A 53378-nucleotide genomic window follows, 5' to 3' on the forward strand; every position below is an offset into this window, starting at 1 on the left:
GCACGTTCCACGAGGGCTCGAAGCCGCCCGACACGACCTGCACCCGCACCCGGCCGCCCTGCCGGACGCACTCCACGACCACACCGTCCGCCGCCCCGCCCGCCACCCCACCCCGCAGCGCGGGCCGCCAAAGAGGGCACAGCCGGCGCAGCGAAGCGAAGCCGGGTGGGCACTCCACGCAGCGAAGCGGAGTGACGGAGCGCAGCGGAGTGCGGCCCGCGGCCCCGTGGTGCGGGAGGGGGCGGCGCAGCGGGAGGCGTGAGAGCGCGCAGCGCTCGGTCCGGACGCAGCGCAGCGGAGTCCGGCACGCCTTCCGCTGCGCCGCCCCCTCCCACCCCGCCGGCACCGGACCCGCAACGCCCGCCCCCACCGGGCTGAATTGCCCTGAGGGGGCCACGGCCTGACGGCTGTAGCCCCCTCAAGCGGAGAGTTGGTGTCAGGGGGCGTCGTAGAGCTGCTGAGCGGCCTTCAGCGCCGTGCGACGGACCGCCGGCGGATAGCCAAGGCGGTCTGCGGCCTCTTCGACGTCAAGGGCCGGCTCTGCGCTCATCAGTGCGGCGATGCGCGCCGCGCGTTCCTGCTGGAGGTGCTTCTGCGCGGTGGAGAGGGAGATACCGAGGACGTCGACGGCGTGGGCGGCGGTCACCACGGGGTCGGCGTCGAGCAGTTCGGCGATGCGGCCGGGGAGGAGGTCACGGGGGACCATGTCGCCGGATCCCTTCGGCCTACCGCTAGGCGCGCTCATGGTGCCGCGGGTGGCGGCGTAGGCGAGCACCGCGGCGCGCGGCCAGTGCTCGACTCCGCACACTACGACGGCGTGGGCAGCGAGGCGGTCGTCTCTCTTGTAGCTGTCGAAGCTGCGCGGCTTCACGTCGAGCACGGCGGCAGCCTCGCGGCGGTCGAGCAGGTCGCTGTCATCCTCAGCGGCAGGGATCGCCGGCAGGGGCCTGCCCGCGCGGTAGGCGTCGACCTGCTCTCGGTCCCACAGCAGCACCTGCCCGCCCTCAGCACTGATCGGCTCGGGAAATCCCTCCGCGGTATAGGGCATGACGCTGCGGAACGTCGGCCACTTCATGCCCAGGAGCTCAGCCAGCTCCTGACGGCCGACAGCAGTTCGTCCAGCGCGGATCACGATCCCAACCTCCCCATAGGCGAGGCGCGCCGGTGCGCGCCGAGACAGGCGAGTCCGCCTGAGCGGCGCACCCAAAACAGAAAAATACTACCGCACCTAAGACGCGCTGTGTCGTGGGTGCCTGCGCCCGGCCCGGGCGGGCGCTATGCTCGCCCCGATGATGCCCTGCGGGTTCTCTCGCGGTGTGTTCTTCGGTAGGCCGGCGCCCTTGCCACCCGCCCTCGGCGGAAGTGGGCGCCGGCCACATCTCTTTCACCCACCCCCAGCCTTCCCACCCCACCCGCTCCCCTCCTTCTCTCCACCCAAGCACGCCGCCCCTCCCACGCCACCTCCCAGCCCTACTTACGGACGTCTGCAACACCCCCCGTCAACGCCAAGCCCAACCGACCCAGCCCAAAACAAACACCACCCCAACGACCCGAACCTCTCCCTCCCCTATAAGTAAGTCTGACCAGTCACCAGCGCCGAGACCCGCGCTGACCAGCAAAAATGCAAGACCACCACCAGACCGGTTTCCCCCTCAGATTCCCCCTCGCCATCCCCCTCATACATCCCCCTCAGAATCCCCCTCACTGTCACCCTCAGTCACCCGGCCCTTCCGGGCCGAACCAGGCTGCGCAGCCCACCCGTTCGGCCGAGCACCCGCTGCGCCCTCGACCTCAACATCGCCGCCCGCCTGTGCCGACTGCCGCGCGCCCACTGGCACCGTGGACGGGGCATTGCTGGCTGAACGCTCCCTCCCGCGCAACCGGTCGAGCAGCAGGGCGGCCACGGGCCTTCATCGCTATCGGCTGTCAGAGGTGGACGTATCCTCCGCGTTCATAGCCGAGGTGTTCGCTCATCTCGGCTTCCAGAGCCCGTTCCAGTACGGCCTTGGTGATCTCCGTCAGCAGCCCGCCCTCACCCAGCAGAGCCGCCCCGAGGCATCAGCTTTTTCGAGCAGCCACTCGACCACCTCGTCGACCGTCTTGTCCCCAGCCGCCGAGGGGTTCCGTCTTGTCTGCCGTGACTCGTCCGATCCGCCCGGCCCGAGGGCCCGAGGCCGAGTCCCGGGCCAGGCTGCCACATAACAGACTTACACGAACTTTCAGGCACGCTCGTCAGAGGTGTTCAGGGAGCCAGGGTTCGAGGTCCGAGGTGGCGCGGATCAGCTGGGTCAAGGCTTCGCCGGAATTGGCGGTGACTCCCGTGAGACGGGCTGCGGCGGCTGTCCGGTAGCCGCCGGCGTACCAGACAGCGAGCTGCCCGCGGGTGAGCTGGACATCGCCGTGGGCTCGGGTCTTGGTGATCTGACCCGTGCCGTCCTTCACTTCCAAGAGGTACGAGTCCCGGTCTCCGCCGTTCTCGTTTTCGATCTCCACAGGCATGGCGATGGCCACGTCGCTGGGCCAGCCTCGCAGCCGGACGGCTTCGGGGATGTCAAGGACGCGGAGCATCCATGGGTGCCATGCCTCCGCTGTCAGCCGGTAGCGGTGCAGGTTGTGCAGCAGTGTGGGGTACGGGGGAAGGGCGGAACGCCGGAATTGGACGGTGGCGGCGCGGGTGTGGTGTCCGCCGAGGAACGCCATCATCTCGTTGACGGTCTGCGCGTCCGCGGCCCAGAAGTCGTGAACGGTCAGGTCCGTGCCGTGCCGCTGGTGACGTTTCATGGAGAAGGACAGCACGCCCGTGGTCGTTTGTCCCGACCCGAAGCGGTAGGTGATGAGCTGCTGTTTGTCGTCCATCCAGGCAGACCACCATTTCGGGCGCTGCACGGGCCCGTTCCACTGGCGGGCCAGGCGTCGTTGCAGCTCCTCACCTTCCTCTGCCCGGCCGTGCTCAATGTGGAGTCCTGGGCTGGTGAAGCCGCGCTTGAGGTCTTCGGTGGCGATGGACCAGGCGAACACGGGGACTGGTGCCTGCCAGCCGAGGCGGCGCAGGTGTCCGTTCGAGGTCGTCCAGGCGGTGGAGATTACCGCGCCCTGGTCGCGCAGGGGGCGGATTCGTTCGGCAAGTAGGCGACCGGCGAGGTGGTCCCCGCGTTCTTCGGGGGCGACGCACCCAGCGCTGATGATCGCGGATGGGACGGGGGCCCCGCCGAAGAACTGATCGGTGAGGAGGCCCAGGCCGCCGGCGACGACGCGGCCGTCCCGGACTGCGACGCGGATGTCCGCGTGGGGGCGCAGTCGGGTGATGTCGCCTACGGGGTGGCCGTAGCTGCGCGTGGCGAGGTCGTTGTACTCCTGCCACAGCTCGTCGTCGGCCTCCATGATCCGGAGCGGATCAGGCATGTGGAGCCTCACGTTCTAATAGTTCGTATGGTCGCGGACGGCGTCCGCTGTGGCCGGTACGAAGAAGCTGCGGGTGAAGGTGATGACGGTCTTGCCGTCTTGGTTGTGGCCGGCCGTGCGGCAGGTGACGATTCCGGTGTCTGGCCGGCTGCGGGACATGCGGCGGCCGGTGATCTGCGTCTGCGCGTAGAGGGTGTCGCCCACGAAGACCGGGTGGGTGAAGCGGACTTCCTCGAAGCCGAGGTTCGCCGTGGTGAGGCCGCTGGTGCTGCGTACGGTCATGCCGCCCACGATGTGGAGGGTGATGCTGCTGCACACCAGGGGTCGGCCCCATTCGGTGAGGCTGCAGTAGTGGGCGTCGGTGTGGATGGGGGCGTCGTTGCTGCCGAGCATGGTCATCAGGACGTTGTCGGTCTCGGTGATGGTGCGTCCGGGCCGGTGCTCGATGACCAGGTCCTCGTGCAGCTCGTGGTAGCCGAGGCCGACGATCTCCCGATAGCGGCTTTCCCCGACCTGCCGGTACCCCTGGGGCATGCCGCTGTTCACGCGGTCACCTCGTGGGCAGTGCGGGCGTCCGCGCGTGCGAGCAGGGATCGGGCTGCCTGGACCATGGGCGGGCCCACCATCTGATGGCCGACTCGGATGATGCGGCCGCCAGCGTTCTCGGCCGCCGCGACGATGGCGCGGGCGGCGGCGATCTCCTCGTCCGTCGGCCTGAACACCTCTGTCAGGACGTTCAGGTGGCGGGGGTGTACGCAGCTCTTCCCGGCGAAGCCGAGGGCCTTGACGCGTTCGGCCTCGTCCCGCAGTCCTTCGAGGTCGTCGAGGTCGAAAAACGGAGAGTCAATGGCGGGGATGCCTGCGGCGGCGGCGCTGACGACGAGCGCGGAGCGGGCGTGGAGCATCGGCTCCCAATCGTTGCCGCAGCCGGTGGCTCTCGCGTAGTCGGCCGTACCGAATAGAACGCCTGCGATGCGCTCGGCCCGCACGATGGACGGCAGCGCCTCCAACGCGCGCGGGGTCTCGATCAGCGCGTACAGATGGGGGGCGTGGTCGGGGGTGTCCAGGACACCGGCAACGATCTCGATGTCTCGCGGCGATTCCACCTTGGGGATCAGAACGATCTGCGGCACCACCGGGTAGTCGGCGAGTGCGTCGAGGTCGTGGATGCCGTCGCGGGTGGTGGGCGAGCTGATGCGTACCCCCAAAGCGGTGTCGGCCGGGGCGGGTGTGGTGAAGAAGGCGCGGGCCATGAGGCGGGCGTCCGGCTTGGCCGCAGGAGGGACTGAGTCCTCCAGATCGACCAGGGCGACGTCCGCGCCGCTGGCTCGTGCGGTCGGGAATCTGGTGGGGGTGTGGCCGGGGGTGATGATCCACACTCCGGCGGGCGCGGGCGTGTTCATCGGCATGTCTCCTTGGCCTTGAGGTTGCGGGCGGCGTCGGGGATCGCGTCCTCCTGGCCGGCGATGATCTGACGTCGTCCGAGCTCGTGGAACAGGTCCCAGGGGTGGACACCTTCTCGGGCGGCGGCCTCCAGGACCGGTTTCTTGAATCCGGAGAAGACACCGGCGAGCCCGCTGGCGAGGCTGGTGGAGTCGATCGTCGGTGGGGCGGGCATGAGGGTGCGATCGGCGAGGTCAGCGGCCTCGGCCAGTAGCCGCACGTCGATCCCGGTCCGGTGGTCGAGGCGTTCCAGAACGGGGACGAGGACTTCCAGCTGGGTGTTGCCCGCGCCTGCGCCGAATCCTCTGGCGCAGGCGTCGATCACGCGGGCGCCTGCCTCGACGGCGGCCACGGAGTTGGCGACGGCCATGCCGAGGTTGTTGTGTCCGTGGAAGATCACCGGCACGTCGACCGCGGCGGTGATCGCGGTGATCCGGGTGGTGACGTCGTCGGGCAGGTAGTGGCCGGCGCTGTCCATGATGCCGACGGCCTGCGCCCCGTATTCGGCCATCAGGGCGCACTGCTCGGCGAGCTTGCTGGGACTGGCCATGTGGATCATCATCAGCACGCCTTGGGCTTCGGCACCGAGGTCGCGGATCACGCCGAGGTGGCGTTCGGTGGCGCTGGCCTCAGTGCAGTGGACTGCCATGCGGGCAATGTCCGCGCCGCGTCGTACGGCGTTGGCGAGATCGGCGGAGGTTCCCCATGCCGGTGCCATGAGGACGGCCATCCTGCTGTGGGTGAGGGCCTCGCGGGCGGTGAGCAGCATCTCGTCATCGCTGAGTTTGCCGTGCCCCACCTGGTATGAGGATGCGCCGAGTCCGTTGCCGTGGCCGATCTCGACCACGGGGACGCGGGCAGCGTCGGCCGCGGCGGCGTAGGAGCGGATCTGCTCGCGGTCGAGCTGGTGGCGAACGGCGTGCTGGCCGTCGCGCAGCGTCGGGTCGTGTATGACCAGCGGGTCCCTGTTGGGGGTCATCGGGAAGTCTCCTCCAGTGCGGGAATCCTGGCGAGGGCGTGCTGCTCTGCCGCGAAAATGGCGGCTGCGCTGATGACTTCGAGGTTGCCTGCGTGCGTCGGCATGCCGTTGCGGGTGGCGGTGACCTCTACGACCACGCGGACCGTGTCGTCGGTGACTGCGCACGAGACGAGGCGGTATCCGGGGATGAGGGCTCGCACGGTAGTGGCGGCGGACTCCACGAGCTCGCGGACGGGGCCCGGCTCGGCGCCAGGGGCGACGATCGTCATCGCGACGCGGAAGGGCGGCGCAGGCGAGGCTGGGCTGATGTTCAGCATGGTCTTGGCGGTGCCCGCCTGGGTGAACTGCTGGATCGCTGATTGCGTCGCCTCGATGTACTCGTCGAGGTTGAGGCGGCTGGCCCGCCCGACACTGCGGCTGGCGGCGGTGGCCACCATCTCCACGTGATCGGGAAAGTAGTGCTGGGTGATCGCGTGGAGGATGGGGATCGAGGCCTGACCACCACAGGTGATGAGACCGATGTGCCGGTGTGCGGCGGCCTGGTGGCCGTTCACGGCGGGCACGATGAGCGTGCCGCCGCTGGTGGGGGTCAGGTCGATGAGTGTCGTATCGGTTTTGGCGAGCTGGGCCCAGTGGGTCGGGTGGGCGAAGGCGTTGGTGACGTCGAAGACGATGTCGAAGGCCTCGCCCGCGTCAGCCAGGGCGCCGATGCCCCCGGCCGCGGTGGCGCAGCCCATGCGGGCGGCTTGGGCCATTCCCATGCTCTGCGGGGTGCGGCCGATGACAAGCCCGCAGCCCAGGTGCGGGGAGGCCTGGATGCGCTCGACCAGGTCGAGGGCGAGGAGTCCGGTACCAAGGACGGCCGTGTTCAGCACGGAGTACTCCGTTCGCTGGTGGTGGCGGGTCAGAGAACGTGCAGGTGCACGGTGGGCAAATGGGTGGATGTGGCTCGAACGTCCGTGCCGGGGATGAGCGGGATGCTCGCGTGGACCGACCCGGCCAGGACGACGTCTCCGGCGCGCAGGGTGGTGCCCAGGACGGGCAGTCGATGCGTCAGCCAGACCAGCGCCTTCAGGGGATCACCGAGGATGTCGTGCCCTTCCCCCCTTGCCGCTGTGTGCCCGTTGACGCTGGCCACGATCTGCTCCGCCCGGAGGTCCGTGGTCAGGTCGAAGGGGACGGGGCTGCCGAGGACCACGCAGGCGCACGCCGCGTTGTCGGCGATGGAGTCGACCAGGGTGATGTTCCAGCCGGTGTAGCAGGTGTCGAGGACCTCGAACGCGAGGAATACCTCAGCCACCGCATCCCGGACCGCGCCCAAGTCCGCGGGGCCTGCCAGGTCGTGGCCGAGCCTGAAGGCGATCTCGGTCTCGATCCTGGGGTTCAAGAAGTCGGCAACCCGCAGAAGGGACCCGCTCGGCCGGAGCATGTCGTTGAGGATGAATCCGGAATCGGGCTCGTGAATGCCCATCTGCTGCTGCATGGCGGGCGAGGTCAGACCGATCTTGTAACCGGCGACCCGGACACCTCCCGAGACCCGCCGCTCCACGTTGATCTGCTGGATGCGGTAGGCGTCTTCGAGGGTCAGGCCCGGGAAGCGCCCCGCCAGGGCCGGCACGGGAACGCGAGACTGGCTGGCTTCGACCAGTTCCCCGGCCACCGCAACGAGGAACTGCTCCTTCTCACCGGGGTTGGTGCTCTGCACGGTCGGGTCTTGGGGGCCGCCTGCGGGCCTGGCCATCTGCTACCTCCTGCTGTCCGCCTGGTCAGGGGTGTCCGTCGCTGCGTGCCGTGCGGCGAGCACGGGCAGGAAATCGACGCTGCGCCCGTCGAGGTGGCCTACGTCGGCTGCGGAGCGTACGAACTCGATCCGGTCCAGCTCCGGGGTGCGGCCCTGTGCGGTCTCGACAGAGACGAGCTCTGCGTACTGGTGGTCGAGCGTCTTCGCCGGGCAGGCAGGCGCGCGGAAGTGGATGCCGATGTTGCCCTTGTCGCCGCGGGTGACCGCCCACAGGCTCAGGTCGTGAGGCCGGACGTCGCGCCCGATCTCCTCCAGGAGCTCCCGTGCGGCGTGGCGGCGCAGCGCGGCCAGATTGAGGGGGGCGTCGTCAGCAGGCGGCTCGATGGTGCCGCCGGGCAGCTGCCAGCGCCCCGGAGCAGCGGTGGACGACGCCATGCGTCCCACCAACAGCCGGCCGTCGTCGGTGGGCTGGGCAACGGAGACGAACACCGAGGGTGCCGCCACGGCGTGGACCGGAGCCAGGCGCAGGACGTAGAGGCGGTACGTGGCCCGGTACCAGGTCAGGACCAGAGTGTGCGGGTCCTTCCAGTCGACTCCGGCGCACACCACGACCGGTCCGTCGAACAGTGACGGGTTAGACGTGGTCATTTCGTCCCACATGCGGTCCATGGCTGCGCTCTGCTCCTGCGTCAGGCGGGGCGCCGCCGTCTCCACCAGGTGGAGCTGGCGGGCGTCGAGGAGTTCCACAGCGGTGGGTTCTGGCTGGTTGATCAACGAAGTCTCCTGGAGATGCCCTGAGTGCAGGGCCTAGTGGGGCGCGGTGGTAGCGGTGTGGTCTGGCAAGGCCCGGACCGTACCGCTTCTGAGGGGTGGCTTCTGGCCCGATTGCGGTGCAGATCTCACTGGCCAGAATCCAGGGCAACGCCGTGCGGAACGCGAGACGCAAGACGCCGGGCCGGGCAGCTGGTGGAGACGGTGACCTCTTCCAGGCCGGCCAGGGTGCCGGCCGGGTGCTGGGCCGGGATTCTGACCGGTGACGGCGCGGGCCATGGGGCGCCGCGCTGCCACCGGAGTTCAGGACGGGCGGGTGCGGGATCCGCAGCGGCAGGGCCGGGGCTGGGTCGTGCGTGCTGCCGGTTGGGGGGTGGCGCTGTCCGCCGTGTCGGTGGCCGGCCTGCGGGACGGCTGTGCTTCGGCAGAAGCTTGGTCCGGGATGGTGATCGAGGAGCCGATGGGGGTGACACCGTCGGCCTGGTCGGCGCAGGAGAGGGCGAGGACGGCCAGGCCGCGCACGATGCCTGTCGTGAGCAGCAGTCCGGCGATCGTGTTCCCGTCCGGCCGCCGGGCGTGCCGGCGCTTGCGGGGCGGGCTGAGGTGGGTGGGGCCGTGTAATTCGCCCCAGCTGCTGGCGCTCACGACGGCGCCTGGCCTGTGGTGAGTTCGGCCCAGACCCGCTTGCCGGTGGCGAGCCTGTCGCTGCCCCAGCCGGTGGCGAGCTGGTCGATGAGCTGGAGCCCGCGGCCGGCCTCGGCCTCGGCGTCGGGGACGGAGGGTTCCGGGGTGGTGCGGCTGGTGTCGGTGACAACAATCCGTACGCGGTCGGGGTGGCGGGTGACCGAGACACCGACCCGGCCGGTGCGGGTGTGCCGGATCGCGTTGGTGACAAGCTCGGACACGATGAGCCGGGCGTCGTCGACCAGGTGATCGAGGCCCCAAGTGTGGAGGCAGAGGGTGACGTCGCGTCGGGCGCGGGAGGGTGCGGTGTCGCGGGGTGAGTAGCCGTCGCTGTAGCGCTGGGGTCCTGTGAGGGCTGCTTCCACATCTTCCGCCAGGACGCCGGTCACCGGACGGCCCTTCCGGCGGCGGCGCTCTGTACAGCGGAAGCGTGAAGCCGGTGGGTGAGGCGGCCGAGCGCAGCGGTGGCCGGGCAGTGGGTACGGGTAGTGCGAGTGGTGCTCTGGCTCATGGGTGGCCTCGGCAAGTTGGGAGCGGGTGTCGGGGCGGGCCTCGTGTCCCCGACGGCGCGGGCGGGGACACGAGGCCGCATGGCCGGGCCATGCTCGAACCCGGCCGTTCTGGAGCCGCGACCTACCACCTCAGCGTGATCATCTGCTGACACTTGGTCACGGCGTCACATTGGAAGAATGCACCCAATGACGCGATGCCTGCAACCATTGCAACCAAACTCCCAACGAATGAAGGGATGTTCGATCGACTTCCGATCCCCGGGCCGGGCAGACTGACCCGGAAAGAGGACGTCGCACCCCGGAAGGGGAAGATCCGCCCCCCGCATCGCCCCGCCAGCCCGCAGAGAGGTTCAACTACCCGTGCCCACACCGCCGCTTGTGCAGACCGTGCGCAGACGCCGTCTCGGCAGCGCGCTGCGGAACTTCAGGAAGACCGCCGGCCACACCTCCGACACCGCCGCTCAGGCAGTCGGCTGGGACGGCAGCAAGATCAACCGGATCGAGAACGCCAAGGCGCACCTGCCGATCAAGGACGTGAAGCCGCTCCTGGAGGCGTACGGGGTCACCGACGAGACGGTGGTCACCGCCATGGAGGAGCTGGCCCGCGACGCCAACAAGGTCGGATGGTGGAGCAACTACGGCGACCTGCCCGAGACCAACTACAAGGACTACATCGGCCTGGAGGAGGACGCGGAGTCGACCCGGATCTACCTGCCCGGTCTGATCCCCGGCCTGCTCCAGATCCCCCAGTACGCCCGCGAGATCATCACCGCGACCGCCATCACCCGAGACAGCGACGAAGTCTCCGCGCTCGTGGAGATGCGCAAGAAACGCCAGGCCATCCTCACCGACACCAGCCGGCTCGGCGGACCTCTCCACCTGTGGGCCGTCATCCACGAAGCGACCCTGCACTACCGGTCCGCGACCCATCCCTCGCTGATGCGCGAACAGCTGCGCCACCTGCTCGACATGGCCGAGCTGCGCAACATCACCATCCAGGTGATGCCGATACTCGCCAACCCGCACCCCGGGATGGTGGGCCCGTTCCACATCGTCCGGTTCCCCCGTCCCTGGCCCACCGTGGTCAGCGTGGAAACCATCCGCGGCGGGAACTTCGCCGAGGCCACCGACGACGTGAAGGTCTACGAATCCGCCTTCGAGCGGATCGTGGCCGAAGCACTCCCCGTCAACGACTCGCGGGAGAAGATCAAAACCATCATGGAGAAGTCATGAACACGAACAGGCTGTACGCCACCGACCTGCCCGAAGCTCACTGGCGCAAATCGTCGTTCAGCGACGGCGGCGAACAGTGCGTCGAGATCGCCGACACCCGGCCCACCCACGGCTTCATCGCCGTCCGCGACTCGAAGCAGCCGACGGGCCCGGCACTGGCCTTCACCGAGGAAGCATTCACCGCCTTCCTGCCGCACGCAGCACACGGCCGCACCCCGACGGCCTGATCAGGCCGCACAGCGACCAACGCCCGGATTCCCCCAGCCCGCAGCGGGGGGAATCCGGGCCTTGCCTGTATGGCGATACCCCGTCTGCCCGCGTGGACGCTCCGCGTCCACAGCCGATGTCGAGGACGATGCCGTTGCCGGGGCGGGCCGTGGCCGCGTAGGCGGCGATCACTTTGGCCGTGGGGCGTCCGGTGATCTTCGCGGACATCAGGGCGCCGGTGCGGTCGGCGAGGCGCTGCTCGCTCTCGTACAGGGAGCCGTTGACGAGCTGCTGGTCGAGGAAGGCGGAGGTGTCAGCCACGGCCGGCGCCTCCGGTGTGCGCGGTGTGGGTCAGGCGGGCTGCGTGGCCTTGAGGTGCGCGAGCAGGGCGCGGGCTTGGCGCCGGCTGGTGACCGTGTGCACGGTGGCCCCGGTGGCGTGCTCTTTGATCAGCTCGCGGACGCGGGGTGCCATGGTCTTGCGGTAGCCCCACACGTACTTGATGAAGTTCCAGGTGATCCGGTCGTACACGCCGGTGGCGTCGTTCTGGCCGCCGCCGTAGCGCAGGCGCCGCTGGGCGATGCCCCACAGGCAGACGGTCGGCGGGATGTCCAGGAAGATCACCGTGTCGGCTGCGTGGAGCCGGATCGGGAGCGTTCCGGCGTAGTTCCCCTCGATCACCCAGGAGGGGGCCTGCACCAGTTCCTCCTGGATCGCGGCGAACTTGTCCTTGTCGAGGGTGTTCCAGTCGTCGTCGTAGTACACGGCGTCGAGGTGCGTGAGGGGCGCGTGGAAGTGCTGGGCCAGCTGCTTCGACAGGTACGTCTTGCCGCTGCCGCCGCAGCCGATGAGGGCGAGTCGCATGTGGGGTGAGGCTACCGATTCCGAGTGGTGTGGTGGGTGAGCTTTCCATTGTCCGTCCCTCGGTGTTGATCGAATACCTGGCCGAAGTGTGGAGCTGTTGGGACAGCCGGAAGGGGTCCAATCTGCGGATGCATCGCTCCAGCAGCCGGGCCCAGTCCCCGGTGGGCATGGAGATCAGGGTGCGGGTGATATCGGCCACGTGCGCCCCGTCGCAGGCGTGGAGCTCGCCGGGGATGCTGGCGGCCCGGTAGTGGGCGGGGGTGATGGGGGCGCAGCCGGCCAGGACGGATTCAAAGATCCGCTGGGTGTACCGGCCGCTGGTGGCGTACCGGGTGGGGGCGAGCATGACGGGGCGGGCTGGCCGAGGGTGAAGTAGTCGGCAGCCTTGTCGGCCAGGGCGACGGATGCAAAGGGCCGGAACGGCTCGCGGAACTTCACCTTCGCGTTCAGACGGTGCACGATGTCCGGGCGCAGCGGCGAGGCGTGGGTGGACCGGTTGCCGAGCGCGCGGGGACCGGCTTCGAGGCGGCCGCGGAAGACGCCGACGATCTCGCCTTCGGCGAGCTGGTGGGCGAGGTGGCGGGCGGGGTCGGCCGGGCGGTGGGCGGTCATGCCGGGTCGGGGCTGCTCGGACCTCCGCGACGGTGTCGCAGCCGTCGAGCTGCCGGCAAACCTGGGCATCCCCGGGGGAGGAACGCCGGGGTGCAGTCGCTGTGCGAACACGGGGCGTTGACGTCGTCCTGGTCCTGGACGACGACGGCCTGCTCCCCCAGACCGACACGCTGCGACTGGTCAGGGAGGCATTCACCGCGAACCCCCGCCTGGGGATCGTGGGCTTCCGCATCGCAGACGAAGAAGGCGTCTCCCAGCGCAGGCACGTCCCCCGCCTCGGAGGCGCCGACCGCTGCTCTCCGGCCCGGTCACGACCTTCCTGGGCGGCGCCCAAGCCCTATCCGGAAAAGTTCCGCCAGGACGTCGTGCGGGTCGTGAAGAACCGCGGCCCAGGTGTGACGGTCGAGCAGGTGGCCACCGACTTCGGAGTCCACCCGATGACCTTGTGGAAGTGGATGCGCCGGGCGGACATCGATGACGGGGCCAAGCCCGGAACGTCCAGCCAGGAGAGCGCGGAACTGCGGGAAGCACGTCGGCGGATCAAGCTGCTGGAGCAGGAGAACGAGGTCCTGCGCCGGGCCGCGGCCTATCTGTCGCAGGCGCATCTGCCGGGAAAAGGATCTACCCGCTCGTGAAGGAGCTGGCCGGGGACGGGGTGCCCGTCACGGTGACGTGCCGGGTGCTCAAGCTCGCCAGACAGCCCTACTACCGCTGGCTCGACAGGCCGGTGGCCGACGCCGTGCTGGAGGAGGCGTATCGCGCGAACGCGTTGTTCGGTGCCCACCGTGAGGATCCGGAGTTCGGCTACCGCTTCCTGGCCGATGAGGCCCGTAGCAGCGGGGCCACCATGGCTGACCGGACCGCGTGGCGGATCTGCCGGGACAACCGCTGGTGGAGCGTGTTCGGGAAGAAGCGCGGCCGGGGCAAGAAGGCCGGCCCGCCGGTGCACGACGATCTGGTCCGTCGTGACTTCACCGCGAGTGGCTCGAACCGGCTGTGGCTCGCCGACATCACCGATGTATGCCACCGGCGACGGGAAGCAGTACCTCTGCGCGATCAAGGATGTCTTCAGCACGCAGGATCGTGGACTACTCCATCGACGCACGAATGAAGTCCCGCCTGGCCGTGACCGCCCTGGACAACGCCGTGGCCCGACGTGAGCACGTCGACGGATGCATCCTGCACAGCGATCGCGGCTCGCAATTCCGGTCCCGGAAGTTTGTCCGGGCGCTCGATGGCCACCGGATGGCCGGGTCGATAGGGAGAGTCGGGGCAGTCGGCGACAACGCGGCAATGGAGTCTTTCTTCAGCCTGCTGCAGAAGAACGTCCTAGACCGCCGGAAGTGGGCCACCCGCGAGGAACTACGGATCGCCATCGTGACCTGGATCGAGCGGACCTACCACCGGCGCCGCCGGCAAGCCGCCCTCGGCCGGCTAACCCCCGTCGAATTCGAGACCGTCATGACCACACCGGCCCTCCAAGCCGCGTGACCCAACCTGTCACCCGAACCTGCACCAGACCCGTCCTGCGGTCGCCTGCGAGTCGTACGCTCAAGGTCCAAGTCGGCAAGCGCAAGGGGGCACCGTGACGACCGGAATCGTCATTGTTCACACGACCATCGATGAGGAGGAGGGCGCCCGGAAGCTGGCTGAGGAGGCAGTGAAGCAGCGGCTGGCAGCCTGCTCACACCTCGACTCACCATTCGAAGCCACCTATTGGTGGGAGGGCAAACTAGAGAAGGCCACGGAGTGGCGAATCTCGTACAAGACCACTGTGGACCGCGTGCCGGACCTCCAGGCGTGGGTGCACGAGAATCACCCTTACGACGTACCAGAGTTCATTGTGCTTTCCGTGGTCGACGGCTCGGATGCCTACCTGAAGTGGGTAGCCGACGAGACTAGGCCCCGGTAGCTTCGAGGCTAAGTGGCGGAGGCTCGATAGGGACGAGCCTCCGCCGTTATGCTGCGAGCTCCTTCAGATGCTCGGTCAGGTCGCGTTCCGAGGTGGGAAGCAGGCTGGCGATAGCCGAAGCCCGGGAGCGTCCCATGGTCGTCGTCCGCGCCGCGGCCGCGGTGGCGAACTCGTGGACCACGTGAACACCTTGCTCCCGAGATCCTCCTTGAAGATGAGCAACGGCTAGATCGCCCAAGACCACCACCCCCGCGTCGGACAGGTTGTCGCCCAGTCTCTGGGTGGCCTCGTCAGCTGCATCGAGCAGCTCAGGGTGTCGCAGTCGTCCGTATACCGACAGCACGAGGGAGTCCCGCCGGGACGGCGTCATGAATTGAACCCAGGCTTCCTCCGCCGTGTGGTCGGCGTACTCGTACGCGACCCTGGCCCGGTCCAGTGCGCGAAGCGCGTCGAGTTCGTTACCGAGGCGCGCGGCCTCCTCGGCGTGACGTGCGTGAATCCAGGCGGCGGCTGTCGCGTGCCCTGGTCCGCGAACACACTGCGCGGCCTCCTTCAGGAGGATGATCGCCTCATTCGGCGGGCAGCCGTAGCTGGTATAGGCCAAGGAAAGGGCTCGCAGGGGTGGGTGGCCAGCCGCAGATGAGCACTCCGCGGTCACCCGGTAGTAGTTCCGCGCTGTGCGATAGTCTCCCAGGTCCCAGGCGAACCAACCAGCCAAAGCCGCGGTCTCACCAGCAGCGATGGTCAGCGCCTGCTGCTGCCTACCGGCCCGGGGCAGCGCGGAGGTGATGGCGTCAAGGTGGCTATTCACCCGGTATCGAAGCTGCCCCGCTTCAAGCTGCATCTCGCTGGTGTGGAGGCGACGTGTCTCATCCACGAGTACCCGGGTTGCCGGTTCATCGATGCCCCCAGCCCCAGTGATGGCGTGAGCCAACCGGGTCCAGGGCTCCGCAGACCCTGTCGCCACGATTGACGCGCCCTCAAGCAGCGTTCGGCGTTTCACTTCGTACCTTTCTGATTCGTCGAGTGCAGCCCGCGCTCGTCGCCGCCGAGCGCGAGCTTCCTTCGCCTCCCGTAACAGGTCTTCGGCCGCCATGCCGTAGGCAGCAGCCATGTCCCTGATCGTGGGAGTCGTCGGGATCGTCTCGTTGTTCTCGTACCTGCTCAGCTCGCGCCGCGTCATCACGACCCGGCCGCTCACTGCGTGAATGGCGTCGACCTGTTGCTCCTGCGTGCGCCCGGCGCGCCGGCGCAGGTCCGCGAGTAGCTCACCGAAAGGATCTTGTCGCTTAGGCATGAGTGTGGCCCCTATCTCTGGGTTGGGAGCATCATGGCCTCAATTTCCCCCTCCCAGTTCCCCCTTGACGAGATTTTCGGTGCTCATTTCCCCCTCCCAGTTCCCGCTGGATGCCGGGGGGTAGTACGCAGTGTGATGAGTACGTGACCGAGACCATCAGCACGCCGGGATTGGACGTGGCCATCTCTCCTGCCCGGGAGGGCCCCGCCGGGGCCGTCAGGGGTGCGGACGCAATGTGGCCGCAGCGACTGCGGCGCACCACACGGGCTGCCTTGACTCACTGGGGATGCACGAGCCTTATCGATGACGCGCACCTCGTGGTGACGGAGCTCGTAACCAACGCCCTGTTGCACGGTGACGGTGAAATCAGTGTGCGGATTCGCTTCGCCGAGTGCTACCTGCACGTGGCAGTTCACGACGGGTCCACCGCGTGCCCTGTTCCTCGCATCAGCACTCCAGACGACGAAAGCGGACGAGGCCTCGTACTTGTCGATGCCCTCGCCGACGACTGGGGCGTCGAAGCAGGCGGCGCTTGGTACCGGCTGTCGTTCACGGGAAAGAGCCTCTGATGACCCGCATCAGCGCGATGGCGCTGACCGAGACCAGCCGGTGAGCGGCTTATGGGCGTGGGTGGACCGGCAGCGGTGGGTTGACCGGCGCTTTGAGGTGGGCTGGCGGCAGTGGATCTTGCAGGTGCTGATCGTGCTGATCGTGTTCGGGCTGATGGTCGCGTACTGGTACGCGACGGAAATGAGGGGATGAGCGTGGAACACAGCAGGGCAGTGGACCAGGCGGCGTTACCGGTATGGCGGCCGCAGGCAACGTTGCAGCGGCTAGGCGCCGTGGGGGCGCTGACCCCCGTGGCCGCCGGCCAGGAGCGTCATCACCTTGCACGGCTGTAGACCGTCGTCCTCGAAGACCTCGCGGCGGACACCGCGACCTTCTAAGACGCCCGGCCTGCGGCCCCTCCCCTGCAACATCCGACCGAGGTCAGCGCCACCGCGCTCTCCTGCGGAAGGCAGCCTCCCTCAGCCTCCTACCGACCTTCGTGCTGTCCCCTTCGCCACCTCCACACCAAGGCTCACCCATGTATGTGATGAAGCTGCTCACCCTCGATCATGTGCCGGCGCTCAACCAACTGCTTGCCCTGCGCATGGACTGGCTGGCGGAGAACGGGCTCCCGCTGGGTGGGGAGAGCTCCATTCTGATGGAGCTGGTCCGTCTCCCGGAGCCCGAGCCCGGCATGCTGCCTGTCGGAATGTGGGACGACAAGACGCTCGTCGCTGCCCTCGCCGTGCAGTCGGCAGCACCCTTGTTCGGCTGGACGCTCGAAGAACGCCAGGAGCGCAGCCTGGTGCTCTCCCTCGCTCACACCCTTCCGAGGGAGCCGCGGCTGGGCACGATTCTTGCGGACGCGCTCTGCTACTACGCCGCGCGCATGCCCGTTCCGCCGGCCTGGCTCCGCTGCACGGTCCGACCGCGTGCACTGGCCGACTATCTCGAAGAGGCCTGTGGCTGGGCCAAGATCCGCGAGATCGGTAGTCCGTACGGAAACTCCCATCACCTGCTCCAGCGTCCCCCTCAGCTAGCCGAGCACATGGCGCTGCTCGTGCGTGCTGAAGGCGGGTTGGTGTGATGCCCACAGCTGCACTCTTGGCAGACGTGCCGGATACCACCCCGGTTGCGGCTGCGGACCGGGAAGTAACTGTGGCGGAATTACGCGAACAGATCGTGAAACCCATCACTGCGGCGCTCCACCGGCCCTCGGTCCGACACCTGGGGAGCACCCCGGGCCGGGAACCGCCCTCCGGCTGAAGAAGCCTTAGGCAAGTCGAGCAGCCGGAGGGCGGTCTCATCTCCGCCCCATGCCCCGTAGACCAGACCCCCGCCACGTGCCAGCCTCAGCCTCTATCGCCATCGCCATCGCCGGCACCCGTCGCACTCCCAAGAGCCGCCACTTCGGGCGGACCTGATCGCCACACAGGTGAAGGGATCACCGATGACCAAGCACTCCGTCGTCCTGGACTGCTACACCGTCGAACCCAGCGGGCTCGGCGTCCCGCCCTACATCTCCACCTACGTGCGCACCGCATACTCCGCCTTACGGCAGGCCCGCCCCGGGGACGACGTGCGGTACCTGACGATCGACGACGTCCGATGGTGCCTCAACGGCGGCCAAGCCCACGTACCTGCGCCGCACAGCGACCCGCTGACGTACTCCACGACCGTCAACCGTGACGACGCGATCCGCCTGCTGCGAGATGCCAAAGAGGTCATCGTCATCGGTGGGGACAAGGTGCCCTCCGTGCACCTGCATGCCGTCAACGGCGGCCTCGCCGACATCGCCCGCGCGATGTCCTGTGTGCGCGGCAAGCGCTACCTTCTCGGCCCGATGACCACGTTCATGCTGGCTGAGCCGGCCGAATACGCGGGCCTGTTCGACGCCTCCCACACGCACACGATCACCTCCCAGGACATCGCCCTCGGCTCCCGCACCGCCGCCCCCTACGAGCGGCTGCGCGACGACCGGGACTCCTTCAAGGGCCTGGTCGAGCAGATGCCGTGGACGCCGATCGCCGAGCTGGAGATGTACCGCGGCTGCACCCGCCGTCAGTTTTGCGACTTCTGCAACGAGCCCGGCAAGTCCCCGATCGTCGCGTTCCGCGATGTGGAAGACATCGTCGAGGAAGCCGCCCAGCTGTACGTGGCTGGCGTGAAGCACTTCCGCCTCGGCCAGCAGACCTGCTTCTTCTCGTACCACCACCGCGACGTCGACAAGATCCGCGCCCTGCTCACCGGAATCCGGGACGCCTGCCCCGACCTGGAGGTCCTCCACATCGACAACGCCGACCCGCTCGCCGTCGCTGCTCCCGTCGGCCGGAAGATCGCCCAGCTCGTCGCCGACTACGGCACCGAGGGCAACTGCGCGCCCATGGGCATCGAGTCCTTCGACCCGGTGGTGATCGAACAGAACACCCTGACGTGCACGCCCGAGATCCTGCTGCGCGCAGTTGAACACATTAACGAGGCCGGCGCCGAGCGCGGCCCCGGCGGTCTGCCGAAGCTGCTGCCGGGCCTGAACCTGATCTACGGCATGCCCGGCGAGACCCGCGCCACGCACATCGCCAACCTGAACTGGCTCACCCGCATCCTCGACGCTGGGCTGATGTGCCACCGCACCAACGTCCGTCAGGTCCGCGCCTTCCCTGGCACCCCGCTCGCGGCCTCCATGCTGTCCCCCGTGGCGTCGGCCGAGCACTACGAGACGTGGAAGGCCGACATCGACCACGGCTGGGACCAGCCCATGAAGAAGCGCGTCTACCCCGAGGGGCTCCTCGTGACGGGCCTGCACTCGTACTTCGTCAACGAGCAGGGCACCTGGTGGCGGCGCCTGGGCTCCTACTCCATCCAGATTATCGAGCCCGACACCGCAACCGCCGTCGGCACCGGCGGCGACCTGGCCGTCACCGGCCACGCCCCCCGAGTCATCTTTGGACAGCGCCTTGCCGTCGCGGCCTGACCGCAAGGTGTCCGCCGCCCGTACGGGCGGCGGACACCCGCGCCGCGTCGGCGTCCTCCTCCCCTGGGCCAACGTCGCCATTGAGGAGGAGCTGCCCCTCCTCGCCCCCGACGGCGTCGTGTTCCACTACGCCCGTCTCGTGCCCGCCTCGCGTACCACTGCGATTGACCACAGGTTCTGGGACGGCCTGCGCGCCGCCGCCACCGACGCAGCCGACTCGCTGCGCCACATCCCCTTAGACGCCCTGCTCCTGGGCTGCACGTCCGCCGGGTTCATCGAGAGCACCACCCCCGTGCCCGCGGGCACGGTGACCGCATTCGACGCCCTCATGGCCGAGCTCGACCGCATCGGCGCCCACAGGATCGTCCTGGCCACCCCGTACCCGGACGCTGTCACCGGCACGGAAATCAAGGCATTGAGCCGCCGCAGCATCACTGTGCTGGCGTCTGCCAGCCTGGGCCTAACCGACGGCTACCCCGGTGTCGATCCCCTGCGGGCCAAGACCCTCGTCCTCGGGCTTCCACAGCGCGCCCTGGCGCAGGCCGATGCCGTGGTGCTGTCGTGCACCGGGTGGCGCACCCAGCCGGTACTGGCCGAACTTGCCCAGCAGTTGGGTCGGCCGGTCATATCCTCCGTCCTCGCCATGGCCAACTACGCCGCCCACCTCCAGCAAGGAGCCACCCCATGACCGCGAAAACCACCGCCGCGCAGCGGAACCGGATCCACCGCCTCGTCGAGGCCGCGGCCACGCTGCCCGACGTGCGCACCGAGGTCGAGGGCAACCACGACAACAACCGCTGGTGGCCGATCAGCATTGCCGACCCCCGCATGAGGATGCTGGCCGCCGGATGGTCAACCCGGGTCAACTACCGAATGATCGGCTCCTACGCGGATGTCATTACCAAGGCCGACGCGGCCGGCTTCGAGGCGTTGGCCGCATACACCGACGCCGACATCACCGAACTAGCGCGGCCGATCGGCCTGCCCCAGGCCCGCATCGACTACCTGCGCTCCCTCAACGTGCTGATCGGGCAGTGGGCCAAGGACGAGATCGACCCCGCCACGATCCCCCAGGGCGAGCTGATCCAGCAGATCGCCGATCAGGTGCACGGGGCCTCGTACAAGGTCGCTCAGTGCGCGGTCCTCTACTCGCGCGGCTACCACTGCGGGATCATTCCCGTCGACTCGGGCATGGTCACCAAGCTGGCCCCCGCGCTCGGCTTCACCCTGCCGTACGGCCCGATCGCTCACGAGCGCCTGCGTCACACCCTGGAGAGCGCGGTCACCCACGACGCCGACGCCTACCGGGAGATGACGGTCCGGCACCGACACAAGGTGACCATCCCCGACGACGCCACGCCCACGTGGTGGGTGCACCTCGTGCTGATCTACTTCAAGCGGCTGTACCTCAACAAGCCGCCCACTCACCTGTGCACGCGACGGCCGCTGTGCACCAAGGTCATCCGCTGCTCGCACACGGCCGCTGAAGGGAGCGGACTATGACCCGCTTATCGGTCATCGGCAACATATCCCGCGACCTCACTAGCTACCCCGACGGCCGCCGATCTCACCAGCTCGGCGGCGCCGCCCTGCACACGGCCCTCGCCGCCTCACATGCCGGCGCCGACACGGCGCTCGTCTCAGTTATCGGCCAGGACCTCGCGCCGCTCGCGCGCAGCACGGGCCACCCGCGCCTGGACTGGTCCATGCTGTGCGTCGCCCCAGAATCGTCCGCCATTTTTACCCTCATCTACGACGAACAGGATCGCCTCGTCTCCACCGAAGCGGACTACGGCGCGGCCGCCGGACTGACCAGCCACGCGATCGGCCACATCGTGGACCACGTAGGCGACTTCTTCCACTTGAGTCTGCGCCGCCCTCTCCAGCCCGAGCCCGTCCTGGCCCAGCTCGTCGCCCAGCGCGCCGGGTACAGCGTGGACCTGTTCCTGCCCAGCGCCGCCGACATGATCCACGACGCCGGGCCGTGGCTCCCCCGCGCCGCCGTCGTCTTCTGCAACACCGCCGAGTACCGGCTCCTTGCCGCGGCCTGCGACCCGACCGAGCTGCCCCTGGTGGCCGTCACCGACGGCCCGAGCCCCGCCCGCCTTCTGCGCCACGGCCGACTCATCGTCGAGGCCCGGCCGCCCCAGGCCACCCCCAGCGAGGTCACTGGCGCCGGCGACACCTTCGCTGGGACCTTCCTGGCTCGTTGGCTCGACGGCCGCCCCGCAGCCCACGCACTCGCCTCCGCCGTACACGCGGCCGCCCGGCACCTAACCACCCCGGCGATCCCGCTTCCCCCACCTCACCACCTTTGACCCATCCGACCGAAGGGACAGCCACGTGGTGTATTACGTCGCGCACCGGCTCTTCTCCGCCCACGACCGCGCCCTCGGCGCTCGCGTCGCCGGACGCCTGGCCGACAAGGCCGGACCCGACTCCGTGTTCCTCCCCTTCTGCGACACCGACGAGGAAGACCTGGTTGCCGAGGTCAAGGGCCGCCGCCTCTTCGAGCTCGACATCGAGCGCCTGACCACCCTCACCGGGATGATCGCGCTCGTCCACGGCCCCAGCCTGGACGACGGCGTTTGCATGGAGATCGGATACGCCGCCGCGCTTGGCGTCCCGGTGACCATCCTCTCCACCGACTTCCAGACCTACGACCCGAACGGGCATGCTCCGGCCTGGCACTTCCCCGACCCACTTATCGACACCATGTCTCATCGAGTCGTCCGCGTCAGTAGCCTGGGGCCGGTAGAGGACATCACGGACCGATTCGCGGCGTTCAGCAGCCGCAATCACAGCCAGCTGGACACGGCGATCTCCGAAGGCATCACCGCCATGCTGAGCGCGCCCGCGCCCTCCCCAGCGCTGCCGCCCGCGACCGCACGGTACGGCGTCTACGTCGAGCCTTCCCCCTATTTCCCCGACCCGGGCCTGGTCGACACCGTGCGCTCGGGCGGGCACACCGTCCTGGCCGCCCGCCGACTCACCGACGAACGCCCCTTCGCTGCGGCGATCACCGACTGGGAGCACGCCGCATCCGCCGCCGCCCTCGTGGTCGACGTCTCCGGCCCCGAAACACCGCCCGGCGCCGCGGCCCTGATCGGCGCGGCGGCAGCCCGCTGCCAGCCCGTCATCGCCTATCAACCGCATCCCGTCTACACCCACGCCTCTGGCCGTGAACCCAACTGGCGCAACCTGATGATCCAGTACGCCAGCACTCGTCACGCGACCGATCTGGCTGCGGTGCTCGACGGGCTGGCGTGGTGAACGCGTCCGGGCTCGCTGCCATGTACGACACCGTGGTCCTGGAGGGGAGCGATGGTGCGGGAAAGAGCACCCTCGCCCGGCAGCTGGAGGCGTACGGGTTCACCGCCATACACTCGCCGCGGACTCCCGACGTGGTCAGCCTCGTCGGCCGTTACACCGAGCTGCTGGCCAAGCCCGGCTGGCTCATCCTGGACCGCTGCTTCATCAGCGAGCTGGTCTACGGCCCGCTCTACCGCAACGGGTCACGCATCACCTGGGCGCAGGCGCTGGAACTCGTCGAACTCGTCAACGCCCGCAGGGGCGTATTCGTACACCTGACCGCATCCCCCCTCGTGATCAGGACGCGCCTGCTCCAGCGCGACGGCACCGCCCCGCACCTCTCCGAGCTGGACACTCTCATCTCTGCGTACCGGACCGTCTTCCACACGATCAGCACCTGCGCCAACGTCGTCACCATCGATCCCGAATCAGACAGCCTTCCCATAACTGGCTGAGAATCGATCCATAGGAACTTGGGCCGATCCCACCCCGATAGGCTCCTCCGGCATCACCAGCACCCATGCCGGAGGCAGCCGTGGACATCCGTGAATCACAGAAACTCGCCTGGGCCAACAAGGTCGCCAAGGGCTTCAATACCACGGACATCCCTCTGGAGTTCGGCCTCCTCACCGCCGAGGTCGGCGAAGCCTTTACTGCCTGGCGCAAGGGCCTGCCGGACTTCGGCGAGGAACTCGCCGACGTCTTCCTGTACCTCGCCGCCGTCGCAGAAATGAACAACATCGACCTCGCCACCGAGGTCGAGCAAAAGATCCACAAGAACCACGAGCGTGTCTACCAGCGCAACCACAACGGCGTGCCCATCCGCGTGTCAAGCGACTGACCCAGACGTCTCCAGCTGACTCACCGAACACACGAGGGGCGCCCTTGCCTGGGGACGCCCCTCGTTGCGGCGCTTCGCCTACGACATCGGGATGCCCTTGCCCAGCAACTTGGCGGTCGCCCGGACCGCGTGCGGGGACCAGCACGTACCGATCCTTCGCTGTCTTCGAACTCACCGCCCTGCGTCGCGAATCCATCGGGCAGGCCGCCGCAATCGCTGCACCACCCCACCGTCTGATCACGACCTCCCGGAAGACCTCGCTGAGCCTGGCCGCAACCGGTGAGTGCGGTGGTGAACTCCCGCCGGTTCAGCCGTAAGGATCGGTGAGTGTCCCGCGTTCAGGGCTGTGACCTGCGGTGGGGAGGTTCCGCCGCGGTGGTGGTGAGTCACCGGTGAGTTCACCGCTCGAAGCGTTGCCGTCCCGTGACGGCGCAGGGCTGGTGACGGTGAGCCGGGCGGTGAGGACGCCGCCGTTTCGTGGAGTGCAAGCACAACCAGCACTCCACGAAAGGCACACCGATGACCCCTGTCCCCCGCCGCCACGTACGGCCGGCCCCCCGCCTGGCGGCTGCGCAGCCGCTGCGCCGCTCGCGTCCCGAGACCGTTCCAGTCCGTGGCTCCCTCTCGCGCGGCCCGCGTCTGGCCCGGGTCGGAGTGTGGGCCGCGCTGGCTGCCGGTCCTCTCGCCCTGGCCGCCGCTCTCGTTGTTCCCCGCGGCACGGCCGCCCAGGCCGCGCCCGTCAGCCAGGCCACCAGCGCGCTGCGTCCGGTGGCCGATGCGGCCGGTACGGCAGCGGTGTTTGTGGACCTGTGGCTGCGCGCTGACGCCGCCGTACCCGACAGCCCCGTGGCCGCGGCCGTGCGCGCCATGGCCCCGGCCGCGGACCTGCCCAGGCGGGCCCGTACCGAGGCTGCAGCACCCAGTGCGGTGCGCGTCGTCCCGGTACGGACCACGTCCACACCGGGCGGGTGGACCGTCGTGGTCGTAGCCCTCACCGACACCAGCCGCACCGCCTCACCGTCCCTGGGCCCGACGCCCGAGCGCATGGCGGATACCGCTGCGGTTGCGCGGTACTTCGCGGTGTCGGGGACCGGCGGGCAGGACGGCGGCCCGGTCGCCATCACCGGATCCCCGGCTGAAGTCGCCGCGCCCGAGACGGCCCCGGCCCCCGCCTCCCCCTACATCCGCCCCGTCCCCGCCGGCGACACGCTGGGCACGACGGTGGGCGAGTTCCTGCGGACCTACCTCGCCGGCGGGCAGAGCACCGCTCTGGAGCGCTATCTCTCCCCCGGTGTGCGGCTGTCGGCCCTCACGGCTGCGGCGTATGTGCGGGTGGATGTCGAGGAGGTGGCCGCCGACACCGACAAGGCGGCTGCCAAGGAGGTTCCCGGGGACGGGGTCCGTGCGCGGGTGCGGGTCCGGGTGTCCGGTGAGGATCGGTCGGGGGGTCGGTGGCCGCTGGTGTACCGGCTGGAGATGACCGCGCGGGCCGGGCGCTGGGAAGTCACCGCCCTGGACGCCGTCACCGGTTCTCCGGCTCCGGCCGCTTCCGCGCAGGGGGGTGTGCGGTGAGGCCGGTGATGCTTGCCGGACAGCTCGATGTTCTGGGTGACTCGCTCATCAAGACCGTGACCGACTGGGGTGGTGCCGGGCTGGTCGCCATGCTGATCGTGCTCGTGCTCGTCACGATCGGCCGCCAGATGTCGATGAAGGCCGCGATCGGTGCGCTCCTCGCGATGGTCCTCGCCCTCGGCATCTACAAGGCCCGCAACAGCCTGTCGGACATGGTGTCCGACGAGGTCAACCATCCGGCCAGCAGTGCCGGTGCCGTGGTCGTCGTCATCGACCCGCCCCGGACCGGCGACAGGGCTGTGCTGTGAGCGGGCAGGGGATTGTCCGCTCGTACACCGGTGCGAGGCGACACCCGTGGGTGCTGGGCAAGCTGGGCGACTGGGTCATGCCCTTCGGCCCGTACACGCCCGTGCAGCTGGTCGTCCTCGGCGGCGGCGCGCTGCTGCTGATCGAGACGTTCGCCTGGTGGTCGTGGGCGGGGCCGGTGCCGGTCGTGGTGTGGCTGGTGTCGGTGTGGGCGGTGCGCGGTGCGCAGATCGCCGGGCAGAACCCGTTCACTGCGCTGCTGGGCGCTGTGGCTGTGCTGACGCGGCATCCGGCGGGCCGGATCGGCGGCCGGGTGGCCCGGGAGCGGCGCCCGTCCCACTTTGGGGGCCGGTTCGTCATCGAGCCCGCGCCCGCCCCGGTGTCGGCGTCCCTCCCGGTGCCCGCCGCTGTGGCGGTGGGCGCGGTGGTGGGTGTGCGGGCGGCCGGCTCCGGCCTTGACCGGCTCCTGGCCGGTGCGGCGGGTGCGGGGAGGGCAGCGGCATGATGCGGACGCCCTTCCGGCACGTCGCCGGACACCTTTTGTGGGCACCGCCCGGCGGGGTGTGGGCGGTGTGGCGGGTGGAGCCCCTTGCGGGCGGATACCTCCCTGCCCCGGTCCGCCAGGAGCTGCTGGGCCGGATCACCGCGCTGGTGCGGTCGATGCCCGGCATGGAACCGAGGCTGTTCGTGCTCGCTGCGCGGACCGATCCCGGTGAAGTCGCCGAGAGGATGGTGGAAGGCATCGACTGGCAGCGGCTGCCCGCGTGGGCGGAGGTCTGCGCTGCTGGTATCGACCTGCTCGACGGGCAGGAGATGCATGAGCGCACCGTGTGGCTCGCCGTCCCGCTGCCGGGCAAGACAGGCGCCACCGCGGGTGCCTTGGGCGCTGTGTATGCGGAGGTGTCCGCCGCCCTCGGTCTGGCGCCCGCACCCGTGCCACAAGGCGAGGTGCGGGCCGCGCGCGAGGCGGCCGAGCGGCTGCAGACGTCGCTGGGCGGAGGTCTGGGGCTGCGTCCGGCATCGCCTGCGGAAATTGTGTGGATGGTGCAGCATGCGGTGCACCGCGGGCTGGAGGAGCCGCTGTTGTCCGATGCCGTGGCGAGCCCGCTGTACGGGAGCCGGATCCACGGCGGACAGCTCCTGTCTCCCTCGTATGCCGACCTGGGGCAGGTCCGTCTGGCCGAGGGCGGCCAGGAACGGCGGTCCGAAGCCCGCGGGCTGCAGGGCGCGGGCTCGTGGTGGCGGTCGGCTGCGGCGGCGTCTCCCCTGGGGCGGCTGTGGCTTCAGGTCGAGTCAGAGGCCGGGGCCGGCTACCAGTCCCATCTGGTCCTCGCCGAATTTCCCCCGGCGGTCGCCACGGACGCCGCTGATGTCCTTGCCCAGCTGGAGGGCCTGCCCTTCCCCGTGGACGTGAGCGTCGATCTGCGGGTGGTGGCGGCGAAGAAGGCGCGGGCGCAGGTCCAGCGCAAGAAGCGGGAGCTGCTGGACCAGGCCGGGCAGTACGGGGCGCAGCCCACTGGGATGCCGCATTCGCTGCCGGAGGCGGCCGGGGACCTGGAGGAGCAGGACGCGCGGATGGCGCGTACGTCGGTGGAGGTGGAGGTGCAGTCGGTGACGGTGCTCACCGTGTGGGGCCCGGATGCGGCCACGTGTGACGGGCGGGCGCGGGAGCTGTCGGCGGCTCTCGCGGCGGGTGACTATCGGGCGGTGCGGCCGATCGGCATGCAGGAGGAACTCTTCGTCCTCGGCCTGCCGGGCGGAGTCCGCGCGCCGAAGCTGGTCCAGTTCACGCAGCATCAGCTGTCGGAGGACTGGGCGGCGTGCGGGGCGCTGACGCAGTCGCGAGTGGGTGACCCGTCCGGGATCCTGATCGGCCGTGACCTGGACTGCGGCACCCTGCGCCCGGTGCTCCTCAATCCCGCCGACGCTCCCCAGGCCAACGCCTCCGCGTCCAGCGCGGTGATCGGCGATCTGGGCGGCGGCAAGAGCGTGCTGGAAAAGCTCGTCACCGCTGCGATCGTGGACCGCGGCGGACAGGCCATCGTCATCGACCGCACCCCCATGCGTGAATGGGCCGCGTTCGCCCAAGCCGCCATGGGAGGTCGTGGCCAGGTCATCGACGCCGCCCAGGCGCAACTGTCCATCGACCCGCTGCGCGTGTTCGGCGGAGCGGCCGGCGCGCACTACGCGCTGTCGTATCTGACCCTGCAGCTTGGGGTTGGGGCAATGAGCGCGGCCGGCGCGGTGCTACACCACGCCGTGGAGGAGGTCAGTGCCGGGCCCGAGCCGTCGATGGGCAAGGTTCTGGATGCCCTGACCGGCCTTGCTCATCTGGGCGGGAGCCGTGCGGACGCGGCGGCCACCATGGTGGATCTGCTGCGCATCGTCGCCTCGAACCCGCTGGCCGCGATGGTGTTCGACGCTGCCCTGCCGGTGGTGAGCCTGGCCGGTGACCTCGGTGCGGACATGGTGGTGGTCACCACCGCCGGTCTGACGCTTCCGCCGCGCGAGGCATTCGCCGACGTCGAAGTGCTGCGCCAGCAGCCCCTGGAGGCGCTGATCGGGCGGGCCGTGCTCTACTTGTTGGCCGCCATTGCCCGGCAGGCCGCCTTCAGCGACCCCACCCGGTTCTGCCTGGTCTCGCTCGACGAGGTGTACTGGCTGACGTCGTCGGCCGAGGGTTCCGCGCTGGTCCACGAGATCCTGCACGACGGCCGCAAGCACGGTGCCGGTGTCTTCCTCGGTGCCCACGACGCCGACGAACTCGGCAAGGATGCCGGCTTGGTCGCCTACCGCTACCTCGCCCGCACCACCGACCGCACCCGAGCAGCCAAGGGCTTGCGCTTCCTCGGCCTGGACGGCGACGACGAGGACCTGCTGCGGCTGGTGACCACTGGCCTCTCCCCCGTCGGCCAGGCCGGCCGGGAGGGCGAGATGCTGCTGCGCGACCCCCGCATGCAGGTCGGCCGAATCCAGGTCATCGCCCCCGATGTGCCCCGGCTGCGCGAACGGCTGTTCACCACACCCGGCCGTACGCCCGCCGCCACGTCCCACGGGGGGACCCCTTGATGAACACGCACCTGCGACTGCTGCTCACCGGCGCCCTCGCCCTGCTCCTCCTCACCAGCACCATCGCCGCATGGGCCCACCCCCCGCAGTGGCGGTCGCTGACCACCTCGGTACCTGTCGGCGCTGCGGACAGCGGGCCCTGTGATCTGCTGATCGGCCCTGCCCGTGACTGCTGCACGCGCGGCCCCGGCACGGCCGCCACGGTGACCGGAACTTCCTCGGCCGCAACCGCGGTCCCCGCCGCATTCGACGACCGCACCGGGCTGACGATGTTTGCCACCCTCGCCATTTCAGCGGCCATCGCGATGGTCCTGACCGTCGAGCGGCGGGCCCGATGAGAGAGATCCGCGTCGACCGCGGCACGCTGCGCGCGGCCGGATTCCTCGCCCTGCTCACGGTCGTGTTCCTCGTGACGAACACAGCGGTGGCATGGGCCGCGGACGGCAACGGGGACGCCGGTGGGAGCGGGCTGCTCGCCCCGTTCAACGTGGTGACGGCCGAGGGCGGGCGGCTGGACGCATATCAGCTGCAGGCCGACGGAGGCAGCTCATTGAACGTGGTCGGGCAGCTGCAGGTCCTGGTGATGTCGGGGCTGTTCGCGCTGGCGCGGCTGCTGGTGGGGATGTGCTGCTGGCTGATTGCGTTCGTCTTCCGGTTCCCGCTGCTGGCTCTGCTGACCGGCCCCGCGCAGCACCTCGCCGACGCCTACCAGACCCATGTGGTGGACGCGCTCGGTCTCAAAGGGCTGACGCTGGCGTGGGGGTTCGTCTTCGGACTCGTCCTCTTCATGCGGGGCAAGGCTGCAACGGGGTTCGGGCAGATCGCCGCCACCCTGGTGATCGGCGCGTTGGCCGCGAGCGCGGTCGTCCGCCCTGACTACCTGCTGGGCCGGGACGGACCGCTCGACGTCACCCATCAGGCCGCGATCGAGGTCGCGTCCATCACCACCAGCAGCTACTTCGGCAACAAGACGTCCTCAGATCCCTGCGACATGGTCGCCGGCCCTGCTCACGGCGCCTGCGAAAACTCTGATGTTCAGGCGGCGGCCGTGACCCGGCCCGTCCAGGACGCGCTGACCGACGCGCTGGTCGTCAAGCCCTACATGCTCCTGCAGTACGGACGAGTCCTGGACCCTCACAAGGACAAGGACGCCTACCAGGCCCATCGGGAGTGGATCAAGAAGAACAGTGAACCCCCCGGCCCCGACGCGGCGAAGAAGTGCGACATCCTGCCGGGTCCGGCCAAGGAGTACTGCCACAGCAAGGAGGTCGAGCGCGCGTCCGCGGACCTCGGCAAGCTCGCGGCCGAGCTGGAAAAGGCCGGGCCCACCGGCAAGGCCGCCGCCGCATACGCGAAGACTCCCAGCTGGGACCGTGCTTTCGGCGCTCTCGCCCTGCTCGTCGCCTGCCTGGTCGTCGCGGCCATGGTCGTCTCGATGGCGCTGGTCATGCTCGGCGCGCAGGGCGCGGACGCCGCCGCGGCCGGAGCAGGACCGGTGGTGTGGGTGCTGGCGATGCTGCCCGGCCCCACACGGACGCTGCTGTGGCGGTGGACGGGCGTCCTCGTCACCTCGGCGCTGGTCACGTTCGCTACCGCCGTGGGCCTGCCCCTCTTCGGAATCGCGGCCGGCGTACTGCTGTCGGACAGCGGGCCGGACGTGATGGCCGAGCGAATCCTGCTCCTCGACGCCCTCGCCATCGCCTTCCTCGCCATGCACAAACGAATCGCAGGCAGCGCCACCTCACTGGGCCGGCGGATGGCCCTGCGCATGCAGTACGCCCGGCTCACCGGCACCGGCTACCGCGGCGCCGGCCTGGCCCTGGGCCTGGCAGGCGCCCGCAGTACAGCGCCGTTCTCGATCGGCCAGGCCGTCGCCGAGGCACGCGGCGCGGTCCGTACGGGACTTGCGCCCCTGTCCCTGGCGATGCGTGGCGCCCATGCCGCGCTCATCGGACCCAAGCCAGGCCCCCGCCACCCCGCAGCCAAGGTGCTGGAGGCCGTACGGGCACAGGCCGGAGCCGGTGGTGTACGCGCTGCGGAAGGCGAAGTGCAGGTGGACAAGTGGACCGGCGAGATCCTGCACGACCCGGCCACCGACCGCCCCCTGCTGTCGGCCCGGCTGCACTCCCGTGCATCGCGGCTGCGCGGGTACCGCATCGCCCACCGCGCCGGCCGGGCCGCCTACGCGGCAACCCTGGGCCTGCCCCGCACCGTGCACACGGCGGAGGGGAAGGCCAGCGAGTTCACCGAGGACGTCCGCACCCAACTGCTGGTGAGCAGAAACCGGATCCGCGAGGACGCCGCCGGATGGCAGCCCGTCGTGGACGGCACCGTGAAGGCCGGGCGAGCCGTAGGCCAGGGCGCAGTCCACACCGGGCGGGCGGTCCGTGACACCGCGATCAGCGCCGCCGTGTACACCGCCCCCGCCACAACCGGCCGCGCACCCGGGCCGCGGACCACCATCAGCCGCCCGGACCACCCCACAACCACAGGCACCACGCTGTCCCCCGCCCCGGCTGGGGCCGCCGGACAGGCCACGGTCCGCCGGACCATGCCCGCACCCACGACCGGCAGCAGACACTCGGCGACAAGCCGACCGGCCCAGAGCGCCAACCGCGGCAGCGGCGCAACTCCCGCATCCCCTGTCGCCGACCAGGCCGCCGCGAACGCGGCGCGGCTGCGCGCGGCGATGAACCGGCGCCGCCAGAGCGTGCGACGAGATCAGGAAGGAGGAACCTCGTGAGGAAGACACGGGCAGGCTGCCTGGTCGTGCTGCTGCTGGCCCTGGCGGCGTGCTGCACGGCCCCAGTGCTGCTCGTGGCCGCCGCCAGCCGATCCGCCGGCCAGGGCCAGGTGGACGCCGCCGCGGCCGGAATCCCTGCGCGGATGCTTACCGCCTACCTCACCGGCGCCTCGCAGGTCACCATCTATGTGCCCGGCTGCCGGGGAATGCGCTGGCAGATCCTCGCCGGGATCGCCCGCGTCGAGTCCGACCACGGCGCCGGACGGCAGATCACCCCGAACGGCGACATCACCCCGCCAATCACCGGGCCCCGCCTCGACGGCTCCGGCGCCGGCGGCAACACCACCGCAATCCCCGACACCGACGGCGGCACATGGGACGGCGATGCCGCCTACGAACGAGCCGTCGGGCCCTTCCAGTTCCTGCCGGAGACCTTCCGCGCCTACGGCAAGGACGGCAACGGCGACGGGACCATCTCGCCCCACAACGCGGACGACGCCGCCACCGCGGCCGCCGTCTACCTGTGCGGCAACGGCCGCGACCTCACCGACCGCGAGCAACTGCGCGCCGCCATCCACACCTACAACCAATCGTGGGCGTACGTGGACGACGTCATAAGCGGCATCGACCGCTACGACGCCCTCGAAAACACCCCCAACGCGCCGACCGGCAACGCGGGTGTGGTCATCCAGGCCGCACTGGCCCAGCAGGGCCTCCCCTACTCCTGGGGCGGCGGCGGACCCGATGGGCCCAGCACCGGGATCTGCTGCTCGCCCGGCGGGCAGGACGGCCGCGCCGTCACCGGCTTCGACTGCTCCGGGCTGACCCAGTACGCCTACGCCAAAGCCGGGATCAATCTGCCGCGCACCGCGGCCGAGCAGGCCGGCGCCGGGCAGCGCATCCCCGCCTCCGCCGGAATCTCGGCCCTGCAGCCCGGTGACCTGATCTTCTACGGCTACAGCCCCACCGCGGACTCCACCATCCACCACGTCGGGATTTACCTCGGCGACGGACAGATGATCAACGCCCCCCGCCCCGGCAAGCCGGTGCGCATCGATCCCATCAATGCGATGCCCGACTACGCGGGCGGAACGAGGCTCCTGTGAAGACCCCACGGGGCGGGGGCCGCCCGCTCGCCGCCGCCATCGCCCTTACCGCCGCCGGAGCGCTGCTCACCTACACAGGCCTGCACCACCCCGGCCCCGCCCAGCAAGCCGCCCCGTACCAGGAGGCAGCACCGGCAGCGGCCCCGGCGGCCAGTGCCGGCCCGGCCCTGCCATCGCCCTCCCAGGCCGCCCCCGGCCCGGGTACCCCCGCCGTACCGGCAACTCCGAAGGCCAGCCGGGAGCCCGACGGACCGGCACCCCAGACGAGCAGCACACCAGGGGAGCTCCCGCCTCCCGGATCCGGTCCGGCAGCCGACCCTCTCATCCAGCAGGCCCTGGACCGGGCCAGCAGCCCTGACCTTGCGCCCGACGACGAGCGCGCACTGCTCGATGCGGGGCGTGCCGCGTGGCTGGCCGAGACCGTCGGATACACGCAGGTGCGGATCCAGGCCGCCACCGCCCGCCGCAACCCCGAGCCAGGCGACGGCCAACGACGAGCGGTGGTCCGGCTGGTATGGGCCGGAGCCGACCCGGCCGGAACCCTCCTCGACGGCCGCCCCGCCGCTCTCCTCTACGCACAGAACGGAAACGGATCATGGAAGCGCACATGACGGCCGCCGGCAGCGTCCATGCAGCCGCCGCGTTCATCGAGGCCCTCGCAGCGGTCGCGCACTGGGCCATGGCCAATGTCTGGTGGCTGGCCCTGCTCGGCGCGGCCGCCTGGGCGGGGTGGGAGTACCTGCAGCGGCGGCTGGCCGCCAAGGCGCTGTCGCAGCGGACCTGCCTGGAGCTTGTCCCCACGGCGGCGTTCGAGCCGCACAGCGAGCAGATTTGGCGCCAGGGGATGCAGCTGGTGCGGGCGGCCGGGTCGGGACCGTGGTGGACACCGCGCCGGGCCCGGTCGGTACGGGTGCGGCTGCGAGCCGACGGCGTCCGCGCCCTGGCCCACCGGATTGAGGCCCCGGCCAGCGCACATGCGCTGCTGGCTCGGACCCCGTACGGGCCGCGAGTGCGGGTCGAGGAGGTTCCGCCGGTCGCGGACAAGCACCGGCCCCACGTCGTGCGGGCGGTGCTGACCCTGCACGGCGAGCCGGGATCACGCCTGCGGGAAGTCCCCTTGGACCCCGACCCGCTGCAGCCGCTGCTGGACGCGGTGGGTGATCTGCGGGCGGAGTGCGGCGACCTCGCCGAGGTGTGCGTGGACCTCTCCCCCGCCCCGCGCTGGCACCTCGCCGTGCGCCGTGCCCAGGCCATGCACCGCGACCGCGCGCAGGCTCGCCGTGAAGCGCAGCACGATGCGCGGTGGCTGACCCGCGCCAGCGACGACGGCTTTGCGGCCGCCGTGGGCAGGCTGCTGGATCCCGCGGAGTGGCGGGGCCGGCCGCGGGGGCGGATGGTGATGTCGCCGCAGCCTCGCCGTGCGGGCCGGGAAAAGGTCCTGGGCAAACTCGCCCACAGTCCCGGGCTGGTGCGGGTGCAGATTCTGGTGCGGTGTGCGTCCAACGAGGACGGGCGGGCGCAGGCTCGGCTGGCCCGGATCAGTGCCGCAATGGATGTCTTCGCCGGGCCCTCGCGGTTGACGTCGCTGGGCTGGTCGCTGGGACCGCTGCGATTCGGCCCGGACCGGCGGCCTTGGCGCGGCCGGTTCGACGAGCAGTGGAAGCACGCCCTCATGCGGCCTGCCCGCGGCGGATGGGCGCACATCGAGGAACTCGCGGGATTCCTCAAGCCGGTGACGGGCGCGGCGAGGGTGCCGCTGATGGAGAGCGACATGCCGACGTACGAGGTGGGGGTGGGTCTGCTGCCTCAGGGCTGGTACCGGGGGCCGGATGGGCGGGAGCGGCTGCTGGCCACCCGCGAGGACGACACGTTGTTCGAGGTCCAGTCGGGCAAGGCGGGGTGGGGCAAGACCACCCGTGCCCAGGTCCACGCCGTCGCCAGCGCCCACAACGGGCGGGGGCTGGCGTTCGTGGACCCGCACGGCGACAGCTTCGCCGACGTCGCCCGCTACCTCGCCCACGAGGACCTCATCGACCGCGTCGCACTGTTCGATCTCACCGTCCACAAGGACACCGACATGCTCGGCTCCTGGAACCTGCTGGACATGAGCCAGAACCGTCCGCCGCACGAGGTATGCGCGGCCGTCGTCGAAGCGTTCGCCGGAGCCCTGGGCTGGGGGGACGTTACGGCGCCGCGGGCGCTGACCATCCTGACGAAAGCCGTCGAAGCCCTGGTTGCCGTCAACACCCGAGCTGTCGCCGCCGACAAGCCGCAGCAGCAGGCCACCGTCTTCCAAATCACGGCCCTCCTCACCCACACGCTGTTCCGGCAGGCCGTCGTCGCGGTCTTGGACGACGAGGCGCGCAGGTGGTGGAGGGACAGCTTCCCCGACCTTCCCCGCGAAAGCCTGCTGACCGTCCTCAACCCCCTGGAGCGCCTGGGGGCGTCCCCAGTCGTCCGGGGCTTCCTGGGATGCCCTGTCAGCGGATACGACATCCGGCAGGCGATGGACGAAGGCCAGGTGCTGTGGCTGTGCCCGCCCGGCACCGGGCCCACCGACCGGCTGCTGATCTCCCTGATCGTCCACGACTTCCTGCGCGCCGGCCTCTCCCGCCGCGACCTGCCCGAGAAGGCACGGCGCCCGTTCCGTTTCTACCTGGACGAGCTGATCAGCCTGGACCAAGGATCCTCCACAGTGCTGGCGGAGATCACCGAACAGCTGAGGAAGTTCGGGTGCCGGCTGCACGGCATGACCCAGCTTCTGCACCGGCTCAGCCCCGCCACCCGCGCCGCCCTCATGCAAAACGCATCCTGCCTGTCCACCACAGCCGGATCGGCCGAGGCCATTGCCCAGATCACCGCCCAGTGGCCCACCACAAACGTCACCCCCGCCGACATCGCCGCACTGCCCCGCTGGCAGCACTACGCGTCGTTCACCGTGGAAGGCACGCGGATCGGCCCGCTCCCGGTTCGCGGGCCCGCGCTGGACGAGGTCGGCCACCGAGCCCGGCCCGGCCAGGTCAAAGCCCTCCACAAGACCGCTCACGCTCGTGCCGGAGCCCTGCCACTGACCGAACGCACCACGATCGCCCTCGCCCAGGAGCAGCAGGTCCTCGCCTTCCTCGCCCCCGCCACTGCCCACGGCAAGACAGGAGAGCAGTACGCGTGACCACCACCGTCAACGACGCAGCAGCCACGGGAAGCATGGACTTCCAGCCCGCGAGCGGCGACAGCCAGGCCCACCAGGTACTCGCGTTGATCGCCCAGCACCGGCTGCTGACCACCACCCAGCTCCACCGGATGGTCGCCCCGCACCTGCCGCCCCGCAAGATCCACAAAGTGCTGGTGCCGCTACGCGAAGACGGGCTGATCACCCACGCCACGCTCCCCGGCCGCCTGCAGGCCCACTTCCTCACCCCGGCCGGGCACCAGACCGTCGCCGAATGGCCCGAGCTCCGCGGTCGCGCACCCACCCCGATCCACTCTCCGGCCGCAGCCCTGCTGCGCGCCGGCCACATCCTGACCGGGGCCCGCGCCCATATCGCCTTCCTCACCGACGCACGTACCCGAGGCGACGAATACCAGCCGCTGGACTGGGTCCCCGAGGTCACCCACCGCCTCCCCGACACCGCAGGCGAGGACCGGCTCATCGCCGACGCCGTCTTCCACTACACCGCGGCCCGCCCCCGCCGACTCCAGTACCGGGCGTTCGTGGAAATCGACCGGGCCACGATGAGCAGCGAGCGTCTGGCCCGCAAACTCATCACCTACGCCCGCTTCCACGACTACACCCCCCAGCCCACCGGCCGCCGCGGCACCGTCGGGGACCAGGCCGCCATGCTCGTCTGGCAGCGCGTCTACCCCCGATTTCCCCGGATCCTGTTCATCCTCACCGGCGCCCCCCACACGACCCTGACCAACCGCATCGCCGACCTACGCAGCATGGCCGCCGACCACGAACTCGTCGCCCGCATGGGCGCCCGCGTCCCCCTCGGCGCCGCCGTCCTCGAAGACCTCGAAACCTCCGGCCCCCAGGCCCCGGTATGGACACCCCTCACCGGAAGCGGCGAGCCCCGCGGCTGGACCGAACTCTGACTGCCACAGCCGCCCGCTGGCCCCGCTGAGCGCCGAAAAGCCGTCGTTCTGATCACCCCGGGCGCCGCCCGGCCGGGTCAGGCCCGGGCCGGTGAACTCCTCACCGGCCCCGACCGTGGCCCTCAAAGTCCGATCCGGTGAGAAAGACGGCGAGCACCGGACGAAAGTGTTATCACCAGCAAAGAACCAGCCAGAAGGGAGAGTTCCGGCCACATCGGGGCGCAGGCCCGGCAACGACCCTCCCCTACCGACCTCGGAACGATTCCCGCACCTCACAGCCCTACTGTCATATGCCGAAACGGCAATCCAGGGCAAAAGTACTGTTCGCTCAACTGCACCCCAATAACCCCATAGAAACTGGGGCGTTGACATCGTAGGGTGCCCTGTACCAACGCGGACCACAGCACCCTCAGGCGTTGCACAAGCGATTTCGACGCCCTGGAGAACAACACCAACACCCATCCGACGAGCCGGGGGTACCTCCGTGACAACAGCACGTCAGCACCACACCCGCACCACCCGGCTGCGCGCAGCCGCCGCCATCACCGCGGCCGTCGCCACCCTCACCACCGGCTGCACCACCGACGCCAAGGACGACAAGGCCGCGCCCGCTAGCCCTGGCCCGAGTGCTTCCCCCACCGCGTCCGTCGACCCCCAGGCCGCCGAGAAGCAACACGTCCTCGCGGCCTACGACGGCTTTTGGGCTGAGTCGGTCAAGGCATACGCAACGGGCACCGAGAAAGACACCAGGCTGGTGGACTTCGCTGCGAAGGCTGCCTTGGACCGGACTCTGGCTGACATCGCAAACATGCAAAAGGCAGGTGTCGCAAAGCAGGGCAGCCCCGGCCACAAGTCAGAAGCGACGGCCCTCAATCTGTCTGGTGAACGGCCTACGGCCACAGTCACTGATTGCCTTGACCTTTCCACATGGCAGACGGTCGAGCGCGCCACAGGCACCGTGCGGCCCTATCCATCTGCACAGCCCATGCGCTACGTCGCCGTCGCCGAAATCGAGCAGTGGGCCGGACGGTGGATGGTGGTCAAGATGACTCCGAACGGCGACAACAAATGCTGAGACGTTCAGCCGTCATTCCACTCGCCCTGTTCGCAGCCCTGGCCCTGCCAGGCTCCGCGCATGCTGACGGAGGCATCTGCGACGGCGCCGACCAGTACGTCACCATCTGCGTCGATCAGCCGGGTGAAAGGCCCGGAGGTGGCGGGCAGGGCAAGGGTGGTAGCGGTGGAGGCAGCGGCACCAGCAAGCCGGTCGTTGACGGAGTCTCCTGTGAGATCCGTCTTCTTGAACCTCAGCCGCCCGCCGGCAGCCCGCTGTGGGCAGGGCACGAACCTGGTGACGGTGCCATCTACGTCAATCCGTGCGTCTGGCAGGGCCCTGGGACGTCCAACGTCGACACACTGGGCATGACTTTCTGGTCGAAGGACGTTCCCGCACCGGCTGTTGATCCCGCTGTCCTTGCTCAGCGGGCGGTGGACAGCATGCTCCTCGCCGGCCCGGCGATCGTGAGTCCGCGGACGGATGGCCGCTACACGGTGGGTGTGCCGATGTGGCTGTGGGTAAGCCAGAGCCCCACCACTTGGGGGCCCAATACGGCGTCGGCGTCGGCGGGCGGGATCACGGTGACTGCGACGGCGAGGGTGTCGTCGGTCGTGTGGGCGATGGGTGACGGGTCCAGCGTGACCTGCAAGAGCCCCGGTACCCCGTACACGGCGGGCCGTGGAATGTCGCCGTCGCCGGACTGCGGGCATCTGTACCGGACGACGTCGGCCGGGCAGCCAGGCGGCGTTTACAAGGGCATGGCGACGTCCACGTGGAGCGTGGACTGGGCGGTGACCGGCGGCGGCCGCACGGGCCAGCTGACCGAGGTCCGTCAATCGAACCTCACCGTGTCGGTGGGCGAGGTCCAGGTCGTCGGCCAGTAACGGCCCGGCCTCACTCCCCCGTTCATTGCTTCTTTTCTCCCCTGTTTTCTGGAGGCACAGCACGTGAGCACGTCCACCCAGCCTTCGGCACCCCGCACGGCGCTGCCCCGGCCTGCAGGTCCGCCGGCCTCTCCGGCCGCAGCTCCCCGCGTGGTGCGCCAGCGGCGCCGCCGCCCCGGTCTGATCGCCCTGTCGATTGCGCTGATCGCGGCCGGGGGATTATCGGGGGCGCTGTTGTTCACGGCGTCGGGGCAGCGGTCCAGTGTGCTGGTGGTGTCCCGGGATGTGCCGGTGGGCAATGCGATCACTGACGCGGATCTGGCTCCGGCTTCCTTGGCCCTGGACCCTGCGGTCAGGGCGGTCCCCGTGTCGAAGAAGGCCGGCATGGTCGGGCAGCGTGCGGCCGTGGCCCTGAAGTCAGGTTCACTGCTCTCCCCCGGACAGGTCACCTCTGCCTCCCTGGTCAAGGCCGGTGAGCAGCTGGTGGGTGTCGCGCTGAAGCCGTCGCAGCTTCCGGCGTCGCGGCTGTCGCCCGGGCAGAAGGTACTGATCGTCTCGACGCCTGACCCGGCTCAGGCCGGTGCGACGGCGGGGGCCGGCAAGCCGGGCGATACGGCGGCGCCTCAGACGCTCGCGGCGACGGTGGTGGCGGTGGGTGTGGCCGCGCCTGCGACAGGGGTTGTGGTGGTCGACGTGGCGGTGCCCTCGGCCAGCGGGCCGACGCTGGCCGCCCGCGTTGCGACCGGCGCAGTCGCGCTGATCGTGGCCGCGCAGGACGGGGGCAGCTGATGACCGTCATTGCACTGGCTGGCGGGCTGGGTGCGCCGGGGGTGACCACGGCGGCGATGGCGCTGCTGATGACGTGGCCGATGCCGCAGGAGCACCGGGTGGTGCTGGCCGAGGCCGACCCGGACGGCGGGGCGATCCTGCCCGGTGCCCTGCAGGGCACCCTCGACAACTCTCACGGGCTGCGCAACCTTGCGGTGGCGGCGAGGCAGGGGCAGCTGGGTGAGGCGTTCTGGCGGCAGTTGGTGGATGTCACCGACGCCGGGAGTCGTGACCGGCTGGTTCTGCCCGGGCTGTACGACCCGGCGCACGCCTCGGCGATGGAACCGGTGTGGCGGCCGCTCGCCAAGCTGTTCACGGGGATCGAAGCCCATGGGCATGACGTGATCGTGGACCTCGGGCGTCGGGGGGCGTTCGGCCCGTCGGCGGTGCTGGCGCAGAGCGCGGACGTGGTCCTGGTGGTGGCCCGCGGCACGCTGCGTTCGCTGCAGAGCGCCCAGGTACGTGTGGAGGCGCTGCGCGAGTTGCTCGGCGGGACCACCGAGCTGGGCATGCTGCTGGTGGATGAGGGGCCGTTCTCGAAGGAGGAGGTCCGTAAGCACCTGGGTATCGGGGTCACGGCGGTGCTGCCGTGGCGGCCCAAGGAGGCTGCGGTGCTCTCGGACGGGGCCGAGCAGCCCCGCCGTTTCGAGTCCGGGGAGCTGATGCGCTCAGCCCGGTCGGCCGCGCTGCGGATTCAGGAGCTTGTGGCTGTGCGCCGTACGCGGCTGGCCCCGCCCGCCGGGCCGGGTGTGGGACGGGTGGTGACCGGTGCGCGCTAACCCTCTGCACAACAACCCTCAGATGCCCGCGCCCGGTTCGCTCCAGGCCCGCCTGGCCGGCTCCCGCAACCCGGCGGCTCCCGTACCCAGCGGGTCCCTTGGCGCCCAGCCCGTGAATCCGTGGGTGCCGCTGCCCGCGACGGCCACACCCGGCGGCACCCCGTCGGCCCAGGGTCAGGCGGCGGTCCTCGACTACGGGGCGGTCCGTCTGATCAAGAGGGAGGTCGGTGAGCGGCTGACCGAGCTGTTGCGGGCCCGGCCGGGCATGAGTGCCGCGGCGCAGGAGCAGCAGGGCCGGCATCTGATCAATGAGCAGGTGGCGGTGTGGTCGGATGCCGAGGCCGTCAATCGCGGCGTGGCGACGTCGGCGGCTGAGGACGCTGCGATCGCGCAGGCCGTGTTCGATCTGCAGTTCCGGGCCGGTCGTCTGCAGCAGCACCTGGACAACACGCTGGTGGAGAACATCTTCATCAACGGGTTCGCGGATGTGTGGCTGGACTTCACCGACGGGCGGCGTGTCCGGGTGGCGCCGGTCGCGGACTCCGACGAGGAGCTGCGCGAGCTGGTGCGGGATCTGGCGAGGCGCACTACCGGTCAGGCCGAGCGCAGTCTCTCGACCGCGGATCCGTTCCTTGCGCTGCGGCTGGCGGACGGTTCGCGTCTGCAGGCGGTCATCGATGTCACGCCGGGCACGTATGTGACGATCCGCCGGCACAGCATGCGCCATGCAGACCTGCCCGAGCTGGTCGGCCGCGGCATGCTCGACACCACCCTGGAGCAGTTCTTGCGGGCGTGCGTGCGCGCGGAGAAGAACGTGATGATCGTGGGCGGGCAGGCGGCGGGCAAGACGACGCTGCTGCGGGCGCTGCTCAAGGAGATCGATCCGGACGAGCGGTTCGCGACGCTGGAAACGGAGTACGAGCTCTTCGCCCACGAGAACGGGCACCACCGGCAGGTGGTGCCGATGGAGGCACGCGAGTCCAACGGCGAAGTTGTCGCCGGGGCCGCGGCCGGTGAGATCACGCTCATGGACCTCATGTACCGGGCGCTGCGCATGACACTCACGCGGATCGTGGTCGGTGAGGTCCGCGGCCCGGAGATCGTGGCGATGCTGCAGGCCATGACGAACGGTGCGGGCGGCAACCTATGCACCCTGCACGCCATCCACCCCTCCGTCGTCTTCGACCGGATCGCCGAGCTCTACCTCCTCGCTCAGGCCAACATGAGTGAATCGTTGGCCTACCGGCAGGCCGCCAACGGGCTCCACTTCATCGTGTTCGTGTCCTCCGTGGACGAGACGAAGATCGGCGGTCACCGCCACCGGTTCGTCTCCCACGTCCTGGAGGTCACCGGGATCGGCGAGGGCGGGCGCCCTGAGACGAACACCGTCTTCGGCCCGCGCCCCGAATGGGGCGAGTACCGGGCCGTCCCGCTCATGCACCCCCGGTGTGTTCCCGATCTGCGGCGTGCCGGATTCGACGCCGCCCTGCTGAACGACCCGTCAGGGGCATGGGGTGCGCCGCTGCCACTGCTGGTGACCGAGGGGGCGGCACTGTGACCGTGCTGCTGTGGGTTTTGGCCGGCCTCGCCGTCGCGGGCGGTCTGGTCGGCCTGGTTGCCGGGATTGTCGGGACAACCGCGCCGAAGGGGCCTGGTGTCGCGGCCCGGCTTCGGGCCGGGCGGCATCTGGCGACGCGGGACGAGCGCATGGCCCGGCGTACCTGTCTGATCGGAGGTGCACTGTCCGGGGTGCTGTTGTGGCTGATCAGCGGGGTGTTCATCGCGGGGGTGATGGTGTTCCTCGCGGTCATCGGGGTGCCGTGGCTGCTGTCGCCGACGAGGTCGGCCACGGCCCGGATCGCCAAACTGGAAGCCCTCGGCGACTGGACCCAGCGCCTGGCCAACGTTCTGTGGCTGGGCCGCGGGCTGGACGAGGCCCTGCAGGTCTCACGCCGGGGATGTCCCGAGGACATCACGGGTGAGGTGGCCGACCTGGTGGACCGTCTTCAGGTCGGATGGCGTCCGGTGGACGCGCTGCGGGAGTTCGGCGACCAACTGGGCGACGTGACCGCGGACAAGGTGGTGGCCGCCCTCGTGCTGTCGGCCTCCGACCGGGGTCCCGGTCTGGCGCAGGCCTTGGAAGACCTCGCGGAGTCCGTCCACGAGGAGGTAGCCCGGCGCCGGGCGATCGAGGCCGACCGGGCCAAGCCGCGCACCGCGATGCGATGGATGACGATCATCACCCTCAGCGTCATCGGCTGCGGGTTCCTCATCCCTTCCTACACCGCCCCGTACGGCACTCTGCTCGGGCAGCTCGTCCTGGCCGTTCTGCTGGCCGGGTTTGTCGGAGTCCTCGCACTGATGCGGCAGATCGCCGACATCAAGCCCGTGCCCCGCTTCCTGATCGCCGATCCCCGCAGCGCCGTCACCCCCGCCCCCACCGCCGGGGACAACGCCGGGGAGCCCACGGTGGAGGTGACGGCATGATGCCCGTCGCAGCGATCCTGTCCGGCGCGGCCATCGGAGCCGGTGGCGCCCTGCTCATCCGGGAAGTCCTGCGGCCCGCACCCGCCCTCGGGCCCGCGCTGCGCCGCCTCAACCAGCCCGCACCCGCCCCCGCCGCCACCCCGGCCGGCGAGGCGGGGGCCGACCGGGACGAGCGGTGGGGGCAGTGGCTGCTGGAGCGTCTCGCCGATGTCCCCGGCGTCCGGATCCCCTATAAAGATCTCGCTCTGACCGGGACCACGCCCGCGCGGTTCGTCCTGACCAAGGTTGCTTTGGCCGGGGCCGGGCTGCTGCTGCCGCCCCTGTCCACGGTGCCGCTGCTGCTCCTGGGCCTGCCCCTGTACCTCCCGGCGATCGTCGGGCTGCTCGCCGCCGTCGTGCTGTGGTTCGCCCCCGACCTCGCCCTGCGGGACAAGGCCAAGCGGGCCCGGGCAGAGTTCGCGCACGCCATGGCCGCCTACCTCGACCTCGTCGCCCTGCGCCGGGCCGGAAACGTCTCCGCCGAACAAGCCATGGAACAAGCCGCGACGGTGGGCCAAGGCTGGGCGTTCCAGCGGATCCAGGCGGCGCTCGCGCAGTCGAGGGTGGACAAGGTGGCGCACTGGGAATCCCTGGCCCGCCTGACCGCCGAACTGGACCTGCCGGTCATGGACGACCTCGCCGCCATCATGCGCCAGTCCGCCGACGACGGCGCCTCCGTCTACACCACCCTGCGCTCACGCGCCCGCAACCTGCGCACCGAACTCCTCGCCCAACAGGCCGCGGACGCCAACAGCGACAGCGAGAAAATGACCGCCCCCGGCGCACTGCTCGCCGTCCTGGTCATGCTCCTGATCGCCTTCCCCGCCATCATCCGCATGCTCACCACCTGACCCGAACCGAACAGAGGGAGTCACACCATGAAGACGCTCGTCCGCCTGAACGTCGCCCTGCGCTCGCACTGGGCCAAGATCCAGGCGAATGCCGCCGAGGACCGGGGCGACATCTCCATCACGACCGTCATCATCTGGGTCGCTGCCGTCGCCGGGGCCCTCGCCATCGCCGGAACCATCGGCATCGTCGTCACCAAGTACAACGCCAAGCTCTCCGGCATCTAGCAACAGCGAAAGGGGAAGAGGGGGACGCAGTGGCGCGTACGACGCGGAGACGGCCGGTCCGCAGCGGTTGGGCCGGGGGCTGGCTGACGGCACTTCGGCGACGGACGGCCGGGGACCGAGGGGAGGCGTCGATCCAGATGGCGATCATCTTCCCGTTCGTCATCCTGGTGACCGTCGCCGTGGTCCAGGCCGCCATGTGGGTCCACGCCCGCAGCATCGCCCTGACCGCCGCACGCGAAGGCGTCGCCGCCGCCCGCGTCTACCAGGCCCCCGATAGCGCAGGAGCAGCCCGCGCCCAGGAGACCCTCGGCCGGATCGCGGGCGACAGCCTCACCGCCACCGCCGTCAGCACCTCCGGAAGCTCCGCAACCGACGTGCAGGTCACGGTCACCGGCAGCGCCCCCTCCCTCATTCCCGGAGTGGGCGGGCTGTCCGTGTCGCAGTCAGCCGGCGCGCCAAGGGAGAGGTGGACGACCCCGTGAACAGCGCCGGGTTCATGAAGTGGATGCGGCGGCGTACCGCGGGGGGTGACCGGGGCAGTGAGACCATCGCGGCCGCGATCGTCACCCCGCTGCTGCTGATCCTGCTGTGCCTGGCCATCGCGGGCGGGCGCATCGTCATAGCCGGCGCGAAGGTCGATGCGGCCGCAGAGGACGCAGCCCGCGCCGCATCGATCTCCCGCACCTACAGCAGCGCCCAAGCCGAAGCCACCGCCGCGGCCGCCCGCTCCCTTGACGACCAGGGCATCCACTGCGCCTCCACCAGCACCAGCGTCGACGCCTCCGGCCTCGCCGTACCAGTCGGGCAGGTCGGCACGGTGACGGTGACCATCTCCTGCGCCGTCGCCATGAGCGACCTGCTGCTGCCCGGCGCTCCGGGATCCAAAACGATGACCAGCCGCTTCACGTCCGTCGTGGACGCCTACCGCTCCCGGGAAGGCTGACCATGCCGACACCGACACTGCAAACCTGGTGGCACACCCGCCTGCACGAGGACCGGGGCGGAATCGCCATCTACACGGCGGTCGTCACCGTGGCCCTGTTGGCGATCATCGGGCTGGCCATCGACGGCGGCGGCAAACTCCGCGCCACCGAACGCGCCGACGCCGTCGCGATGGAAGCGGCCCGTGCAGCCGGGCAGGCCATCGACCCCGCGGCCGCCATCACCGGCGCCGCGGTCCGTGCCGATCCCGCAGCCGCCCAGGCGGCCGCCCAGGCCTACCTCGCCCACGCCGGCACCCAGGGCAGCGCCACCGTCTCCGCTGATGGCACCCGCCTGACCATCACCGTCCACGACACCTACCCGACCAAGTTCCTGGCCATCGCCGGCATCGGATCGATGGACGTCACCGGCCACGGCTCCGCCCGCCTGCTCTACGGCACCACCCAGCCCCAATAGCCCACCGCTCCACGCGAGAAGGACCGGCCGATGCCCAACCCCCCAGCCACACCACCCTCACGCCGCCTCGGCCGCACCCAGACCGCAGCCGCGCTCCTGCGCGGACTGCTCTCCCTGACCGTGCTCGCCACGCTTCTGGCCGGACTGCCTGCCCTGCTGTGGTGGGCCACCGCCCTCGTCGGACCGCCCGGACTCGCCGCCCTGACCAACCTGCTGTCCACCGAGGACTCCGGACAGGTCTTCCTCCTGCTCCTGGCATGCGCCGGATGGGCCGGATGGGCGTGCTTCACCATCGCTGTCCTGCTGGAGATCCCCGCCCAACTCCGCGGCCGCGCCGCACCCCAGATCCGAGGCCTCGTCGGACAGCGAGCCGCCGCCGCACTCGTCGCCACCGTCCTGCTCGCCCTGCCGGCCGGCACCGCCCTCGCCGCCCCCGCCACCGCAGCCCCCGCCGGTACCCCGACCATCAGCGCGAGCGCCGCCCCCGTCCCCGGGACACAGAGCAACACGGCACGGACAGAAGCCTCAGCACCGACCGCCAGCACGGCCGTCACCCACACCGTCCGCGACGCACGGCCCGCCGAAAGCCTGTGGTCGATTGCCGCCGAACGCCTCGGCGACGGCGAGCGATGGGGCGACATCGCCGCCCTCAACGAAGGCCACACCATGGGCGACGGCGGCATCTTCCACGCAGACCGGCCCATCCAGCCCGGATGGATCCTGCAGCTTCCCGCCGACGCCCGGCCAGTGACAGGTGGAGAAAACCCGCAGCAGACCGGAGCGGCCCCTGCGACGTACACCGTCGAGGAGGGCGACAGCCTCTCCGGCATCGCCGCGACCACGCTCGGCGACGCCGACCGATACCGGGAGATCTTCGACCTGAACAAGGGCCAGACCCTGCCCGACGGGCACACCTTCACCGACCCCGACCTGATCCACCCCGGCCAGCAGCTCTCCCTCCCCCAACCCGCCACCACTACACCCACCCCGCTTCCGCCGCAGACCCCGCCTGCCACTCAAGCTCCTGCCACGCCCCCTGCAACAACCACCCCTCCACTGGCCGCCCCCGCACCATCAACGTCCTCACCCGCGACGCCGGCGCCCGCACCGTCAACTGCGACTCCCTCGGCTGGGGTCCCGCAGCAGACCACCTCGCCAGCCACCTCGCCAGCCACCCCGTCCGCCCGTGACACCACACCGAGCACCGAGAGCCCCACGACCATCAACTGGGCGTTGGTCGCAGGGATCGGCACTCTGCTGGCCGCCTCCCTGGCCGGAGCCCTCGGGGTCCGCCGGATCCTCCAGCAGCGCCAGCGCCGCGCCGGACAGACCATCGCCCAAGACCCGGACCCCACCACCGCGGAGCAGGTCCTGGGCGCGGCCGGCGAGCCAGGCGGCATCGTGCTCCTCGACCGTGTCCTGCGCACCCTCGCCCACCACGCCGCCGAGGCAGAGCGCGACCTGCCCGCGCTGCGCGGCGCCCGCCTCGACGCCGACGGCATCATCCTGCTGCTGAATGAGCCGGCGGAGCCGGTCGCTCCGTTCACCGGCGGCCCCGACACCCGCGCCTGGAGGCTCGACGGCGACGCCGTACTGCTGCCTGCCGACCAGGCCAAGGACGTCCAAGCCCCGTATCCGGGACTGGTCACGCTCGGCGCGACCGAGACCGCTCTGGTCCTGGCCGACCTCATGACCTGCCGCGTGCTACTCCTGGACGGCGAGGCCGACGAGGTCCTCGAAGTCGCCCGCGCCCTCGCACTGGAGCTCGGCACCTGTGCCTGGACCGACTACAGCGAAATCCTCACCACCGGACTCGGATCCCGCCTGGCCGGACTCCTCCCCCAGGGCCGTATCCGCACCATGCCCCACCTTCCCGCCGTCGCCACCGACCTCGGCGAACTCCTCCTCGAAGCCCACCAAAGCGGGGAACAGGTCCTGCCCTGGCTGCTGATCGGCGCCGGCGACAGCGACAAGGAACACGTCACCCAGCTCGCCGATGCCCTCGCTGCCGCGCGCAACCTGGACACCGCCGTCGTCCTGCCCGCCACGGAAACCACGCGCCGCGTCTTCCCCCACGCCGAAATCCTCAACACCAGCCGCGACCAAGACGCCCGCCTGGAACTGCTGGACGAGCCGGTGACCTTGCAACGAATCACCGACGAGCAGTACCTGCAGTACGTTCATGCACTCCAGGTATCCGTGCAGGAACCCGAACCCGCGACCGGAGCGTGGGAATTCGCCGAGAACCACGACCAGCCGGCCGCCACCGGCGCGCCTTTGACCGTGCGGGTGACCAGCGAAGAAGCCCACGACCCCGGCAATCCCTTCCCCGCCCTCCTCGCAGCCACCACCCCCGGCGCCCCCGCGGCCGGGAGCGAAACGGTAGACACCTCCGAGGCTGCCGCAGCCAAAGGCCAGCCCTCCGCGGCCAGCACCCTGAACGAACACGCCCGCCCCGGCCAGCCCCCCGAACTCATCCCTGCAGCCCGGACCTCAGCCGAACGAGGCGACTACTACACAGGTGTCTGCATCGAGATGCTGGGGCCCCTGCGTATTACCGGCGGCCTCGGATCCGCCCACAGCCCCCGCACCACCGCCATCGCGGCCTTGATCCACCTGCGCCCAGGTCGCAGCGCCGAGTACCTGTGCCAAGCGATGGACCCCGTCAACCCGTGGTCCACCCGCACCCTGCACTCACGCCTGTCCGAACTGCGCAACCAGATCGGCCTGACCGGCGACGGATATCCGCTGCTTCCGCGGCCCAAGAACGGCAGCGGGTACGCCTTCCACCCGGCCGTCACCTCCGACTGGGACCAATTCCAGCAGCTGGCCTCCAGCGGGCTGGCTGCCGGCCCCGCAGGCGGTATCGCGGACCTGGAAACGGCGATGGGGCTGGTCCGCGGGAAGCCGTTCGACGGCAGGACCCTGCCATGGGCCGACCCCGTCATCCAGGACATGCTGTCGAGGATCACCGACACCGCCCACACCCTCGCCCGCTGGCACACCGACGGACCCGCCCCCGACCTCGACGCCGCCCGCCACACCATCCAGCATGCCCTCGACATCGAGGAGACCTCCGAAGTCCTCTACCGGGACCTCCTCCACATCGAATGGGCAGCCGGCAACACCGCCGCCATCCGCAAGACCGTCGCACGCCTGCAGCACATGGCCCGCACCTACGACATCACCCTCGACAGCCTCACCGAGGACACCATCAACCTCGTCCTCTCCGGCCAGCCCTCCCCCACCACAGCCGGGACCACTGCAACCTGACAACCAGCACGGCAGACATGGGTGTGGGCCCCGCAGAAAGTGCAGGGCCCACACCCATGTCATCAGCGGGCCAGCTACCCCGCGTTCAAGCGAGCGCCGCCACCCCGTAACGGGCCGCGGCGAGGAGTTCAGCGCGGGCCGGCCCCTCACCGGCAGGCTGCCGCGTCACCCACTCTTCCCGCACGTCCGCCACCGCCGCGCACACAGCCCGCACTTCCACAGCCATGGCTTCGCCCAAACTGTCCATCTGCGGCCCGGTGACCACGACCGGCCCGAAGAAGCCGTAAGGGATCTCCATCCCCCGCCACACGGACGCCAGCACCCACGCCGACAGATTCATCGCCAGCCGCTCGGACTGCCCGTTCCCGTGCACATGGAACTGCGCCCTGCGGTGATACACCGCCGCATCCGCCACCCCACCCACAGCCGCGCGCACCACCTGCCTCCGCTCGGTGTCCCCATCTGGCCAGGACAGCACAACGACCGCACCATCCATATCGATCCGTAAGACCGTGCCCACGTCACCCTCCCCATCACCAAGTCAGCCCACAGCCTAGGAGCGATCGGCGGGCACTGACCGGCAAACGGCCGGTGCCCCGACGAACGCGGAGCAACGAGATCCCTGGACAACTCACTGCCCCGGAAGCGGCCCTGTCCGATTCCCTCGGCCAATGAGCGCAGCCAGTCACCGGGCACGCAGCGGTGTTCGGGGGCTGGTGACTTCGGGAGATCGGTCATGACCGATGACCGCTGGAGGTCGAATCGGTCACCGGTCACCGGTCACCGGTCATCCTGACCATCGGTCATCGGTCAAACCACAGGTCAAAGGGGTGTAGCTGCCGGATCGGTCACAGAGGAAGCGGCCAAGTATGGATGGGGTGCCAGGACTCGACCACGCCGGCCGCTCACGTCGAATGGGGCTCCAGAATCGGCGTGCTGGTGACTCGCACCGGTGAGGTGATAGCCGGTCACTCACCGATTCCGTCACCGGATTGGTCACCGAATCACTCACCAAGGCCGGTCAGATCATAACCGATCACGTCACCGGTCACCGGTCACGGAGGCGTCGGTCACCGAGGTATCGGTCACTGGTCACCGAGAGGTGTCGGTCACGCAGGGGCGGTCCGCTTCAGACCGAGCGGAGGTGAGCGTGCCCCTGCTGCCGACGCTGCTCGGTGAGGTGCTTGCCCACGTCGATCACGCGACGCTGACCCGTCTTGCGACATGGTCGGCTATTGAGCGTGCTTCCATCTCCCGGGGATACTGAGGGGTATGGAGCTGCGTGGGGACAAGGTCGTACTGCGGCCGGTGGCCGTCGGCGATGGGGAGGTCCTTGACAGGATCGTGCGGGAGCCAGGAGTCGCGGCGTGGTGGTCGCCCCCGGACGACTTCGAGGGCATGCTTACCGTTGTCTTCGAGGGCGAGGTCATCGGGGCGATCCAGTTCGAGGAAGAGGCCGATCCGGAGTTCCGGCACGCCGGTATCGACATCTTCCTGACGGCGCGGCATCACGGGAAGGGACTCGGCACCGACGCCGTACGCACTCTGGCCCGGTGGCTGGTGCACGAACGAGGCCATCATCGGCTGACCATTGACCCCGCCGCGGCCAACACCGCGGCGATTCGCAGCTACGGCAAGGTCGGGTTCAAGCCCGTGGGGATCATGCGGGCCTACTGGCGCGACCACCGGACGGGCACCTGGCAGGACGGACTGCTTATGGATCTGCTTGCCGAGGAGCTGATCTGACCGGTGGTCGGCGCCAAGTACACCGGGCGTGACGTGATGCGGGCCGCACCAGTTCTTCGGCTGTGCAGACGAAGCGGGCCCGTGCGGCCCTGTCCCATGCTGCCTTCACCGGCATCTCCCGTGCTCATCTCGGCGGATTGATCGAGGATCGGTCACACAGGGATGGTCGGCATCAGACCGAGCGGAGGTGAGCACGTCCCTGCTGCCGGCGCTTGATGAGGCTCGTTGAAATTCCCCACCCTGTGCTCAGGGGTTCCCCAGACCTGCTCACCTTGATTCCCCACTCCGGCGCGCTGACCTGCGGACGGGCGCCACACGGGAGGGGCCGCCCGATAGCCAGCCAGGTCCAGGGGCGGGACGGACTGTCCAGGGTGGCCGAAGGCCAGCACGCAGTGCCGCCGTAGGCGCCCTTGACCGGCCGGCACGGCCCGTACACTGCACGGTCGGGCGGCCCCGGCCATCGTCGCTTCCAGCAACCAAGTGGGGAACGAAGAGCAGCACTGGCCGATTTCACAGATCCTCATCACGCTGCTCGGTGAGGTGCTTGCCGGCGTCGATCACGCGGCGTTGACCCGTCTTGGGGGACACCCCCAGACGGCGGGCCACCTCTGCTCCGGACAGCTTCACGCCGGTGTCTTCGGCCTCGGCGAGCCAGGCGGCGACGGTGAGGATCTGCTGCCGGACCGGATCCAGGACAGGCTCCTCGGTCTGCTGCTGGGGCAGCCGAGCGGCGGCCGTACGAGTGTCGGTGACCGTCGCCTCCCAGAGCTCCGTCTCTCCCACCGGCTCTTCGAACGGACCGGTCAGCCCGTCGAGGGACGTCTGCTCACTGTCTGCGGCCGACAGCCGGTCACCGGCCAAAACCGATGCCGTCGGCACCTGACCGGACACGGAGGCGTGCGCGGCGGGTGCGTGGACGTCGCGGCGGGCCCAGGAGGCTTCAAAGAAGGGATGGGGTCTGGAGGCCGCACCGTAAATGGTCATCGAAAGAGCCGTCCGGCTTCCGGGGAACCGGGCCAGCAGCTCCTCCACCTCCATCGCGGGCAGCGGCCCACCGGTCGCCGGGTCCACCACCCCGTAAGCCTCGGCCAGGTGCCCGACGAAAGCAGCGGCGTCAGGAACCGCGCCGGTGCGCGCCGCGTACGAGCAGCATGCCTCCCAAAGCTCCGCCTGCGTCATACGGGCCGACTCTGCAGCCACCGGGGCGACTGGCCGCGTCGGCGTCCGCGCTCCCTGGACTTCGGGATTGTCAGCGTGACCGCGCCCGTACCCGTCATTCGTGAGACCGGCAGCCGGCCCCAACGCGGCGGCGAAACCCTCATCCGCATCTGCGGACTCCTCCACGGCCTGCTCCCCCGCCACGGCCGGTGCGGCGACCAGGGCACCCTGCGGTCCATCGGCCCGCTCCACCGTCAGCTGCTCGGCGGTCGCCGGCTTGGGGGGCAGCAGCACGGCGTCGATGCCCGCCGCCGCCAGTCCCTCCGGTGCCGTCTGGGACAGGGGGACGCCGATCCGGGCCAGCTTGAGCGGCATCAGCGCCTCCACCGGGGCCTTGCGGCGCCACGCGCGCCCGTACCGGGCCTGGAGCCGCGCCTGGTAGATCAGCCGGTCCTGCTCCATGCCGACGGCCTGCTCGTAGGAGCGCAGCTCCCACAGCTTCATCCGGCGCCACAGCTTGAACGTGGGGACCGGGGAGAGCAGCCACCGCGTGACGCGGACGCCCTCCATGTGCCGGTCCGCGGTGATGTCCGCGATCCGGCCCACCGCGTGCCGGGCCGCCTCCACCGTGACCACGAACAGGATCGGGATCACGGCGTGCATGCCCACGCCCAGCGGGTCCGGCCAGGCGGCCGCGCCGTTGAACGCGATCGTCGCGAACGTCAGCAGCCACGCCGTCTGGCGCAGCAGCGGGAACGGGATCCGGATCCACGTCAGCAGCAGGTCCAGGGCCAGCAGCACGCAGATGCCCGCGTCGATGCCGATGGGGAACACCAGCGAGAAGGTGCCGAACCCCTTCTTCACGGCGAGCGCGCGGACCGCGGCGTACGAGCCCGCGAAGCCGATGCCCGCGATGACCACGGCTCCTGCGACCACGACGCCGATGAGTATCCGGTGCGTACGAGTCAGCTGCATTCGGGCTACCTCTCCTCCGCTTCGTTCTCGTCGCTGCCCAGGTTCTGGTCTTCGGCCATGAACGGAGGGTGCGCCGGGGTTTAACGCCATTGGGAGTGATCGCACCGATCGCTGGGGACCTTCGGTGCCGTGTAGGCGTGCGCCGCGGCGGTGTAAAGGAAGCACGCCGTGAACGGTCCGGCGCACACAAACGCGGCGGCACTTGCATCGGCCCGCAACCTTTGGCTTCTGTCAAAGTGGAAGATTCGTCGTCTGCTGCGGACTTGCCGTCCCGCCCCTGACAGGTGAGCGTTCGCCGGAAGGGGCTCGCACTCCCGGGGGCCGCCGGCCTGTGCGCGCGCCCCTGAATCCGTCATTCAGTCTCCTCCGTCAGCTGGTCCAACCGGGATGTCATATCCGGCGGCGTCGATGGCGGCGCGGATGGTGGTGCATTCCTCGCATGTGCAGCCGGTTCCGTGCGCGATGTCGTTCTGGGCGGTGCGGGAGCGGTCGTCGCGGCAGGGGTGACATAGGCCATCCGTAGGCGGCGGGCTACGGAACTTCTCGGAGCAGTCGGCGCAGCTCCACTTCTCGGTCAGGCCCTCATACGGGATGGCTGGGCGGGGGCCGGGGCTGCTCGTCCCCCCGTGGCGTGGGACCGGGATGGTGGCAGCTTGGGGGCGTGCCGCGGTCTTTCGGTCGGCTTTGCGGTTGGCGCAGATTCCACATGGTGTTCCGGTGTCGACGTCATGGCCGTCTTCGCAGCGGGGCTCGGGGCAGTCGCCGGTGCCCAGGAGGGTGATCAAGGTACCGATCGCGGTGTCCAGCTCCCCAGCATCTGCCTTTGCTGCGTAGCGCCAGGCGTACCACCGGCGTTCGATACGTGCCGTGATTTGGCCGGCGGTTCGCTCACGCGGTGTGCAAGCAGCGAGGGCTGCGAGGATGGCGTTTCGGATGACTTTCGGCCGGGGGGTGGGCAGGAGGGATACGAGCTGCGCTGGGAGTCCCGATTCCACGGCGCCAATGGCGGCCGCCTCGGCGGGCGTCAACAGCTTGTGCTTCGTCACCGGCGCCTTCTTGCACGGCACTTGAAGCGCGGCGGCCTCGCTCGGCTTCTCGCGGGAGCCTCTACCTGTACTGGCCCTGCGGGCGTCTGGCAACGCGGGTTCTGGAGAAGGGTTATGGATGGGGGTATAGACAATGCCCTCCGTGGGTGGAGGGAGGAGGGGTCCAGGGCTGGAGGGCGTCCTCCCTCCATGGATGGAGGGAGGGGCAGTGGCTGCTGAGGAGTCCCGGGCCGCCTTCAGGACGTCCAGCACGTACAAGGAGTCGCGCGATCGGGCGGCCGTCGCGGGAGAGCATCCGGATGACGTCGTAGGCGCGCTTCAGCGTGGTGCGGATGAGGTGAACGATGCAGAGCTGGACCACCGTGGCGGGGAAGACGGTGCTGACCGCCTCGGGCAGGCCCTTCAGCCCGT

The 53378-nt window shown here is 69.9% G+C and carries 54 protein-coding genes and 3 pseudogenes; 37 read left to right on the plus strand and 20 right to left on the minus strand.

What is annotated here, in order from left to right; translation table 11 throughout:
• Positions 1–436 precede the first annotated feature (436 nt).
• The 11 genes and pseudogenes from ABTY04_RS34130 to ABTY04_RS34180 form a co-directional block, all read right to left on the minus strand.
• Complete coding sequence (locus ABTY04_RS34130) at positions 437–1075, minus strand: hypothetical protein (protein WP_352217325.1); 639 nt, start codon at positions 1073–1075, stop codon at positions 437–439.
• An 869-nt stretch (positions 1076–1944) separates the two neighbouring features.
• Positions 1945–2087 (minus strand): annotated as a pseudogene (locus ABTY04_RS34135) (IS256 family transposase); the annotation flags it as partial.
• Between the two features lie 145 nt (positions 2088–2232).
• Positions 2233–3402, minus strand: coding sequence for a GNAT family N-acetyltransferase (locus ABTY04_RS34140; protein ID WP_352217326.1), 1170 nt, complete (start codon positions 3400–3402; stop codon positions 2233–2235).
• Between the two features lie 15 nt (positions 3403–3417).
• Positions 3418–3936, minus strand: coding sequence for a MaoC family dehydratase (locus ABTY04_RS34145; RefSeq protein ID WP_502996776.1), 519 nt, complete (start codon positions 3934–3936; stop codon positions 3418–3420).
• Between the two features lie 8 nt (positions 3937–3944).
• A complete protein-coding gene (locus ABTY04_RS34150; RefSeq protein ID WP_352217328.1) occupies positions 3945–4805 on the minus strand; it encodes an HpcH/HpaI aldolase/citrate lyase family protein in 861 nt (286 codons plus the stop codon).
• Positions 4802–5824, minus strand: a complete 1023-nt coding sequence (gene dmpG, locus ABTY04_RS34155; protein WP_352217329.1) for a 4-hydroxy-2-oxovalerate aldolase — start codon at positions 5822–5824, stop codon at positions 4802–4804. The genes ABTY04_RS34150 and dmpG overlap by 4 nt, the downstream gene beginning before the upstream one ends.
• Positions 5821–6699 carry an acetylating acetaldehyde dehydrogenase gene (locus tag ABTY04_RS34160; RefSeq protein ID WP_352217330.1) on the minus strand — a complete coding sequence of 293 codons (879 nt, stop codon included), beginning with the start codon at positions 6697–6699 and terminating at the stop codon, positions 5821–5823. The genes dmpG and ABTY04_RS34160 overlap by 4 nt, the downstream gene beginning before the upstream one ends.
• 29 nt (positions 6700–6728) lie before the next feature.
• Positions 6729–7565, minus strand: a complete 837-nt coding sequence (locus tag ABTY04_RS34165; RefSeq protein WP_352217331.1) for a 2-keto-4-pentenoate hydratase — start codon at positions 7563–7565, stop codon at positions 6729–6731.
• A gap of 3 nt (positions 7566–7568) precedes the next feature.
• Complete coding sequence (locus ABTY04_RS34170; RefSeq protein WP_352217332.1) at positions 7569–8339, minus strand: NUDIX domain-containing protein; 771 nt, start codon at positions 8337–8339, stop codon at positions 7569–7571.
• A gap of 300 nt (positions 8340–8639) precedes the next feature.
• Positions 8640–8981 carry a hypothetical protein gene (locus ABTY04_RS34175; protein WP_352217333.1) on the minus strand — a complete coding sequence of 114 codons (342 nt, stop codon included), beginning with the start codon at positions 8979–8981 and terminating at the stop codon, positions 8640–8642.
• The gene (locus ABTY04_RS34180; protein WP_352217334.1) at positions 8978–9409 is read right to left on the minus strand and encodes an ATP-binding protein; all 432 of its coding nucleotides are present in this window, start codon (positions 9407–9409) and stop codon (positions 8978–8980) included. Before ABTY04_RS34180 ends, ABTY04_RS34175 begins: the two co-directional genes overlap by 4 nt.
• Before the next feature lie 510 nt (positions 9410–9919).
• Here ABTY04_RS34180 and ABTY04_RS34185 point away from each other — a divergent pair.
• Positions 9920–10765: a helix-turn-helix domain-containing protein gene (locus ABTY04_RS34185; protein WP_352217335.1), complete on the plus strand. Its 846-nt coding sequence runs from the start codon at positions 9920–9922 to the stop codon at positions 10763–10765.
• Positions 10762–10992, plus strand: coding sequence for a DUF397 domain-containing protein (locus tag ABTY04_RS34190; protein WP_352217336.1), 231 nt, complete (start codon positions 10762–10764; stop codon positions 10990–10992). The genes ABTY04_RS34185 and ABTY04_RS34190 overlap by 4 nt, the downstream gene beginning before the upstream one ends.
• Here the strand turns inward: ABTY04_RS34190 and ABTY04_RS34195 are convergent.
• The 3 genes from ABTY04_RS34195 to ABTY04_RS34205 form a co-directional block, all read right to left on the minus strand.
• The gene (locus ABTY04_RS34195) at positions 10943–11293 is read right to left on the minus strand and encodes a hypothetical protein (RefSeq protein WP_352217337.1); all 351 of its coding nucleotides are present in this window, start codon (positions 11291–11293) and stop codon (positions 10943–10945) included. The two genes, ABTY04_RS34190 and ABTY04_RS34195, sit on opposite strands and share 50 nt — an antisense overlap.
• 30 nt (positions 11294–11323) lie before the next feature.
• Positions 11324–11836 carry a P-loop NTPase family protein gene (locus ABTY04_RS34200; RefSeq protein ID WP_352217338.1) on the minus strand — a complete coding sequence of 171 codons (513 nt, stop codon included), beginning with the start codon at positions 11834–11836 and terminating at the stop codon, positions 11324–11326.
• Positions 11837–12010: 174 nt separating this feature from the next.
• Entirely contained in the window at positions 12011–12448 is a 438-nt protein-coding gene (locus ABTY04_RS34205) for a carbamoyltransferase C-terminal domain-containing protein (protein WP_352217339.1), read from the minus strand.
• A gap of 365 nt (positions 12449–12813) precedes the next feature.
• On the opposite strand from ABTY04_RS34205, the pseudogene ABTY04_RS34210 reads away from it, so the two are divergent.
• A pseudogene (locus ABTY04_RS34210) lies at positions 12814–13939 on the plus strand (IS3 family transposase).
• Between the two features lie 94 nt (positions 13940–14033).
• Positions 14034–14360, plus strand: coding sequence for a divalent-cation tolerance protein CutA (gene cutA, locus ABTY04_RS34215; protein ID WP_352217340.1), 327 nt, complete (start codon positions 14034–14036; stop codon positions 14358–14360).
• A gap of 46 nt (positions 14361–14406) precedes the next feature.
• On the opposite strand, the gene ABTY04_RS34220 is transcribed toward cutA, so the two are convergent.
• Positions 14407–15657, minus strand: a complete 1251-nt coding sequence (locus ABTY04_RS34220) for a helix-turn-helix domain-containing protein (RefSeq protein ID WP_352217341.1) — start codon at positions 15655–15657, stop codon at positions 14407–14409.
• A gap of 143 nt (positions 15658–15800) precedes the next feature.
• On the opposite strand from ABTY04_RS34220, the gene ABTY04_RS34225 reads away from it, so the two are divergent.
• The 21 genes from ABTY04_RS34225 to ABTY04_RS34325 all read left to right on the plus strand — a co-directional run bounded on the left by ABTY04_RS34225 (position 15801) and on the right by ABTY04_RS34325 (position 37296).
• A complete protein-coding gene (locus ABTY04_RS34225; protein WP_352217342.1) occupies positions 15801–16226 on the plus strand; it encodes an ATP-binding protein in 426 nt (141 codons plus the stop codon).
• 40 nt (positions 16227–16266) lie between these two features.
• Complete coding sequence (locus ABTY04_RS34230) at positions 16267–16419, plus strand: hypothetical protein (protein ID WP_352217343.1); 153 nt, start codon at positions 16267–16269, stop codon at positions 16417–16419.
• Positions 16420–16744: 325 nt separating this feature from the next.
• Positions 16745–17293: a hypothetical protein gene (locus ABTY04_RS34235; protein WP_352217344.1), complete on the plus strand. Its 549-nt coding sequence runs from the start codon at positions 16745–16747 to the stop codon at positions 17291–17293.
• A gap of 363 nt (positions 17294–17656) precedes the next feature.
• Positions 17657–19177, plus strand: coding sequence for a radical SAM protein (locus ABTY04_RS34240; RefSeq protein ID WP_352217345.1), 1521 nt, complete (start codon positions 17657–17659; stop codon positions 19175–19177).
• Positions 19161–19865 carry a maleate cis-trans isomerase family protein gene (locus ABTY04_RS34245; protein ID WP_352217346.1) on the plus strand — a complete coding sequence of 235 codons (705 nt, stop codon included), beginning with the start codon at positions 19161–19163 and terminating at the stop codon, positions 19863–19865. Before ABTY04_RS34240 ends, ABTY04_RS34245 begins: the two co-directional genes overlap by 17 nt.
• A complete protein-coding gene (locus ABTY04_RS34250; protein ID WP_352217347.1) occupies positions 19862–20680 on the plus strand; it encodes a hypothetical protein in 819 nt (272 codons plus the stop codon). The genes ABTY04_RS34245 and ABTY04_RS34250 overlap by 4 nt, the downstream gene beginning before the upstream one ends.
• Complete coding sequence (locus ABTY04_RS34255; protein WP_352217348.1) at positions 20677–21495, plus strand: carbohydrate kinase family protein; 819 nt, start codon at positions 20677–20679, stop codon at positions 21493–21495. The genes ABTY04_RS34250 and ABTY04_RS34255 overlap by 4 nt, the downstream gene beginning before the upstream one ends.
• Positions 21496–21520: 25 nt before the next feature.
• Positions 21521–22450, plus strand: a complete 930-nt coding sequence (locus tag ABTY04_RS34260) for a nucleoside 2-deoxyribosyltransferase (RefSeq protein ID WP_352217349.1) — start codon at positions 21521–21523, stop codon at positions 22448–22450.
• 20 nt (positions 22451–22470) lie between these two features.
• Positions 22471–22944 (plus strand): nucleoside/nucleotide kinase family protein, encoded by a 474-nt coding sequence (locus tag ABTY04_RS34265; protein ID WP_352217350.1) that lies wholly within the window; start codon positions 22471–22473, stop codon positions 22942–22944.
• Positions 22945–23024: 80 nt separating this feature from the next.
• Complete coding sequence (locus tag ABTY04_RS34270) at positions 23025–23330, plus strand: MazG nucleotide pyrophosphohydrolase domain-containing protein (RefSeq protein ID WP_352217351.1); 306 nt, start codon at positions 23025–23027, stop codon at positions 23328–23330.
• Between the two features lie 519 nt (positions 23331–23849).
• Entirely contained in the window at positions 23850–24902 is a 1053-nt protein-coding gene (locus ABTY04_RS34275) for a conjugal transfer protein (protein ID WP_352217352.1), read from the plus strand.
• 8 nt (positions 24903–24910) lie between these two features.
• Positions 24911–25210, plus strand: coding sequence for a hypothetical protein (locus ABTY04_RS34280; protein ID WP_352217353.1), 300 nt, complete (start codon positions 24911–24913; stop codon positions 25208–25210).
• A 50-nt stretch (positions 25211–25260) separates the two neighbouring features.
• Entirely contained in the window at positions 25261–25713 is a 453-nt protein-coding gene (locus ABTY04_RS34285) for a hypothetical protein (RefSeq protein WP_352217354.1), read from the plus strand.
• Complete coding sequence (locus tag ABTY04_RS34290) at positions 25713–28277, plus strand: ATP-binding protein (RefSeq protein ID WP_352217375.1); 2565 nt, start codon at positions 25713–25715, stop codon at positions 28275–28277. The genes ABTY04_RS34285 and ABTY04_RS34290 overlap by 1 nt, the downstream gene beginning before the upstream one ends.
• On the plus strand, positions 28277–28615 hold the full coding sequence (locus tag ABTY04_RS34295) for a hypothetical protein (protein WP_352217355.1): 339 nt from the start codon (positions 28277–28279) through the stop codon (positions 28613–28615). The genes ABTY04_RS34290 and ABTY04_RS34295 overlap by 1 nt, the downstream gene beginning before the upstream one ends.
• Positions 28612–31020, plus strand: a complete 2409-nt coding sequence (locus ABTY04_RS34300) for a hypothetical protein (RefSeq protein WP_352217356.1) — start codon at positions 28612–28614, stop codon at positions 31018–31020. The genes ABTY04_RS34295 and ABTY04_RS34300 overlap by 4 nt, the downstream gene beginning before the upstream one ends.
• A complete protein-coding gene (locus tag ABTY04_RS34305) occupies positions 31017–32126 on the plus strand; it encodes a C40 family peptidase (RefSeq protein ID WP_352217357.1) in 1110 nt (369 codons plus the stop codon). Before ABTY04_RS34300 ends, ABTY04_RS34305 begins: the two co-directional genes overlap by 4 nt.
• Complete coding sequence (locus ABTY04_RS34310) at positions 32123–32737, plus strand: hypothetical protein (protein ID WP_352217358.1); 615 nt, start codon at positions 32123–32125, stop codon at positions 32735–32737. The genes ABTY04_RS34305 and ABTY04_RS34310 overlap by 4 nt, the downstream gene beginning before the upstream one ends.
• Entirely contained in the window at positions 32722–35295 is a 2574-nt protein-coding gene (locus ABTY04_RS34315) for an ATP/GTP-binding protein (RefSeq protein ID WP_352217359.1), read from the plus strand. The genes ABTY04_RS34310 and ABTY04_RS34315 overlap by 16 nt, the downstream gene beginning before the upstream one ends.
• Positions 35292–36221: a replication-relaxation family protein gene (locus ABTY04_RS34320; RefSeq protein ID WP_352217360.1), complete on the plus strand. Its 930-nt coding sequence runs from the start codon at positions 35292–35294 to the stop codon at positions 36219–36221. Before ABTY04_RS34315 ends, ABTY04_RS34320 begins: the two co-directional genes overlap by 4 nt.
• A gap of 484 nt (positions 36222–36705) precedes the next feature.
• Entirely contained in the window at positions 36706–37296 is a 591-nt protein-coding gene (locus ABTY04_RS34325; RefSeq protein ID WP_352217361.1) for a hypothetical protein, read from the plus strand.
• Between the two features lie 5 nt (positions 37297–37301).
• Here the strand turns inward: ABTY04_RS34325 and ABTY04_RS34330 are convergent, their stop codons facing one another.
• On the minus strand, positions 37302–37565 hold the full coding sequence (locus tag ABTY04_RS34330; protein ID WP_352217362.1) for a hypothetical protein: 264 nt from the start codon (positions 37563–37565) through the stop codon (positions 37302–37304).
• Between the two features lie 200 nt (positions 37566–37765).
• On the minus strand, positions 37766–37927 hold the full coding sequence (locus ABTY04_RS34335) for a hypothetical protein (protein ID WP_352217363.1): 162 nt from the start codon (positions 37925–37927) through the stop codon (positions 37766–37768).
• Between the two features lie 109 nt (positions 37928–38036).
• Between ABTY04_RS34335 and ABTY04_RS34340 the strand changes: the two genes are divergently transcribed.
• The 11 genes from ABTY04_RS34340 (at position 38037) to ABTY04_RS34390 (ending at position 48042) form a co-directional block, all read left to right on the plus strand.
• A complete protein-coding gene (locus ABTY04_RS34340; protein WP_352217364.1) occupies positions 38037–38162 on the plus strand; it encodes a hypothetical protein in 126 nt (41 codons plus the stop codon).
• Between the two features lie 150 nt (positions 38163–38312).
• Entirely contained in the window at positions 38313–38951 is a 639-nt protein-coding gene (locus tag ABTY04_RS34345) for an SAF domain-containing protein (RefSeq protein ID WP_352217365.1), read from the plus strand.
• A complete protein-coding gene (locus ABTY04_RS34350) occupies positions 38951–39769 on the plus strand; it encodes a CpaE/TadZ family protein (RefSeq protein ID WP_352217366.1) in 819 nt (272 codons plus the stop codon). Before ABTY04_RS34345 ends, ABTY04_RS34350 begins: the two co-directional genes overlap by 1 nt.
• Complete coding sequence (locus ABTY04_RS34355) at positions 39759–41327, plus strand: TadA family conjugal transfer-associated ATPase (protein WP_502996774.1); 1569 nt, start codon at positions 39759–39761, stop codon at positions 41325–41327. The genes ABTY04_RS34350 and ABTY04_RS34355 overlap by 11 nt, the downstream gene beginning before the upstream one ends.
• Before the next feature lie 149 nt (positions 41328–41476).
• Complete coding sequence (locus ABTY04_RS34360) at positions 41477–42256, plus strand: type II secretion system F family protein (RefSeq protein WP_352217367.1); 780 nt, start codon at positions 41477–41479, stop codon at positions 42254–42256.
• On the plus strand, positions 42253–43146 hold the full coding sequence (locus ABTY04_RS34365; protein WP_352217368.1) for a type II secretion system F family protein: 894 nt from the start codon (positions 42253–42255) through the stop codon (positions 43144–43146). The genes ABTY04_RS34360 and ABTY04_RS34365 overlap by 4 nt, the downstream gene beginning before the upstream one ends.
• Before the next feature lie 27 nt (positions 43147–43173).
• Positions 43174–43371 (plus strand): hypothetical protein, encoded by a 198-nt coding sequence (locus tag ABTY04_RS34370; protein ID WP_352217369.1) that lies wholly within the window; start codon positions 43174–43176, stop codon positions 43369–43371.
• A gap of 83 nt (positions 43372–43454) precedes the next feature.
• Positions 43455–43853, plus strand: coding sequence for a TadE/TadG family type IV pilus assembly protein (locus tag ABTY04_RS34375; protein ID WP_352217377.1), 399 nt, complete (start codon positions 43455–43457; stop codon positions 43851–43853).
• Positions 43838–44314: a TadE/TadG family type IV pilus assembly protein gene (locus tag ABTY04_RS34380; protein ID WP_502996775.1), complete on the plus strand. Its 477-nt coding sequence runs from the start codon at positions 43838–43840 to the stop codon at positions 44312–44314. The genes ABTY04_RS34375 and ABTY04_RS34380 overlap by 16 nt, the downstream gene beginning before the upstream one ends.
• A 2-nt stretch (positions 44315–44316) precedes the next feature.
• The gene (locus tag ABTY04_RS34385) at positions 44317–44769 is read left to right on the plus strand and encodes a pilus assembly protein TadG-related protein (protein WP_352217370.1); all 453 of its coding nucleotides are present in this window, start codon (positions 44317–44319) and stop codon (positions 44767–44769) included.
• A gap of 30 nt (positions 44770–44799) precedes the next feature.
• A complete protein-coding gene (locus ABTY04_RS34390; RefSeq protein WP_352217371.1) occupies positions 44800–48042 on the plus strand; it encodes an AfsR/SARP family transcriptional regulator in 3243 nt (1080 codons plus the stop codon).
• An 85-nt stretch (positions 48043–48127) separates the two neighbouring features.
• Here ABTY04_RS34390 and ABTY04_RS34395 read toward each other — a convergent pair whose 3' ends face one another.
• Positions 48128–48562: a hypothetical protein gene (locus tag ABTY04_RS34395; RefSeq protein WP_352217372.1), complete on the minus strand. Its 435-nt coding sequence runs from the start codon at positions 48560–48562 to the stop codon at positions 48128–48130.
• 752 nt (positions 48563–49314) lie between these two features.
• Between ABTY04_RS34395 and aac(6') the strand changes: the two genes are divergently transcribed.
• Positions 49315–49788 (plus strand): aminoglycoside 6'-N-acetyltransferase, encoded by a 474-nt coding sequence (gene aac(6') / locus ABTY04_RS34400; protein WP_352217373.1) that lies wholly within the window; start codon positions 49315–49317, stop codon positions 49786–49788.
• A 510-nt stretch (positions 49789–50298) separates the two neighbouring features.
• Here the strand turns inward: aac(6') and ABTY04_RS34405 are convergent.
• Complete coding sequence (locus ABTY04_RS34405) at positions 50299–51921, minus strand: DUF2637 domain-containing protein (protein ID WP_352217374.1); 1623 nt, start codon at positions 51919–51921, stop codon at positions 50299–50301.
• 1362 nt (positions 51922–53283) lie between these two features.
• Positions 53284–53378, minus strand: a pseudogene (locus ABTY04_RS34410) (transposase); the annotation flags it as partial.

Origin of the sequence: Streptomyces sp. NPDC097981 (genome assembly GCF_040302565.1) — a bacterium.
Taxonomy (GTDB): Bacteria; Actinomycetota; Actinomycetes; order Streptomycetales; family Streptomycetaceae; genus Streptomyces.

Coding starts and splice junctions, on each gene's coding strand:
- ABTY04_RS34130 (WP_352217325.1), bottom strand. CDS start 1,075: ATGAAGTGGCCGACGTTCCGCAGCGTCATGCCCTATACCGCGGAGGGA.
- ABTY04_RS34140 (WP_352217326.1), bottom strand. CDS start 3,402: ATGCCTGATCCGCTCCGGATCATGGAGGCCGACGACGAGCTGTGGCAG.
- ABTY04_RS34145 (WP_502996776.1), bottom strand. CDS start 3,936: ATGCCCCAGGGGTACCGGCAGGTCGGGGAAAGCCGCTATCGGGAGATC.
- ABTY04_RS34150 (WP_352217328.1), bottom strand. CDS start 4,805: ATGAACACGCCCGCGCCCGCCGGAGTGTGGATCATCACCCCCGGCCAC.
- dmpG (WP_352217329.1), bottom strand. CDS start 5,824: ATGACCCCCAACAGGGACCCGCTGGTCATACACGACCCGACGCTGCGC.
- ABTY04_RS34165 (WP_352217331.1), bottom strand. CDS start 7,565: ATGGCCAGGCCCGCAGGCGGCCCCCAAGACCCGACCGTGCAGAGCACC.
- ABTY04_RS34190 (WP_352217336.1), top strand. CDS start 10,762: ATGAACACGAACAGGCTGTACGCCACCGACCTGCCCGAAGCTCACTGG.
- ABTY04_RS34200 (WP_352217338.1), bottom strand. CDS start 11,836: ATGCGACTCGCCCTCATCGGCTGCGGCGGCAGCGGCAAGACGTACCTG.
- ABTY04_RS34205 (WP_352217339.1), bottom strand. CDS start 12,448: ATGACCGCCCACCGCCCGGCCGACCCCGCCCGCCACCTCGCCCACCAG.
- ABTY04_RS34220 (WP_352217341.1), bottom strand. CDS start 15,657: ATGCCTAAGCGACAAGATCCTTTCGGTGAGCTACTCGCGGACCTGCGC.
- ABTY04_RS34235 (WP_352217344.1), top strand. CDS start 16,745: ATGTATGTGATGAAGCTGCTCACCCTCGATCATGTGCCGGCGCTCAAC.
- ABTY04_RS34240 (WP_352217345.1), top strand. CDS start 17,657: ATGACCAAGCACTCCGTCGTCCTGGACTGCTACACCGTCGAACCCAGC.
- ABTY04_RS34250 (WP_352217347.1), top strand. CDS start 19,862: ATGACCGCGAAAACCACCGCCGCGCAGCGGAACCGGATCCACCGCCTC.
- ABTY04_RS34255 (WP_352217348.1), top strand. CDS start 20,677: ATGACCCGCTTATCGGTCATCGGCAACATATCCCGCGACCTCACTAGC.
- ABTY04_RS34265 (WP_352217350.1), top strand. CDS start 22,471: ATGTACGACACCGTGGTCCTGGAGGGGAGCGATGGTGCGGGAAAGAGC.
- ABTY04_RS34275 (WP_352217352.1), top strand. CDS start 23,850: ATGACCCCTGTCCCCCGCCGCCACGTACGGCCGGCCCCCCGCCTGGCG.
- ABTY04_RS34280 (WP_352217353.1), top strand. CDS start 24,911: ATGCTTGCCGGACAGCTCGATGTTCTGGGTGACTCGCTCATCAAGACC.
- ABTY04_RS34290 (WP_352217375.1), top strand. CDS start 25,713: ATGCGGACGCCCTTCCGGCACGTCGCCGGACACCTTTTGTGGGCACCG.
- ABTY04_RS34295 (WP_352217355.1), top strand. CDS start 28,277: ATGAACACGCACCTGCGACTGCTGCTCACCGGCGCCCTCGCCCTGCTC.
- ABTY04_RS34300 (WP_352217356.1), top strand. CDS start 28,612: ATGAGAGAGATCCGCGTCGACCGCGGCACGCTGCGCGCGGCCGGATTC.
- ABTY04_RS34315 (WP_352217359.1), top strand. CDS start 32,722: ATGGAAGCGCACATGACGGCCGCCGGCAGCGTCCATGCAGCCGCCGCG.
- ABTY04_RS34340 (WP_352217364.1), top strand. CDS start 38,037: ATGGCGACGTCCACGTGGAGCGTGGACTGGGCGGTGACCGGCGGCGGC.
- ABTY04_RS34350 (WP_352217366.1), top strand. CDS start 38,951: ATGACCGTCATTGCACTGGCTGGCGGGCTGGGTGCGCCGGGGGTGACC.
- ABTY04_RS34360 (WP_352217367.1), top strand. CDS start 41,477: ATGGCCCGGCGTACCTGTCTGATCGGAGGTGCACTGTCCGGGGTGCTG.
- ABTY04_RS34365 (WP_352217368.1), top strand. CDS start 42,253: ATGATGCCCGTCGCAGCGATCCTGTCCGGCGCGGCCATCGGAGCCGGT.
- ABTY04_RS34370 (WP_352217369.1), top strand. CDS start 43,174: ATGAAGACGCTCGTCCGCCTGAACGTCGCCCTGCGCTCGCACTGGGCC.
- ABTY04_RS34385 (WP_352217370.1), top strand. CDS start 44,317: ATGCCGACACCGACACTGCAAACCTGGTGGCACACCCGCCTGCACGAG.
- ABTY04_RS34390 (WP_352217371.1), top strand. CDS start 44,800: ATGCCCAACCCCCCAGCCACACCACCCTCACGCCGCCTCGGCCGCACC.
- ABTY04_RS34405 (WP_352217374.1), bottom strand. CDS start 51,921: ATGCAGCTGACTCGTACGCACCGGATACTCATCGGCGTCGTGGTCGCA.